41 protein-coding genes (1 of these 41 running past the window's edge) are annotated in these 57,671 nt (G+C 73.5%); 21 read left to right on the forward strand and 20 right to left on the reverse strand.

The features are described 5' to 3' along the window. Nucleotides 1–216 carry the end of an SAM-dependent methyltransferase gene (locus tag ACWD4U_RS21665; protein ID WP_363459276.1) on the forward strand. 546 nt of this gene lie to the left of the window's left edge, so only the last 216 of its 762 coding nucleotides appear in the window; its start codon lies off the left edge, out of view; it ends in the stop codon at nucleotides 214–216. A gap of 36 nt (nucleotides 217–252) precedes the next feature. Further along, nucleotides 253–828, forward strand: coding sequence for a hypothetical protein (locus ACWD4U_RS21670; RefSeq protein WP_363459277.1), 576 nt, complete (start codon nucleotides 253–255; stop codon nucleotides 826–828). Nucleotide 829: 1 nt separating this feature from the next. Here the strand turns inward: ACWD4U_RS21670 and ACWD4U_RS21675 are convergent, their stop codons facing one another. The 4 genes from ACWD4U_RS21675 to ACWD4U_RS21690 all read right to left on the reverse strand — a co-directional run bounded on the left by ACWD4U_RS21675 (nucleotide 830) and on the right by ACWD4U_RS21690 (nucleotide 5,024). After that, a complete protein-coding gene (locus ACWD4U_RS21675) occupies nucleotides 830–2,035 on the reverse strand; it encodes a glycosyltransferase family 4 protein (protein ID WP_363459279.1) in 1,206 nt (401 codons plus the stop codon). After that, nucleotides 2,032–3,228, reverse strand: a complete 1,197-nt coding sequence (locus ACWD4U_RS21680; RefSeq protein ID WP_363459280.1) for an ABC transporter ATP-binding protein — start codon at nucleotides 3,226–3,228, stop codon at nucleotides 2,032–2,034. The genes ACWD4U_RS21675 and ACWD4U_RS21680 overlap by 4 nt, the downstream gene beginning before the upstream one ends. Continuing rightward, complete coding sequence (locus ACWD4U_RS21685; protein ID WP_363459282.1) at nucleotides 3,218–4,114, reverse strand: ABC transporter permease; 897 nt, start codon at nucleotides 4,112–4,114, stop codon at nucleotides 3,218–3,220. Before ACWD4U_RS21685 ends, ACWD4U_RS21680 begins: the two co-directional genes overlap by 11 nt. 163 nt (nucleotides 4,115–4,277) lie before the next feature. Then, nucleotides 4,278–5,024: a thiol:disulfide interchange protein DsbA/DsbL gene (locus ACWD4U_RS21690; RefSeq protein WP_363459283.1), complete on the reverse strand. Its 747-nt coding sequence runs from the start codon at nucleotides 5,022–5,024 to the stop codon at nucleotides 4,278–4,280. 296 nt (nucleotides 5,025–5,320) lie between these two features. Here ACWD4U_RS21690 and ACWD4U_RS21695 point away from each other — a divergent pair, with 296 nt between their 5' ends. After that, entirely contained in the window at nucleotides 5,321–9,364 is a 4,044-nt protein-coding gene (locus ACWD4U_RS21695) for a hypothetical protein (RefSeq protein WP_449787259.1), read from the forward strand. A 59-nt stretch (nucleotides 9,365–9,423) separates the two neighbouring features. Here the strand turns inward: ACWD4U_RS21695 and ACWD4U_RS21700 are convergent, their stop codons facing one another. Beyond that, nucleotides 9,424–10,506, reverse strand: coding sequence for a glycosyltransferase (locus ACWD4U_RS21700; protein ID WP_363459349.1), 1,083 nt, complete (start codon nucleotides 10,504–10,506; stop codon nucleotides 9,424–9,426). Nucleotides 10,507–10,697: 191 nt separating this feature from the next. On the opposite strand from ACWD4U_RS21700, the gene ACWD4U_RS21705 reads away from it, so the two are divergent. The 11 genes from ACWD4U_RS21705 to ACWD4U_RS21755 all read left to right on the forward strand — a co-directional run bounded on the left by ACWD4U_RS21705 (nucleotide 10,698) and on the right by ACWD4U_RS21755 (nucleotide 24,677). Beyond that, the gene (locus ACWD4U_RS21705; protein WP_363459348.1) at nucleotides 10,698–11,831 is read left to right on the forward strand and encodes a glycosyltransferase family 4 protein; all 1,134 of its coding nucleotides are present in this window, start codon (nucleotides 10,698–10,700) and stop codon (nucleotides 11,829–11,831) included. Between the two features lie 327 nt (nucleotides 11,832–12,158). Then, on the forward strand, nucleotides 12,159–13,967 hold the full coding sequence (locus ACWD4U_RS21710) for a nucleotide-binding protein (protein ID WP_363459347.1): 1,809 nt from the start codon (nucleotides 12,159–12,161) through the stop codon (nucleotides 13,965–13,967). Next, the gene (locus tag ACWD4U_RS21715; protein ID WP_363459345.1) at nucleotides 13,964–15,055 is read left to right on the forward strand and encodes a glycosyltransferase; all 1,092 of its coding nucleotides are present in this window, start codon (nucleotides 13,964–13,966) and stop codon (nucleotides 15,053–15,055) included. Before ACWD4U_RS21710 ends, ACWD4U_RS21715 begins: the two co-directional genes overlap by 4 nt. 24 nt (nucleotides 15,056–15,079) lie before the next feature. Then, nucleotides 15,080–16,114 carry a GNAT family N-acetyltransferase gene (locus ACWD4U_RS21720; RefSeq protein WP_363459343.1) on the forward strand — a complete coding sequence of 345 codons (1,035 nt, stop codon included), beginning with the start codon at nucleotides 15,080–15,082 and terminating at the stop codon, nucleotides 16,112–16,114. After that, nucleotides 16,114–17,634, forward strand: a complete 1,521-nt coding sequence (locus tag ACWD4U_RS21725; RefSeq protein WP_363459341.1) for a hypothetical protein — start codon at nucleotides 16,114–16,116, stop codon at nucleotides 17,632–17,634. Before ACWD4U_RS21720 ends, ACWD4U_RS21725 begins: the two co-directional genes overlap by 1 nt. Then, nucleotides 17,631–18,830 (forward strand): DegT/DnrJ/EryC1/StrS family aminotransferase, encoded by a 1,200-nt coding sequence (locus tag ACWD4U_RS21730; protein WP_363459339.1) that lies wholly within the window; start codon nucleotides 17,631–17,633, stop codon nucleotides 18,828–18,830. The genes ACWD4U_RS21725 and ACWD4U_RS21730 overlap by 4 nt, the downstream gene beginning before the upstream one ends. A 97-nt stretch (nucleotides 18,831–18,927) precedes the next feature. Beyond that, nucleotides 18,928–19,371, forward strand: coding sequence for a large conductance mechanosensitive channel protein MscL (gene mscL, locus ACWD4U_RS21735; protein WP_363459337.1), 444 nt, complete (start codon nucleotides 18,928–18,930; stop codon nucleotides 19,369–19,371). A 263-nt stretch (nucleotides 19,372–19,634) separates the two neighbouring features. Next, nucleotides 19,635–20,225, forward strand: coding sequence for a DUF6643 family protein (locus tag ACWD4U_RS21740; RefSeq protein WP_363459336.1), 591 nt, complete (start codon nucleotides 19,635–19,637; stop codon nucleotides 20,223–20,225). A 141-nt stretch (nucleotides 20,226–20,366) separates the two neighbouring features. Continuing rightward, nucleotides 20,367–21,245, forward strand: a complete 879-nt coding sequence (locus ACWD4U_RS21745) for an MOSC domain-containing protein (protein ID WP_449787260.1) — start codon at nucleotides 20,367–20,369, stop codon at nucleotides 21,243–21,245. A gap of 139 nt (nucleotides 21,246–21,384) precedes the next feature. After that, on the forward strand, nucleotides 21,385–23,808 hold the full coding sequence (locus ACWD4U_RS21750) for a right-handed parallel beta-helix repeat-containing protein (protein ID WP_363459333.1): 2,424 nt from the start codon (nucleotides 21,385–21,387) through the stop codon (nucleotides 23,806–23,808). Between the two features lie 38 nt (nucleotides 23,809–23,846). Next, nucleotides 23,847–24,677: a hypothetical protein gene (locus tag ACWD4U_RS21755; protein WP_363459332.1), complete on the forward strand. Its 831-nt coding sequence runs from the start codon at nucleotides 23,847–23,849 to the stop codon at nucleotides 24,675–24,677. 89 nt (nucleotides 24,678–24,766) lie between these two features. Here the strand turns inward: ACWD4U_RS21755 and ACWD4U_RS21760 are convergent, their stop codons facing one another. The 7 genes from ACWD4U_RS21760 to ACWD4U_RS21790 all read right to left on the reverse strand — a co-directional run bounded on the left by ACWD4U_RS21760 (nucleotide 24,767) and on the right by ACWD4U_RS21790 (nucleotide 32,725). Next, nucleotides 24,767–25,870: a PLP-dependent cysteine synthase family protein gene (locus ACWD4U_RS21760; protein WP_363459330.1), complete on the reverse strand. Its 1,104-nt coding sequence runs from the start codon at nucleotides 25,868–25,870 to the stop codon at nucleotides 24,767–24,769. 126 nt (nucleotides 25,871–25,996) lie between these two features. Then, the gene (locus tag ACWD4U_RS21765; protein WP_363459328.1) at nucleotides 25,997–28,561 is read right to left on the reverse strand and encodes an FtsX-like permease family protein; all 2,565 of its coding nucleotides are present in this window, start codon (nucleotides 28,559–28,561) and stop codon (nucleotides 25,997–25,999) included. Next, nucleotides 28,558–29,310 (reverse strand): ABC transporter ATP-binding protein, encoded by a 753-nt coding sequence (locus tag ACWD4U_RS21770; protein ID WP_363459326.1) that lies wholly within the window; start codon nucleotides 29,308–29,310, stop codon nucleotides 28,558–28,560. The genes ACWD4U_RS21765 and ACWD4U_RS21770 overlap by 4 nt, the downstream gene beginning before the upstream one ends. Beyond that, entirely contained in the window at nucleotides 29,307–29,582 is a 276-nt protein-coding gene (locus ACWD4U_RS21775) for an SHOCT domain-containing protein (protein ID WP_363459325.1), read from the reverse strand. The genes ACWD4U_RS21770 and ACWD4U_RS21775 overlap by 4 nt, the downstream gene beginning before the upstream one ends. A 194-nt stretch (nucleotides 29,583–29,776) precedes the next feature. Beyond that, entirely contained in the window at nucleotides 29,777–30,439 is a 663-nt protein-coding gene (locus tag ACWD4U_RS21780; protein ID WP_363459323.1) for a response regulator transcription factor, read from the reverse strand. Next, nucleotides 30,436–31,632, reverse strand: a complete 1,197-nt coding sequence (locus ACWD4U_RS21785; RefSeq protein ID WP_363459321.1) for a sensor histidine kinase — start codon at nucleotides 31,630–31,632, stop codon at nucleotides 30,436–30,438. Before ACWD4U_RS21785 ends, ACWD4U_RS21780 begins: the two co-directional genes overlap by 4 nt. 232 nt (nucleotides 31,633–31,864) lie before the next feature. Next, entirely contained in the window at nucleotides 31,865–32,725 is an 861-nt protein-coding gene (locus tag ACWD4U_RS21790; RefSeq protein WP_363459319.1) for a PhzF family phenazine biosynthesis protein, read from the reverse strand. A gap of 484 nt (nucleotides 32,726–33,209) precedes the next feature. Here ACWD4U_RS21790 and ACWD4U_RS21795 point away from each other — a divergent pair, with 484 nt between their 5' ends. Together ACWD4U_RS21795 and ACWD4U_RS21800 are read left to right on the forward strand one after the other, a co-directional pair. Beyond that, the gene (locus ACWD4U_RS21795) at nucleotides 33,210–35,726 is read left to right on the forward strand and encodes an RICIN domain-containing protein (RefSeq protein ID WP_449787261.1); all 2,517 of its coding nucleotides are present in this window, start codon (nucleotides 33,210–33,212) and stop codon (nucleotides 35,724–35,726) included. Nucleotides 35,727–35,893: 167 nt separating this feature from the next. Continuing rightward, complete coding sequence (locus tag ACWD4U_RS21800) at nucleotides 35,894–36,625, forward strand: polyprenol monophosphomannose synthase (protein ID WP_363459318.1); 732 nt, start codon at nucleotides 35,894–35,896, stop codon at nucleotides 36,623–36,625. A 178-nt stretch (nucleotides 36,626–36,803) separates the two neighbouring features. Here the strand turns inward: ACWD4U_RS21800 and ACWD4U_RS21805 are convergent, their stop codons facing one another. Beyond that, a complete protein-coding gene (locus ACWD4U_RS21805; RefSeq protein ID WP_449787262.1) occupies nucleotides 36,804–37,946 on the reverse strand; it encodes an ROK family protein in 1,143 nt (380 codons plus the stop codon). A gap of 116 nt (nucleotides 37,947–38,062) precedes the next feature. On the opposite strand from ACWD4U_RS21805, the gene ACWD4U_RS21810 reads away from it, so the two are divergent. Next, nucleotides 38,063–39,277 (forward strand): MFS transporter, encoded by a 1,215-nt coding sequence (locus tag ACWD4U_RS21810; protein WP_363459316.1) that lies wholly within the window; start codon nucleotides 38,063–38,065, stop codon nucleotides 39,275–39,277. A gap of 183 nt (nucleotides 39,278–39,460) precedes the next feature. On the opposite strand, the gene ACWD4U_RS21815 is transcribed toward ACWD4U_RS21810, so the two are convergent. Beyond that, nucleotides 39,461–40,381: a hypothetical protein gene (locus ACWD4U_RS21815; RefSeq protein ID WP_363459314.1), complete on the reverse strand. Its 921-nt coding sequence runs from the start codon at nucleotides 40,379–40,381 to the stop codon at nucleotides 39,461–39,463. 296 nt (nucleotides 40,382–40,677) lie between these two features. Between ACWD4U_RS21815 and ACWD4U_RS21820 the strand changes: the two genes are divergently transcribed. Continuing rightward, nucleotides 40,678–41,568 (forward strand): NAD-dependent epimerase/dehydratase family protein, encoded by an 891-nt coding sequence (locus ACWD4U_RS21820; protein ID WP_363459312.1) that lies wholly within the window; start codon nucleotides 40,678–40,680, stop codon nucleotides 41,566–41,568. Nucleotides 41,569–41,582: 14 nt separating this feature from the next. On the opposite strand, the gene ACWD4U_RS21825 is transcribed toward ACWD4U_RS21820, so the two are convergent. The 3 genes from ACWD4U_RS21825 to ACWD4U_RS21835 form a co-directional block, all read right to left on the reverse strand. Next, entirely contained in the window at nucleotides 41,583–42,326 is a 744-nt protein-coding gene (locus tag ACWD4U_RS21825) for an alpha/beta hydrolase (RefSeq protein WP_363459310.1), read from the reverse strand. A 113-nt stretch (nucleotides 42,327–42,439) separates the two neighbouring features. Further along, entirely contained in the window at nucleotides 42,440–43,204 is a 765-nt protein-coding gene (locus ACWD4U_RS21830; protein ID WP_363459309.1) for an acyltransferase, read from the reverse strand. 98 nt (nucleotides 43,205–43,302) lie between these two features. Further along, nucleotides 43,303–44,067, reverse strand: a complete 765-nt coding sequence (locus ACWD4U_RS21835) for an enoyl-CoA hydratase family protein (RefSeq protein WP_363459307.1) — start codon at nucleotides 44,065–44,067, stop codon at nucleotides 43,303–43,305. Nucleotides 44,068–44,402: 335 nt separating this feature from the next. On the opposite strand from ACWD4U_RS21835, the gene ACWD4U_RS21840 reads away from it, so the two are divergent. Beyond that, nucleotides 44,403–45,413: a glycoside hydrolase family 19 protein gene (locus ACWD4U_RS21840; RefSeq protein WP_449787265.1), complete on the forward strand. Its 1,011-nt coding sequence runs from the start codon at nucleotides 44,403–44,405 to the stop codon at nucleotides 45,411–45,413. Between the two features lie 74 nt (nucleotides 45,414–45,487). Here the strand turns inward: ACWD4U_RS21840 and ACWD4U_RS21845 are convergent, their stop codons facing one another. After that, complete coding sequence (locus tag ACWD4U_RS21845; RefSeq protein WP_363459304.1) at nucleotides 45,488–46,738, reverse strand: MFS transporter; 1,251 nt, start codon at nucleotides 46,736–46,738, stop codon at nucleotides 45,488–45,490. A 92-nt stretch (nucleotides 46,739–46,830) separates the two neighbouring features. Between ACWD4U_RS21845 and ACWD4U_RS21850 the strand changes: the two genes are divergently transcribed. Then, nucleotides 46,831–47,817 (forward strand): ArsR/SmtB family transcription factor, encoded by a 987-nt coding sequence (locus ACWD4U_RS21850; RefSeq protein WP_363459302.1) that lies wholly within the window; start codon nucleotides 46,831–46,833, stop codon nucleotides 47,815–47,817. A gap of 122 nt (nucleotides 47,818–47,939) precedes the next feature. After that, the gene (locus ACWD4U_RS21855) at nucleotides 47,940–50,222 is read left to right on the forward strand and encodes a glycosyl hydrolase family 18 protein (RefSeq protein ID WP_449787263.1); all 2,283 of its coding nucleotides are present in this window, start codon (nucleotides 47,940–47,942) and stop codon (nucleotides 50,220–50,222) included. A gap of 64 nt (nucleotides 50,223–50,286) precedes the next feature. On the opposite strand, the gene ACWD4U_RS21860 is transcribed toward ACWD4U_RS21855, so the two are convergent. Further along, nucleotides 50,287–51,279: a hypothetical protein gene (locus ACWD4U_RS21860; RefSeq protein WP_363459299.1), complete on the reverse strand. Its 993-nt coding sequence runs from the start codon at nucleotides 51,277–51,279 to the stop codon at nucleotides 50,287–50,289. A gap of 76 nt (nucleotides 51,280–51,355) precedes the next feature. Continuing rightward, nucleotides 51,356–57,610 (reverse strand): RHS repeat-associated core domain-containing protein, encoded by a 6,255-nt coding sequence (locus ACWD4U_RS21865; protein WP_363459298.1) that lies wholly within the window; start codon nucleotides 57,608–57,610, stop codon nucleotides 51,356–51,358. Nucleotides 57,611–57,671 lie beyond the last annotated feature (61 nt).

Raw genomic sequence — 57,671 nt, forward strand, 5'->3', positions numbered from 1 at the left:
ACCTCGTCCCGCTCCGAGCTGGACGCGTACGAGTGGGCGTGGACGGGTTCGCTCGCCGACTGGGCGCTCGACCGGCCGCCGGGCCCCGAGCGCGAGCAGGCGCTGACCGCCTCCGCGGCGCACCGCGAGGACTGGCTGACGGGTTACCGGAGCGGTTTCGGCTTCGTCACCCTGGCGCTGCGTCGGAGCGACCCGGATGTGGGCGGCGGTCGATAGGGTTCGGGTCAACCGACGTGTCCGGAGGGGGACTTCATGGGGTTCAACGGTTCGCTGATCCTGGCTCGCACCCGTGCGAGCGCGACCGAGCTGCTGGCGGTGCCGGAGTCGGTCGAGATGTGGGTCGGCGACCCGGTGGACTGCCCGGACGGCTGGCGGGTGCTGACCGTGCGCCCGTACGGCGAGGAGCTGGTCGACGATCCGCTGGTGGCCCGGCTGGCCTGGCTGACCGGTGCGCCGGTGCTGGTGGCCCGGGTGTACCGCAGTGACTACGCGGTGGTGCGGGGCTGCGCGCCGGGCGCGGAGGTGTGGTCGCTGGAGCTGAACGTCCGCTTCGTGGTGGAGCAGGCCGTCTGGGAGGCGTTCGGCTGCACCGAGGAGGACGAGGGGATCACGGCCGAGGAGTGGGAGGAGTGCGTCTCCGAGGTCACCGAGCGCTGGGAACGGGAGCGGGCCGAGGCGGCGCAGGCGCTCCGGGGCTGGGCGGACGCGGCCGGGCTGCCGGTGACGGAGGATCAGGCGGCGCGCGCCGTCGAGGCGGAGGAGGTCTACGCCGAGGACGCGGTGTGGGAGATGTTCCAGCGGGTGGGCGTCGCCGTCCCGGCCGAGTAGGTCAGCGGCCGAGCATCCGCAGCACGGCGGGCTTGGTGTACTCGTAGCGGGCCATCTGCTCGTAGTCGAGCAGCCAGGCCCGCCGGCCTGGCGGGGTGATCAGCAGTTCGCGGTAGAGCTCCTCGAAGGCGGTGGAGACCGCCTCCAGGGAGAACCGGCCGACCACCCAGTCGCGGCCCCAACGGCCCAGCTCGGCGCGGCGGTCCGGGTCGTCGGCGAGGGCGCGGATCTGCGCGGCCAGCAGCTTGGCGTCCGGCGGGTGGTCGCCGTGGCCGTACATGCAGCGCGAGGCGTGCGGTTCGACCAGCGGGCCGGGTTCGTGGATCGCGGTGTAGCCGGCCGCGCCGTGCACGACGACCGGCTTGCCGAAGGCGAGGCCGCGCAGCGCGGAGCCGCCCATGCCGAGGACCAGGTCGGCGGCCTGGTAGGCGGGCCGCGGGTCGGCCCGCTGGCCGGTGAACACGATGGCGGGGCGGCCGAGTTCGCCGTTCAGCCGGTCGGCGAGCGCGCGCAGCCGGGGCTCGCTGGCGCCGGTGCCGACCACGGCGAGCACCAGGTTCGGGTCGTCGAGCAGGCGCACCGCGTGCAGGGTGCGCTCCACTCCCGCGTCCTTCTCCAGCCCGTCGACCAGCCGGGTGACGATGCACAGCAGCAACTGCCCGTCCGCGGCGCCGACTTCACGACGGAACTCGGCGCCGTCCACCGAACCCGGGGCGTCCTGGACGGTGTTGACGGGTGGTTCGATCAGCCGCAGGTCGCGGTGGCCGAACGCCCGGCCGTCCGGGAGCAGCGCGCCGAGGCCCAGCACCAGCGGCTGGTGCCGGGGCATGCCGCGGAGCATCCGGATGCCGTAGAAGGTGGTGACGACCGGCATCCGGCCGAGCCGACCTGGCCCGAAGTAGGCGTTTCGGGCGGCGCGCACCTCCCAGGCGTGCACCAGCTGGCTGCCGTGCTCGTCCGCCAGCTCCTCCAGCCGGCGGCGGATCTCGACGTTCGGGGTGGCCGGATCGCCGGCCACCACCAGGTCCAGGTCCTGCTTCGCGGCGAGGTCCACCAGCGGCGCCGGGCCGTCCACCCCCTGCGCGAACAGCACCGGTTGGTGCCCGCGGTCGCGCAGGGTTCTGGCGATGTCGACGGCGTTCAACTGGGCGCCGCCGAGGGCCAGGTTGTTGAGGTGGACCAGGACCCGGACCGAACGCACGCTCATTCCTCCCACTGGTGCGGCACGAACACCGGCGCGGCCAGCACCACCGCGCGCGGCGGGGTGTCCAGCATCGGGCCGAACACGTCGAACTGGCCGGCCGAGTGCCAGCTCATCAGTGTCCCGCCGTCAGTCTTGCCGATGCTGTACACGCCGGTCCACAGCGTGTATCGGCCACGCGGCAGCGGCAGCCGCGGGATCACGCAGGCGACCGTGCGCTCGCCACCGGTCAGCCGCACCTCGTGGCTGATCTGGAAGATCGGGCTGGAGGTGCCCTCGCTGACGCCCAGGTGCAGGGTGGCGTCGCCGCGGTAGTCGCCGCTCAGGGTGAGCTCGACGGTCACCGGCTCGTCGGTGTGCAGGCTCTCCCCGTCGTTCTCGCCGCGCACCTCGTACTTCAGCAGCTCCAGCGGCTCGCCGCTGCGCGCGGACGCCTCCGACTGCTGCTCGATCGAGTCCCGGTACCCGGCGAGGGCGTCGCGGATGCCCGCGTCGACCCGGACGGTGCCCTGCTCCAGCCAGATGCCGCGGCGGCAGATCGACTGCACCGCGGGCAGGTCGTGCGAGACGAAGACGATGGTGGTGCCCTGCTCGGCGACCTCCCGCATCCGGTCCAGGCAGCGCTGCTGGAACACCGCGTCGCCGACCGCCAGCACCTCGTCCACCAGCAGCACGTGCGGCTCCAGGTAGGCCGCGACCGCGAAGCCCAGGCGCATCTGCATGCCGGACGAGTAGAACTTCACCTGCCGGTCGATCGCCCCGCCGAGTCGGGCGAACTCCACGATGTCGTCGAACCGGCCCGCCACCTCACGCCGCTTCAGACCGAGCAGCGCGCCGAACAGGTAGATGTTCTCCCGGCCCGTCAGGTCCGGGTGGATGCCGGCCCGGATCTCGATCAGTGCGCCGATCCGGCCGCGCACGTCGATCACCCCGGCGTACGGGTACATCACCCGGGTCAGCATCTTCAGCAGGGTCGACTTGCCCGAGCCGTTGGAGCCGATCAGGCCGACCGACTCGCCGGGCTCGATGTGCAGGTTGATGTCCCGCAGCGCCCAGCGCCAGTCCTCGCCGCGGTCGCCGCGCAGCCGGCGGGCGGCCTGCTCCACCTTGTCGCGCAGCAGCATCCGCTGCTGGTCGGCGCGGAAGCGCTTCCACACCTGCTCGGTGCGGATGGTGCCCAGGGGGTACTCAGGCGACATCGGCGATCCCCGTTTCGAGCTTCTTGAAGATCAGGTAGCCGCCGGCCAGGAAGACCAGCGAGCTGGCCGCGGCGATCAGGGTCAACTGGGCGTTGGGCGCCTCGCCGAACAGCAGCGCCTTGCGGTAGCCCTCGATCACCGCGCCGAGCGGGTTCAGGCCGACGTAGACCTCCTGCAGCCGCAGCGGGATCTTCGCCAGCGGGTACGCCACCGGGGTCGCGAAGACGCCCATCTGCGTGATGATCGGCAGCAGGTGCCGCACGTCGCGCAGGTACACCACCGCCACCGACAGGATCAGCGCCACCCCGTAGGTGAAGGCGAACTGGATCGCCAGCAGCGGCACCGCCCACAGGAAGGTCGCCGCCGGGGCCGTCCAGAACACCAGGAACATCAGCGCCAGCACCCCGACGCCGATCACCATGTCCACCGTGGCGACCAGCATGGTCGCCAGCGGGAACACCTCGCGCGGGCAGTACACCTTGTTCAGCAGGCTCAGGTTGTTGGCCAGGCTGAGCGCGCCCTGGTTCATCGTGTTGCTGAAGAACTGCCAGACGATCAGGCCGACGTACGCGAACAGCGTGTACGGCGCCGCCCCCGTGTCGATCTTCACCGCGCGGTGGAACACCAGGGTGAAGATCGCGCACAGCGCCAGCGGTGTGAGCACCGCCCAGGCGAAGCCCAGCACCGCCTGCTTGTACCGGGCCCGCAGGTCGCGCTCGGCCAGCGCGCGGACCAACTCCCGGGCCGCCCACAGCTCCTTGGCCACCTGCACCGGCCGCAGCCGGCGTTTGAAGACCAGCTCCGGTGGCGGCCCCGCCGGGAGCGCCCTCACCGGCGGAGCGAGTTCGCCCCGTTCCTCGACGACCTGCGCGCGCTGTCCCCCCACGGACTCCCGCCCTCTCCGGAGGCTGTGGTGTGCCTCTGGTGCCCTGGGCCGGGCTACTGCACACACCGGCCGCTCTCGGCGACCACGATGGCACAGTGTGTGCGAGCCAGGGGCAGGTTCGGTGAAGATTGCACCAGCTCAGGCCGGTACAACTCCCGCGCGGTCAGCCCCGGTTCGCATCGGACACCAACCGGTCGAGGGCGGACGGCATCTGCTCCACCCCGCCCGCCCGGCTCGGCGAGGTCCGCCCCGCGCCGTCCAACAGCACCGTCGGCAGCTCGTTGATCCCCTCGCGCGCGAACTCCCTCGCCGCGCCGTCCACCGCGCCGCCGACCTCCGCGGAGCCGTACGCCGCCCGGAACCGCGCCTCGTCCACGCCGTGCCGCACCGCCCACGCGGCCGCCGCCTGCTCGGTCGTCAGGTCGAGGTGCTGCTCGCGCACCGCGTCGAACACCGACTGCTGCAGCCGGTCCACCTCGCCGAGCCGCTCCAGCGTGTAGAACAGCCGCGCGTGCGCCCGCTGTTCGGCCTCGTCCGGATCGCCCGGCCACACCGCGGGCACCCGTCGCAGCGTCACCTCCCGGCCGTGCTGCGCGGCCCAGCGGGTCAGCGGCTGCTCCAACTGCGCCGAGTGCGGGCAGTCGTACCAGAAGAACTCCACCGCCTCGTGCGTCCGCTCGGCCCGCGGCCCCGGCTGCGCGGGCTCCAACGGCCGGGCCTGCACCGGCGCGTGCTGCTGCGACACCCCCGGCGGCTGCCCGACGCCCGGGTACGAGGGCCGGGCGAGCAGCCGGTTCGCCGGACCGTGCGCGTCGAGCGGCCGGGCGGGCGCCGCCTCGGCGGCCGCCGGCGCGGACAGCAATCCGCCGGCGACGACGAACAGAACCGTGTTCCGGAGCAGCGACTTCACGCTCCGCAGCCTGACATCCCGGACCTGCGCCGATCCAGGCCAGGCGGTCCGCAGCGACGCAATTCGCCGGATCGGAGCAGCGCTTCGATCGCCAAGCGCCCGCACCCGAACAGATTTTACCGAAGTATTACCACGCAACTCGGATCGACATTTCCGACATGGCGTCAGCAACCGCCCAATCCGACCCCGGTGGCGCGGAAATGCCGGTCCGGCGAGTCGTCCGGCCGTGCCACCCTCATCGACGGCCGATGATCACCGGCCGCCGAACCATTCACATCGAAAGACGGGGGGAACCGATGCCAGCCACATCCACGCAGGCCACGACCCGATCCAGACGCATACTCGCCGCCACCCTGGCCACCGCCCTCGGCACCTTCGCGCTCAGCGCCGTCGGCGCGCCCGCGCACGCCGACCCGGCCGCCAAGCCGGCCGCGCCCGCCGCCGCGCCGCTGACCGAGGACAAGGCCGTCGCGAAGGCCCGCAGCACCGGCAAGGCCGTGCCCGTCGACGCGGCGACCACCGCGACCGACACGCTGACCGCCAACCCGGACGGCTCGCTCACCCTCAACCAGAGCCTCGCGCCGGTGCGCCGCTACCAGAACGGCGCGTGGAAGAACCTCGACGCGACGCTGGTCAAGCGCGCGGACGGTGGCGTCGGCCCGGCGCTGTCCTCCACCGACCTGGTGCTCTCCGGCGGCGGCAACGGCCCGCTGGCCACCATGAAGTCGGGCGCCGCCTCCTTCTCGCTCGACCTGCCCAAGGGCCTCGCGGACAAGCTCCCGGCCCCCGTCCTGGACGGCTCCACGGCGACCTACGCCCTCGCGCCCGGCCTGGACCTGAAGGTCACCGCCGACACCCTCGGCGGGTTCTCCGAGGTCTTCGTCGTCAAGGACGCCAAGGCCGCCGCCAACCCGGCGCTGAAGAAGCTCTCCTTCGCCACCAAGGCGAACGGCGTGGACCTGGCCACCGACCAGGCCGGCAACCTCACCGCCAAGGACAAGCACGGCAAGGTCCTGTTCTCGGCGCCCGCGCCCGACCGCGGCGTGTGGGACTCCGCCGCCGACCAGGCCGCGCCGACCGTGACCGAGCCGAAGAGCGGTGCCAAGCTCGACGCCGTCTCCGGCTTCCCGGCCGCCTCCAGCCACGCCGAGCCCGGCGCGCACGCCCACACCGGCAAGCTGACCAGCGAGTACCGCGACGGCGCCGTCACCCTGACGCCGGATCAGGACCTGCTGGGCGGCAAGGACACCGTCTGGCCGCTCTACATCGACCCCAGCTACGCGGGCGGCTCCCTCTACGACTGGACCTACGTCAGCTCCGCGTTCACCGGCACCAGCTACTGGCACACCAGCGACTCCACCGGCCTGCGGGTCGGCTACAACGGCTGGCAGTCCCCGTACTACGTGGGCCGCGCCTTCGCCCGCCTGGGGGTGCCCAGCAGCATCTACGGCGCCCAGGTCAGCTCCTCGACCTTCTACGCCACCGAGACCTGGTCCCCGTCCTGCTCGGCCCGCAACGTCGAGGCCTGGTGGACCGACGGCATCCTCAGCACCACCAACTGGAGCAACCAGCCGTCCTGGCGCTCCCAGCTGGACACCAAGAACGAGGCGCACGGCTACAGCAGCAGCTGCCCCGCCGCGGGTGTCGGGTTCAACGCCACCTCGCTGATGCAGAACGCGGCCAACGGCCACTGGGGTGACGTCACCATCGGCCTGAAGGCCTCGGACGAGGGCGACGCCTACGGCTGGAAGAAGTTCCAGCCGTCCAGCATGAGCATCTCGACCACCTACAACCACACGCCGAACCAGCCGGGCTCGCTGTCCACCTCGCCCAGCACGGCGTGCACCGCGAGCACCCCGACCGTGGTCGGCAACGGCGACGTCGTGCTGAACGCCTCGGTCAGCGACCCCGACGGCGGCGACCTGGGCGTCATCTTCACCCTCGCCAACTCCTACACCTGGAAGGTCGTCGCCTCGACCACGTCGAGCTTCCGGGCGACCTCCGGCACCACCGCCTCGTTCGTCATCCCCCGGTCCACCCTCACCACGGAGGCGAACGGGGCGATCACGAACTTCGCGTGGAACGTGAAGGCCGACGACGGTCAGGTGATCGGTCCCGAGAGCGCGCTCTGCAGGTTCACCTTCGACCCGACGGTGCCGGGCGCCCCGAGCATCAGCCAGCCGTCCGGCAACGAGACCGTCGGCACCGGCGCGAGCTTCACCTTCACCCGCAACCCCGGCGGCACCGCCCCGTCCAGCTACCTGTACCAGCTGAACGGCGGCGCGCCGCTCTCGGTCAACGCCACCAACGGCAACGCGACGGTCTCCGTCAAGCCGACCCGGCGGGTGAACACGCTCAGCGTGACCGCGATCTCGCCCGGCGGGAACGTCGGCGACACCGCCAACCTGGTGATCAACGCCAAGGCTCCGGCCGTGGCCGCGGCCAACGACCTGACCGGCGACGGACGGCCCGACCTCGCCGTGGTCGGCGGACAGGCCAACCTGCCGGCCGGCCTGTGGCTCTCCACCGGGACGACCACCACCACGCTGAACGCGGCCGCCGACAACATCGGTGCGAAGGGCACCGGCGTCAACACCGCCGGCAGCTCCGCCGACTGGACCGGCACCCAGGTGATCACCGGTCACTTCGCCACCGGCGACGGCTTCAACGACTACCTGGCCTACAACCCGGCCACCGGCCGCGCCAGCATCGTCTACGGCAACGGCGACGGCTCGGCGCTGAACCCGGTCTCCGGCTCCCAGGTCAACGTCGACGCCGCGGCCTTCACCGCGAGCGTCGGCGGCGCCAAGGCCGCCCAGGTCGCCAACGCCGGCACCCTGTACGAGACCGCCGCGGGCGCCAACCCGGCCCTGCCCGGCCTGCTGATGGTCTTCAACGGCCAGCTCACCCTCACCGGCGGCACCGGAACCCCCGGCGCCTACGCGGGCGCCGACACCAGCGTCCCGCTGACCACCGCCAGCCCCAACGGCAGCGGCGACTGGACCAGCTGGACCATCACCACCGCGCTGGTGAACAACCTGCCGGCGCTCTACGCCCGCAACACCGCCACCGGTGAGCTCTGGTACTACAGCCCGACCGTCCTCACCAACCTGGCCGCCATCCAGATCCTGGGCACCAGCCCGACGCCCACCGCGCCGGTCCGGGTCGCCGCGAGCGGCTGGACCGCCCTCACCGCCCCCGTGCTGCAGGCCGCGGACATCAACGGCGACGGCACCGCCGACCTGTGGTCCGTCGACGGCAGCGGCAAGGCCGCGCCGAACCTGTTCAACGGCACCACGCTGTCCGGCACCGGCAACCAGGGCCTGTTCACGCCGTCCCACAACTGGCAGCTGAACGACAGCACCAACAACGGCGCGACCGCCACCACGGCGGCGGACAGCACCGGCAACTCCCCGCTGACCGGCCAGTCCGGGGCGACCTGGAGCACCTCCGACATCTTCAACCCGGACGTGCACTTCAACGCCACCGGCAGCGGCGTGATGACCGCCGGCAGCATGATCGACCTGACCCAGAGCTTCACCGTCTCGGTCTGGGCCAAGGCCGGCCCGGGCGGCGGTGTGATGGTGTCCCAGGACGGCAACCAGAACTCCGGGTTCATGGTCTACGCGGAGGCCCCCGGCGGGCAGTGGAAGTTCTGCATGTCGCGGATCGACAACGGCGGCTGGAACTACGACTGCGCCAACGCGGGCGCCGGCGGCGGCATCGTGCAGGCCGGCATCTGGACCCACCTGACCGCCACCTACAACCGGCTCTCCAACGTGATGGCCCTGTACATCAACGGCCTTCCGGTGGGCTCGCTCACCCACGCCCCGGTCGCCGGCTTCAACGGCAGCTTCCGGGTGGGTGACTTCGGCTCCACCAACGGCGGCCACTTCGCCCAGTTCAACGGCGCCATCTCCAACGTCCAGCTCTGGAACGGGACCGCGCTCAGCCCGACCCAGGCGGCCCTGCTCTCCGGCACCCCGGGCTACGTGCTGTTCCCGGCGGACGACACCTCCTACCCCAGCGGCTCCAACTGGAGCGCCGCGCACGGCAACCTGTCCTTCACCGGCGGGCAGCTGAAGATCGTGCAGACCGGCTGGGCCAACGGCAACACCTGGACCGCCGGCGTCACCGGCTACCCGGGCGCCGTCCTCACCCTGCAGCGCGACGGCAACCTGGTGGTCTACCCGAACGCCGCGAAGACCTTCGGCACCGCCCTGTGGTCGAGCAACACCTACAACAACAGCGACGACTGCATGCTGCTGCAACCGGACGGCAACCTCGTCATCTACCGCATCGACGGCGTGCCGATCTGGAGCTCGGGCACGTACAACTGATCAACCGTCAACTAACCGATCCGGCCGCCGCCCTGACAGGGCGGCGGCCGGCCGCGTTCTCACCGCCGGCCCCGGCGGGCGCCGACCGTCCGCAGCAGTGCCTGCCAGCCGTCGGCGACCGTCGCCAAGTCGAAGCGCTCGACGGCGTGCGCCCGCGCCGCGTCCCCGTACACCGCCCGGTCGGCGGCCAGCAGCTTCTGCAGGGCGGCCGTCAGCGCGGCGGCGTCGCCGCGCGGGGCCAGGAAGCCGGTCTCGCCGTCGCGGACCACGTCGGAGACCCATCCGACGTCGGTGGCCACCGCCGGGACGCCCGCCAGGGCGGCCTCGATCAGGACGCCCGGGACGCCCTCCGAGTCGCTGGTCAGCAGCAGCGCGTCCGCCGCGCGGTAGAGCGCCGCCGGGTCCGCGAGCCGTCCCAGGACGTGCACCCGCTCCCCCGCGCCCGCCGCGACGGAGGCCCGCAACGGGCCCTCGCCCGCCAGCGCCAGGTGCACGTCGCCGGTCAGGCCCGCGTGGACGGCAAGCGCGAGATCCGGACGTTTCTCGCCGCTCAACGCCCCGACCCAGGCCACCAGTCGGCCGTCCGCCGGCAGGCCGAGCGCGGCCCGCGCCGCCGCCCGGTCCCGCTCCCCCGCCGCCGGCCGGAACGCGGCGGCGGAGCGGGCGTTCGGCAGCGTGTGCACCCGGCCGGCGGGCAGCCGGAAGCGGTCCCGCAGCACCTCCGCGGCCTGCGGCGAGATCGCCGCCACCGCGGCGGCGCGGTGCAGGAACGCGCCGACCCGCAGGCGGCGCAGCGGCGAGGCCGTCCAGTGCCGGGGGTCGCCGATGTTGACGTAGACGAAGGGGGTGCGGGTGCCGGCCAGGCCGACCGCGCAGGCCTGCAGCGTGGAGGAGCCGTGCGCGACCACCACGTCCGCGCTGCGGGCGGCGGTGCGCAGCGCCCGCAGCGTCGCCGCCGCGTAGCGGGCGGGCCCGAGCACGGTCCCGGTGGCGGAGGCGTCTGCGTCGGGGTGCGGGTGCAGCGCGACCAGCGTCGAGGGCTGGCCGCGGCCGAGGAGTTCGGCGTGCAGGTCGCGGGCGAGGCGCTGGGCGCCGCGGGCGCGGGGGTCGGTGATCACGTGCAGTACCCGTGGCTCGGCCATGGCGCCGACCCTACCGAGCGGCGGAACGCGTGCGCGGGCCAAACGGCGAAACCCCGGGCCTCAACGGGCCGGAGTTCGCCGTGTTCTGACGCCCGGTCGGGTTTCCTCCGCTTTTCGATGGCGCGGCGCGGGCCGGGGCTGGGATGCTGAGCGGCGGTCTCGGGGTGGCCCGGGGCAGGGGGGTGGCTGCGGTGCGTGTGGTGTATGTGATCGACAGCGTGAGCCGGGTGGGCGGCGCCGAGCAGGGGCTGGTGGCGATGGCCCCGTTGCTGGTGCGGTCGGGGGTGCGCCTGGAGGTGGCGTTCCTGAAGGAGTCGCCGGGCGGGTTCCAGCAGGAGCTGCGGGCGGCGGGTGCGGGCGTCCTGCCGGTGCTGCGCGGGTCGCGGGCGGCGCGGGTGGCCGCGCTGCGCGCGGAGTTCCGCCGGCTGCGGCCGGACCTGGTGCACACCACGCTGTACGAGTCGGACGTGCTGGGGCGGACGGCGGCGCTGGCCGCGGGGGTTCCGGTGGTGTCCAGCCTGGTCAACTCGGCGTACGGGCCGGAGCACCTGCACGCGCGGGGCCTGAGCCCGTGGAAGGTGCGCGCGGCGCAGGCGCTCGACGGGGTGACGGCGCAGGGGGTGCGCCGGTTCCACGCGCTGACCGAGCACGTGGCCGAGTCGATGGCGGCGCGGCTGCGGCTGCGGCGGAGCCGGATCGACGTGATCCCGCGCGGCCGCGACCCGGAGCTGCTGGGGTCGGTGACGCCGGAGCGGCGCTCGGCGGTGCGCGGTGCGCTGGGGATCGGGGAGGGCACGCCGGTGGTGCTGGCGGCGGCCCGGCAGCAGTACCAGAAGGGCCTGGACGTGCTCTTGGAGGCGTGGCCGGCGGTGCGCGCCGAGCGGCCGGAGGCGGTGCTGCTGCTGGCGGGCAGCCGGGGGTCGGAGACGGCGCGGCTGGAGGAGTTGGCGGCGTCCGCCGGCGGGGTGCGGTTCCTCGGTCCGCGGGACGACGTGTTCGACCTGATGGCGGCGGCGGACGCGTTCGCGGTGCCCTCGCGCTGGGAGGGGCTGGGCAGCGCGGCGATGGAGGCGATGGGGGTGGGCGTGCCGCTGGTGTGCGCGGACGTCCCGGCGCTGCGGGAGACGGTGGGCTCGGCCGACTACGCGCTGCTGGTGCCGCCGCGGCACCCGGCGGAGCTGGCGGCGGGGGTGCTGCGGGTGCTGGCGGACCCGGCCGAGGCGGCGGTGCGGGCGAAGGCGGCCCGGGCGCGGTTCCTGACCAGGTTCACCCTTCACCAGGTGACGGCGCGGATGGTGGAGTTCTACGAGCGCGCACTGGGCTGACGGCGGGCGGGCGGTTCGCTGACGGACCTTCGGACGGCGATTGATGACCATTCGTCAGGTTGTGTGCGTGCGTCCTGAATACGTCCACCGGATGGTCCCAGTATCGCCAAAGTGCTTGCGCCGCAGGTCCGGGGCCGGAAGCATCGATCCGCGGGGGAGGCTTGACTCGGGGGAGGCGGGCCTGACGTCAGTGCGGTCGGTTTTCGGGGGGTCGACGGTCCGTGCTCCCGGGCCGGGGCCGTACCGGTGCGCGCCGCCTGCCCGGCGGGTGCGGCCCGTTCGTGTGCCCGGCGTTGGCACCGATGACAAGGCGAGGGGAACCAACCGGTGGAACCGGCAAATCTGTTCACCGTTCTGCGGCGGTACTGGCGACTGCTGGCCGGCTGCACGCTCGCCGCGCTGATCGTGGGATTCCTGCTGACCCCGGCCGGCGACGCCGTGGACAACGGCAAGTGGCAGTGCAAGGTGGCGATAACGCCGGTGGCGGGCGCGGCCGACACCGTCCGGGCCGACCAGGTGCTCTCCTACGCGCAGGGCTCCGCGGTGACCACGGCCGCCGCCCAGCAGCTGCACATCACCGACGTGGCCGGCCTGTCGGCCCGCCGGACGGTCACCGCCGCCTCCACCCAGATGCTGCTCTTCACCACCACCGGCCCGACCCAGCAGTCCTGCGCCGAGCTGGCGGCGGCCCTCTCGCAGGCCACCATCACCGGCTACAGCGAGGAGTCGAAGAAGAGCGCCGACGAGTCGATCAAGCGGCTGCGCGCCCAGGCGGACGCCCAGCAGTCCCAGTTGGACGAGCTGCAGAAGACCTTCAGCAAGTCCAACCAGAGTGACCAGGCCAAGCTTCAGCCCCAACTCTCTACCGCCACCGCCTCGTTGACCAAGACCCTGGGCGCCATCGCCGACCTGCAGAACTACAGCCAGACCGACGCCATCCAGCAGTGGGGCTCGATCGACGCCAAGGAGCTCGGCGGCAACCTGCTCACCTCGCCCTCGCGCACCGTGCGGCTCGCCCTCGCCGTGGCGCTCGGCCTGGCGCTCGGCGCGGTCGCCGCCCTGATGCTGAGCCGGATGGACACCCGGCTGCGCACCCGCGACGGCGTCGAGGAGGCGTTCAACCTGCCGGTGATCGGCGAGATCCCGGTGCTGTCGGCCCGGCTGCGCCGGGTCCGCGGGCCGCTGGTGGTGGCCCGGCCGGAGTCGCCCGTCACCGAGGCGTACCGCTCGCTGCGCTCGACGATGCTGCTGACCGGTCCGCAGGCGCTGGCCGCGCAGATCGGCGAGGGCGGCCTGGACCCGGCGGAGCGGCGCGCCCGCCGCGGCACCGAGCCGGCGCCGGTGGTGCTGGTGATGTCCGGGCGCTCCGGCGACGGGCGGACCACCACGGTGGCCAACCTGGCGGCGGCGCTCGCCGAGACGGGCCGTCAGGTGCTGGTGCTGGACTGCGACTTCCGCGAGCCGGAGCTGCGCGGGCACTTCGGGGTCGGCGACGGCCCGGGCATGGCGGAGCTGCTCAGCGGCGAGCAGCTGCCCGACCCGGTGGACCTGATCCGGCGCACCAGCGTGCCCGGGGTGGCGCTGATCACCGGCGGCCACACCACCACCTACCCGGCGGCGCTGGTGCTGCGGGCCGGCGAGGCGCTGCGGCTGGTGCGCCGGCACGCCGACGTGGTGCTGATCGACTCCTCGCCGCTGCTGAACGCCAACGACGCCTACGACCTGGTGCAGCACGCCGACGCGGTGCTGCTGACGGTGATGGCGGGCAACGTGAAGCCGGAGGAGGCGGACCGGGTGTCCGAGCTGCTGGCCCGCACCGGCGTGCCGGTGGCTGGGGTGGCGCTGCTGGGCACCGAGGGCACCGCGGGCCGGCGCAAGCTGCTCGGGCTGCGCGGCCGGGCCGGGAGGGCGGCGCAGTCCCCGGCCGCCCCGGTGCTGCCGCGGCCGGCCGCGGTGGAACCCGCGGAGCCGCCGGCCCGGCACCGTCCGCAGTACGGCGAGCTCGACGAGGGCGAGGAGCACCGCGGCTCGCCGCGCTGGGCCCGCCGCCCGGTGGAGCTCCCGCCGGAGGAGACGGTGGAGACCACCATCCAGCTGCGGACCGTCAACGAGCTGCGGATGGGCGACGAGCGGTGACCGGGCGGACCAGGGTGCTCTGGCTGGCCAAGGGGCTGGGCCGGGGCGGCGCCGAGCAGCTGCTGGTCAACTGCGCGCGCCACGCGGACCGTTCGCGCTTCGACATCGAGGTGGCGTACGTCCTGCCGTACAAGGACGCGCTGGTGCCGGCGCTGGAGCAGGCCGGGGTGGCGGTGCACTGCCTGGGCGACGCGCCGGGCGCGCTGTGGCCGCTGCGGCTGCGCGCGCTGCTGGCCGAGCGGCGTTACGACCTGGTGCACACCCACATGCCGGTGCCGGCGGTGGCGGCCCGGGTGCTGACGGTGGGTCGGCGCTCGCCGCGGCTGGTGCACACCGAGCACAACGTCTGGGAGCGCTACCGGCCGGCCACCCGCTGGGCCAACGCGCTGACCTACCGGCGCAACGCGGCGGTGATCGCGGTGTCGCACGCCGTCGGCGACACCATCGCCCGGCGCCGCCCCGGCGACTGGCTGACCGTGGTGCACCACGGCCCGGACCTCGGCGACGCGCCCTCCGGTCCGGCGGCGCGGCGCGCGGCGCGGGCCGAACTCGGCCTGCCGCCGGACGCGTTGGTGATCGGCACGGTCGGCAACCTGACCGCCAAGAAGGACCAGGCGACGCTGCTGGCCGCCTTCGCGCTGCTGCGCCGCGCGCACCCGGACGCGGTGCTGGTGCTGGTCGGCGCGGGCCCGCTGGAGGCCGAACTCCGCTCCCTGGCGGGCGAGTCGGTGGTCTTCGCGGGCTCCCGGGCGGACGTCCCGGCGCTGCTGCCCGGCTGGGACGTGTTCACCCTGAGCTCCCGCCAGGAGGGCCTGCCGGTGGCGCTGATGGAGGCGATGACCAGCGGCCTGCCCGCGGTGGTCACCCGGGTCGGCGGCATGCCGGAGGTGCTGGACGACGGCGAGCAGGGCCGGCTGGTGCCGGCCGGCGACCCGGCGGCACTGGCCGCCGCGCTGGGCGAGCTGGCCGCCGATCCGGGGCTGCGCGAGCGGATGGGCGCGGCCGCCCGGGAGCGGTCGAAGTCCTTCGACGTGGCCGGGGCGCAGCGTGCCATCGAGCGGGTGTACACCCGGGTGCTGCCGAGCTGAGTCCGGAAGGGACGACGTACCGACGTGGGAAGTGATCTGACGTTCCGTCAGCTCGGTGAGGCGGACGTGCCCGCGGTGCTGGAGCTGCTCACCGCCTCGCTGGCGGGCGGCCCGACCGGGGAGCGCAGTGCCGGGTTCTTCGCCTGGAAGCACCGCCGGAACCCGTTCGGCGAGAGCCCGGGACTGGTGGCCGAGGCGCCGGACGGGCGGCTGGCGGGGGTGCGGCTGTTCCTGCGCTGGCAGTGGCAGGACGGCGCGGGGCGGGTGGTGCGGGCGGTGCGGCCGGTGGACACCGCCACCCATCCGGACTTCCAGGGCCGCGGGATCTTCCGCACCCTCACCCGGCGGCTGCTCGAACAGGTCGACGGCGAGGCCGAGTTGGTCTTCAACACGCCGAACGGCAACAGCCTGCCGGGCTATCTGAAGATGGGCTGGCGGGAGCTCGGCCGGGTGCCGATCGCCCTGCGGGTGGCCCGGCCCGCCGCGTTCGCCCGCGGCGCCCGCGCGGCGCTGGCCCGCCGCCCCGGGCGGGTCGGCCCGCTGCGCTGCGAACTGCCCACCGCCGCCGAGTGGTTCGGCAGGCCGGACGCCCGGCTGCCCGAGCTGCTGGCCGAGCGGGCCCGGGCGGACGCGGCCGATCCGCGGCTGAAGACGGTGCGCACCGCCGAGTACCTCGCCTGGCGGTACGGCGCCGCGCCGGGTCTGGACTACCGGGTGGTGACCGTCGAACGCGGCGGCGAGCTGGTCGGGTTGGCGTTCGGCCGGCCACGGCGGCGCGGGCCGCTGGCGGAGTTCACCCTCGCCGAGCTGATCGTCCGCCCCGGCGACCGGGCCGCGGCGGCCGGGCTGCTGCGCGCCGCCGCGGGCGCCGGCTGCGACCACGCCGCCACCCACCTGGCGCCGGGCACCGAGGCCGCCGACGCGGCGCTGCGGGCGGGTTACCTGACCGCTCCGCGGGCCGGCATGACGCTGGCCGCCCGCACCCCGGGCGGCCCGCTGCCGGAGGGCCGGTCGCTCACCGACTGGCGGTTCGGCCTCGGCGACCTGGAGGTCTTCTGATGCCGTCCCCGCCGGACCTGCTCCGCCGGACGGCCGCACTGCGCGCCGCCCTCCGCCGGAGCAGGCCGACCCTGCTCGCGGGCTCGCTGGTGACCGGCTACGTCACGGTCTTCGTGCTGGCGATGGTGCACACCAGCTACGACACGTGGGGCGCGCTGCTGGTCGCCCCGGCGCTGATGGCGATCGGCACCCCGATCCTCGGCCGGATCGCCGCCAACAACCCCGAACGCGGGGTGTTCAAGCTGCTGTTGCTGGCGATGGCCGCCAAGCTGGCCTGCGCCTTCCCGCGCTACCTGATGGCCTTCGTGCTGTACGGCGGCGCGGCCGACGCCAAGATGTACCACCAGCGCGGCACCGACCTGGCCCGCTACCTGGACACCGCGGACCTGTTCGGCGGGATCCACTACGACCTGGGCATGAAGGTGGCGGGCACCGGCTTCGTCATCATCGTCACCGGCGTGGTGTACGCGGTCACCGGTCCGACCCTGATCGGCGGCTTCCTGGTCTTCTCCTGGCTGGGCTTCTGGGGGCTGGTGTTCTTCTGGCGGGCGCTGCAGATCGCCTTCCCGGAGGCCGACTCGCGGCGCTACGCCAAGCTGGTGTTCTTCCTGCCCTCGCTGCTGTTCTGGCCGTCCAGCATCGGCAAGGACGCCTGGATGATGTTCTGCCTGGGCCTGACCACCTACGGCGTGGCGCGGCTGCTGGACCGCCGGTTCGGCGCGTTCGTCTGCATCGCGCTCGGCTCGCTGGGCACCGCGATGGTCCGCCCGCACGTGACCGTGCTGGCCGGTGCGGGCCTGACCGTCGCGTACGTGCTGCGCAAGCGGCCGCAGCAGGTCAGCGCGCTCGGGCCGCTGCGGGCGATCCTGACGATCGCGGTGCTGGGCCTGGGCGTGATGCTGATGCTGCAGCAGGTCTCCACCTTCTTCGGTACCAACGGCACCGACGGCGACGCGGTCAACCACGTGCTGTCCGAGACCTCCCGGCGCACCTCGCAGGGCTCCTCGGTGATCAACGCGCAGGCCGCGGACGATGTCGCGCCGGCCTTCAGCCTGAACCCCGCCGGACTGCCGGTCGCGGTGATCAGCGTGCTGTTCCGGCCGTTCCCGTTCGAGGCGTCCAACCTGCAGAACCTGATCCAGTCGGTGGAGTGCTTCGCGCTGCTGATCATGTTCATCCGCGGCTGGCCCCAACTGGCCCGGATTCCGAAGCTGTTCGTGCAGCGCTCGTACATCGCCTTCACCGTGGTGTACACCCTGCTGTTCTGCTGGGCGTTCTCCACCATCAACAACATGGGCATCCTGTCCCGCGAGCGGGTGCAGGTGCTGCCGTTGGTGCTGGTGCTACTGGCGGTGCCCAAACCGGCGGTCGCCAAGCGGGTGGTGCGCCGCCGGGCACCGGTGTGGCGGGTGCAGCCCGGGCAGTGGGGGGAACGCGGGCAGCCGGGGCCGCCGCCTGAACTTCCGGTCCGCGTCGGCGGACCGGAGCCGTCCCGAACCCAGGGGGGATCCCACTCATGACCGACCTCGCCCGCCCCGCCGCGCTCGACGGCGCCCCGGCGTTCCCCGAGGGCCTGCCGCTCACCCGCGTCCAGGTCCCGGCCCGCCAGGAGCTGCTCGACCGGCTCGCCGCCGTCCTCGACAGCGGGATGCTCACCAACGGCGCCACGGTCCGTCAACTCGAGGAACGCGCCGCCGAGTTGATGGACGTTCCGCACGTGGTCGCGGTCTCCAACTGCACCGCGGGCCTGATGCTGGTGCTGCAGGCCGCGGGGGTCGACGGCCGCCGCCCGGTGCTGATGCCCGGCTTCACCTTCTCCGCCACCGCGCACGCCGCGCACTGGGCCGGCGGCACCCCGCTGTTCGCCGAGTGCCGGACCGAGGACGTCACCCTCGACCCGGCCGACGCCGAGGCCCGGCTGAAGGCCGCCGACTCCCCCGCCGCGATGATGGCCACCCACGTCTACGGCACCCCCTGCCAGACCGAGGAGCTGCAGCGGATCGCCGACGCCGCCGGCGTCCCGCTGGTCTACGACTCCGCGCACGGCCTCGGCTCCCGCCGCAAGGGCGTGCCGGTCGGCAACTTCGGCCTGGCCGAGGTGTTCTCGATGAGCCCCACCAAGGTCGCGGTGGCCGGCGAGGGCGGCCTGGTCGCCACCCGGGACGCCGCGCTGGCCGCCACCCTGCGCACCGCCCGCGACTACGGCAACCCGGGCGACTACGACACGCTCTTCCCCGGCCTGAACGCCCGGATGAGCGAACTGCACGCGGCCGTCGGCCTCACCTGGCTGGCCGGCCTGCCCGAGCGGGTCGTCCACCGCGGCGCCATGGTCGCCGAGTTCGCCCGCGCCACGGCCGGCCTGCCCGGCCTGCGCCTGGCGCTGCCGGAGGAGGGCGACGTCTCCACCTTCAAGGACCTCACCCTGATCCTGGACGCCGAGGAGTTCGGCCTGACCGCCGATCAGCTCGGCCGTGCCCTCAAGGCCGAGGGCATCGACACCCGCCGCTACTTCTTCCCCCCGGTGCATCGCCAGAAGTCGTACGCCCACCTCGGCCAGGCGGAGGACCTGCCGCGCACCGACCGGCTCGCCGCGTCCGTGCTGACCGTCCCGCTCTGGTCGCACATGGACGCCGCGGCCGTTCGCCGGGTCGCCGACGCGGTGGTGCGTATCCAGCCCTTCGCGGCGGAGCTCCGGGCGGCCGACCGGGCCCGCTGAGGTCGTCTGACCGAAGCTCGCAAGGCGGTTCGGCCGTTACGCGGATCAGGTGAACTCGGTTGGACCACAGGGAGGTTGGAGCGTCAGGATGTCGGCCATGTTCAAGGGATTCCGCAGTTTCCTGCTGCGCGGCAACGTGGTCGACCTGGCGGTCGGCATCGTCATCGGCGCGGCCTTCACGGCCGTCGTCACCGGCTTCGTCACGGCCTTCCTGACCCCGCTGATCGGTGTCGCCTCCGGCGCGGTCGGCGACTTCAGCAAGGAGTCGTTCACCGTCGCCGGGGTCACCTTCCCGTACGGCGCCTTCCTCAACGCCATGATCAGCTTCCTGCTGGTCGCCGCGGTGATCTACTTCGCCGTGGTGGTCCCGGTCGGCCGGCTGCAGAACCGCTTCAACCCGGTCAAGGAGACCCCGGTCGCCAAGGCCGACTGCCCCGACTGCCTCAGCACCGTCCCGGCCGCCGCCACCCGCTGCGCCCACTGCACCAGCGAACTGGCCGGGCGCCCGGGCTTCCCGGCCCAGGCCGCGGCGCTCCGCTGACGCCCGCCGCCGCACCGACCCCGGCCCGGACGGCACCCGCCGTCCGGGCCGGAACGCGTCCGCGACCGGGGTGGCACGTTCCTTAACAAAACCTTGGCGGAGCCTTACCGCTTGCCGATCGCCGGATGGCCGAAAATTCGCCGCCCTTTTGTCCGTTCCCACCGACTTCGCCCGCTTTGAGCCGGCGAAGAGTGTGTAAACAGTTGAACTCCCCGCCCTCTCACTCTCCTCAGCAGGCGCATTGTGGGCTTACGGTATGCCCCATGACCTCGCCCCGCTCCTACGACGGAGTCGGCTACCCCCCTCCGTCCTTCTCCTCCGGCACGCCCATCTACGACAGCCTCGTCGCAGAGCGCGGCATCCCGCAGATCGCGCCGATCAACGTCCCGCCGGCGCTCCCCACCTCCTCCTACTCCTCCTACGGCAGCGGCTACGCCGGCAGCTACGGCACCGGGTTCGACACCCCCGGCTCCCACCTGCCCGCCCTGCCGCCGGCCCGGCTCGCTCTCGGCCCCGGCCCGAGCAGCGCCCCCGCGCCCGCCCAGCACATGCCGGCCCAGCACGGCTACGGCCAGTCCCCGCAGCCCGGCTACGCCGCCGCCCCGCAGCCGTTCGTGCCCGGCCAGCGCCCGGTCGCCCCGGCCTACCCGCAGCCCACGCAGGCGTACCCGGCGAACAACTTCGCCGCCGCCCCGCAGAGCTTCGCGCCGAACTTCAACTCCCAGCAGTTCGGCGCCCAGACGGCCCCGCAGCAGTCCTTCGCCGACCAGTCCTTCGGCGGGAACACGCTGCGCCCCGCCGCCCCCCAGCCGCAGGCCTACCCCCAGTACCGCCAGTACCCCCAGGCCGGCTGAGACCCGACGTCCGTCTGGGCCCACGGAGGGAAGCCCAGCCGGGAGCAAGGTCAGCGCACACGTCCCGAAGGCCGCCCACGGAGCGAAGTCCCGCTCCCCGGGCGGCCTTCCGCGTGTCCGCGCACACCTAGGATGGGCCCCATGGCAAAGGTCGTCTCCCTCCACCTGTACCCGGTCAAGTCGATGTACCGCCTCACCCCGTCCACCGCCGACGTGCACCCCTGGGGCCTGGTCGGCGACCGCCGCTGGATGCTGGTGGACGCCGACGGCCGCGCGATCACCCAGCGCGACGAACCCGGCATCGGCCAGTTCCGTCCCGTCCCCGGCCCGGACGGCGGGCTCACCCTGACCGCCCCCGACGGCGCGGTGCTCACCGTCCCCGCCGCCACGCTCGCCGCGGCCGCCCCGGAGGCCCTGGTCGACGTCTTCGGCACCCGCTTCTCCGCCGCCGAGACGCCGAAGGAGGTCGCCGCGTGGCTGGCCGAGCGCCTGCCCGTCGGCCTCGGCGAGGTGCGCCTGGTCCACCTGGACCGCCCGGAGACCAGCCGGCAGATCGACCCGAGGTACGCCGCCGAGGGCGAGACCGTCTCGATGGCCGACGGCTACCCGCTGCTGCTCGCCACCACCGGCTCGCTCGCCGAACTCAACGCCCGGATCGCCGAGGACCACCCGGACGACCCGGTGAAGGCCGCCGCCCTCCCGATGGAGCGCTTCCGCCCCAACGTGGTGGTCGACGGCACCGCGGCGTGGGCCGAGGACGGCTGGCGCCGGGTGCGGATCGGCGCGCTGGAGTTCCGGGTGGCGAAGCCGTGCGGCCGCTGCCTGGTCACCACCACCGACCAGGAGACCGGCGTGCGCCGCGGCCCGGAGCCGCTGCGCGCGCTCGGCCGCCACCACCGGATCGGCAAGAAGCTGGCCTTCGGTCAGAACCTGGTCCCGGTCCGGCCCGCCGGCGTGACCGGCGAGGTGCTCGGCACCCTCGCCGTCGGCGACGAGCTGGAGATCCTCGAAACCGCCTGAACCCGCACCGGGGCCACCCCCGGAACCACCCCCCGCCTCGGTCGTTGAACCGGGCGACGGTCCACCGCGTCCACCGCGCGCGCTACCGTGGGGTGATCGCGCCGCAGTGTCTCGACGAAGGCAGGGATGACAGATCGTCATGGCTGAGCTCAGGGTCCGGGTCACGCAGGACAGCGCCTCCCGCTGGCGGCGGCGGAGCGGGGAGTACGAGACGCTCCGCGAGGCCCTCGAGGTGGCCGAGCCGGGCGACACCCTGACGCTCCGTCCGGGGACGTTCCGCGAGGCCGTGGTGGTCGACAAGCCGGTGACGGTGACCGCCGCCGACGGCCCGGGCAGCGTGCGGATCACCGCGCCGGAGAGCGCCGTCCGCGGCGGCACCGCGCTGACGGTCACCGCCGCGGCGACCCTGCGCGGCCTGACCGTGGAGGGCTCGGACCGCTCCGCCCCGGCGGTGCTGGTGGCCGGCGCGGAGGGCGCGGTGCTGGCCGACTGCCGGATCGAGACCGTCTCCGCGGTCGGCGTGGAGATCGTCGACGGCGCCCGCGCCCAGCTCACCGGCTGCGTCGTGGAGAACCCGGCGGGCCTGGGCGTCCGGCTGCGCGGGCCGGTCCAGGCGGAGCTGCTGGACTGCGAGGTGGCGGCGGCCGGCCAGAGCGGGGTGGCGGCGCTGGGCGGCGCGAAGCTGCGGCTCGAGCGCACCCGGGTGCACCACGCGGGCGGCGCGGGCGTGCTGCTCGCCGACCCCGGCACGCTGGCCGAGCTGACGGGCTGTGAGGTGTACGAGGTGCGCGGCTCCGGCGTGCAGGCCGAGTCGCAGGCGGTCGGCCGGCTCGCCGACTGCACGGTGCACCGGGTCTCCGGCAACGGCCTGAGCCTGGACACCGGCGCCGAGCTGGAGTTGACCGGCTGCCGGGTGCACGAGGTGCCGGAGAACGCCGCCGACCTGCGCGGCGGGTCCAGGCTGACGCTGCGCCAGGTGACGGTGCAGGGTTTCGGCCGGGGCGCGCTCTCGGTGTGGGACGGCGGCACCAAGGTGCTCGCCGAGGGCTGCCGCTTCCACTCCGCGCAGGGCGACTACCCGGCGCTGTGGGTGAGCGACGGCGCGGCGCTGGAGCTCGTCGACTGCTCGCTGGACGACCTGCCGGACGCGCTCTTCGTCCTCGACCAGGGCTCCTCGGCGAGCGCCCGGGACTGCTCGTTCACCGCGATCCGCTCCTCCGCGGTGTCGGTGAGCGGCGGGGCCAGCGCCGACCTGGCGGGCTGCCGGATCCAGGGCGCGGGCACCGGCCTGTGGTTCCGGGACCACGGCTCGGGCGGCCTGCTGACGAACTGTGAGATCGCCGAGGTGGCGACCGGGGTGATCGTCACCAAGGGCGCCGACCCGGTGCTGCGGGACTGCACGGTGCGTGGCGCGAGCGACGCCGGGGTGTACGTGTCGGCGCAGGGCCGCGGCGAGTTCGAGTCGGTGCGGGTCTCGCAGGGCGGCGGGTTCGGCTTCCACGTGATCGACGGGTGCCGCACCCGGCTGATCCGCTGCCGGGCGGAGCGCAACGCCCGGGCGGGCTTCGAGTTCTCCGAGCCGGGCCCGCTCGCGGAGGGCTGCACCTCGGACGACGTGGCGCCCGCCGCGCCGGTGCCCGCGCCGCGCGGCACCGACCCGGCCGCCGCTCCCCCGCTGGCCTCGCTCGTCCCGGCCGTGCTGACCTCGCACGCCCCGGCCGCGCCGGCCGCCTCGGCGATCGCCCCGATCCCGGACTGCCGCCCCGCCGAGGAGGCGCTGGCCGACCTGGACGCGCTGGTCGGCCTGGCCACGGTGAAGCAGGAGGTGCGCACCCTGATCGACATGATCTCGGTGGGCCGGGCCCGCCAGCGGGCCGGCCTGAAGGCGCCCTCGCCCCGCCGCCACCTGGTCTTCACCGGCTCCCCCGGCACCGGCAAGACGACGGTGGCCCGGCTGTACGGCGAGATCCTCGCCTCGCTCGGGGTGCTGCAGCGCGGCCACCTGGTGGAGGTGGCCCGGCTGGACCTGGTCGGCGAGCACATCGGCTCGACGGCGATCCGGACCGCCGCGGCGTTCGACAAGGCGCGCGGCGGGGTGCTGTTCATCGACGAGGCGTACGCGCTCGCGCCGGAGGACGGCGGCCGGGACTTCGGCCGGGAGGCGATCGACACCCTGGTGAAGCTGATGGAGGACCACCGCGACGAGGTGGTGGTGATCGTGGCGGGCTACACCGCCGAGATGGAGCGCTTCCTCGCCGCCAACCCCGGCCTCTCCTCCCGTTTCTCCCGCACCGTCACCTTCCCCGACTACACCGCCGGGGAGCTGCTGGAGATCGCCCGCGCCCAGGCCGCCGAGCACGAGTACCGCCTCGACGAGGCCACCGAGGCGGCCCTGCAGGCGCACTTCACCACGCTCGACCGGGGCGCCGGCTTCGGCAACGGCCGTACCGCCCGCCAGGTCTTCGAGACGATGGTCGAACGCCACGCCAGCCGGGTCGCCCACCTGTCCGACCCGACCACCGAGGACCTCCAGCTGCTGGTCCCCGCCGACCTGCCGACCTGACGCCGGCCCGCCGCGCGGCCGGTGGGATGATCGCTGCCGTGCAGCCCTGGAACGATCTGACCACCGCCGAACAGACCCTGCTCCGCCGCGCCGTGTACGGGGCGGGCCTGGCCGGCACCGTCCAGCACCACGGCACCGACCTGCGGTGGGCCGGCTCCCCCGACGCGCCCCCGCGCAGCCTCACCCGGGACGAACAGCTCGCCCTGGTCCCGCGGTTGGCCGCGGTCGCCGCCGACCTGGCGGGCCGCGGGCTGCTCACCGTCCACGCCCGGCAGGGCCGCTACGCCGAGCCCGCCGACCCCGCGCTGACCGGCGACGCCCTGCACGCCGCCCTCGCCGAGCCGGACCACTGGCTGTGGGACCCGAAGCGCGCGCACGGGCACGACCTGCGCGCCGCCGAGGCCGCGGACCGGCACTGGCGGGCGGACGTGTACCCGGTCGGGTCCGCCGACGGGCTGCCCGACTGGGACGAGCTCTCCCTCGACCAGCAGCGGGTGCTGGTCTGCGCCGACGAGTCCAGCGGCATGCTCACCGGCCCGTTCGGCATCTGGGAGGACCTGCCGACCGAGCTGACCGGCGCCGACCGCACCGCCTGGGTCGAGCGCCAACTCGCCCCGCTGGTCCCGTTCGTCCGCGACGGCTGGATCGAGGTGCAGCACCACGCCGCGGAGCGCGGCGACGCCTTCACGGTCGTCCCGCTCGACCGCCTGGCGGACGCCTTCGCCGACCCCGCGCTGCGCCACGACGACGGCGACGACTGGGGCGTCGGCCTCACCTGCACCTTCACCTACCGGGGCATAGCCGTCTGGCGCGCCGGCTGGAGCAGCGCCTGGGGCCGCCGCCTGCGCTTCGAGCAGCCGTCCGACTGACGCACGGTCAGCTACGGATCAGCCCGCGTGGCGGACCCGGAAGCGGGCGGGGCCCGCCGGGTCCCGGTCGGCGACCTGGACGCTCCGGGTCACTCCGTCCAGTCGCCGCTCGCCAGGAAGGCGTCCAGTGCGGCGCGGTACGGGGCGGGGTCGATCCGCTCGGCGGCGAGCCAGTCGGCGGAGTAGTACTTGTCGAGGTAGCGGTCGCCGGGGTCGCAGATCAGGGTGACCACGCTGCCGGTACGGCCGTCGGCGCGCATCTCGGCGACGATCCGCAGGGCGCTCCACAGGCCGGTGCCGGTGGAGGCGCCGGCCTTCTTGCCGAGCACGGCCTCGAGCAGGTGGACGGCGGCGACGGAGGCCGCGTCGGGGACCTTCATCATCCGGTCGATCGCGCCGGGGACGAAGCTGGGCTCCATCCGGGGGCGGCCGATGCCCTCGATCCGCGAGCCGGTGGAGCACTGCGCGTCGGGGTCGTGGCGGACCCAGCCGTCGAAGAAACAGGAGTTCTCCGGGTCGGCGACGCAGATCCGGGTGTCGTGCTGCAGGTAGTGGACGTACCGGGCGATGGTGGCGGAGGTGCCGCCGGTGCCGGCGGTGGCGACGATCCAGGCGGGTTCGGGGTGGGGCTCCATCCGCAGCTGGGCGAAGATCGACTCGGCGATGTTGTTGTTGCCGCGCCAGTCGGTGGCCCGCTCGGCGTAGGTGAACTGGTCCATGTAGTGGCCGCCGGTGTCGGCGGCCAGCTTGGCGGCGACCTCGTAGACCTCGCAGGAGTTGTCGACCAGGTGGCAGGTGCCGCCGTGGAACTCGATCAGCTCGATCTTGGCGCGGCTGGTGGTGCGGGCCATCACGGCGATGAACGGGACGCCGATCAGCTGGGCGAAGTACGCCTCGGAGACGGCGGTGGAGCCGCTGGAGGCCTCGATCACCGGCTTGCCGGGGCGGATCCAGCCGTTGCACAGGCCGTACAGGAAGAGCGAGCGGGCCAGGCGGTGCTTGAGGCTGCCGGTGGGGTGGGTGGACTCGTCCTTGAGGTACAGGTCGATGCCCCAGTCGGCGGGCAGCGGGAAGCGCAGCAGGTGGGTGTCGGCCGAGCGGTTGGCATCGGCCTGCACGCGGCGCACCGCGTCCTTCAACCAGGCCCGGTACTCGGCGTCGGAACGGTCCACGTCCAGGATCTGGCCGGTCATCGCGCACACTCCTCGTCACCACGAATCAGGCAACCCAGTGTAACAGTTGATCACGATAAGTGACCGTTACGGAAGCCCCAGCTTCCCCTTATGGGGCGGCCGGGGCTCCCGCGACACCAGGTGCCGTCAGTCCGCGGCCACCGCGCGCAGGATGTCGAGCCGGGCGGCCCGGGCGGCCGGGCGCAGTCCGGCCAGCGCCCCGGCGAGCAGGCCGACCAGCAGGACGACCGCCAGGCGTCCGGCGGGCAGCGCGAAGGAGCCGGTGCCCGCCGAGTCGGCGGCGCGGGTGAGCGCCCAGCCGAGGAAGGCGCCGAGGGCGAGGCCGCCGGTGGTGCCGAACGCGGCGACCAGCACCGACTCCCACCGCACCATGGCCCGCAGCTGCCCGCGGGTCTGGCCGACTGCGCGCAACAGGCCCAGTTCCCTGGTGCGTTCGTGGACGGCGAGGGTGAGGGTGTTGGCGATGCCGAGCAGGGCGATCAGCACGGCGAGCGCGAGCAGGGCGTAGACCACCGAGAGCATCATGTCGACGGCGCCGGCGGAGCTCGCGGCGTACTCGGCGCGGGTCTGCGCCTTCGGGCTGCCGTAGGCGTCGGCGGCCCGCTGCACGGCGGCCTTGCCCTGACTCAGCGTCACCCCGGGCCTGAGGGCGACGGCGACCATGGTGTCGGCGTCCTGCACCCGGTGCGGCTGCCAGGCCTGACGGCTGATCAGGTAGTCCCCGGCGACGCCGCCGCCCTGGTAGAGGGCGCGGACGGTGAAGGCTGCCGGGCCGTCGGTGAAGCGCATCGGGACGGTGCTGCCGAGGCTCCAGCCGCGGGCGGCGGCCTCGGCGCGGGAGACCGCGAGGCCGTCGGCGCCGAGCGCGTCGAGTGAGCCGTCGATCCGGCCGAGGTCGACCACCTGGGCCAGCGCGGCCGGGTCGGCGACGTCCAACTGCCGTCCGTGGCCGTCGACCTGGGCGACGCCCCGGCCGAGGCCGACGGCGGCGCGGACCTCCGGCAGGGCGCTCAGCGCCGGGGCGAGCTTCGGGGAGACGCCGCTGCCGCCGGCCCCGGTGGCGGGGGCGGTGACGGCGAGGTCGCCGGCGAAGGAGCGGGAGACGCTGTCGTCCAGGGTGGCCTTCACGGAGGCGCCGAAGACGGTGAACAGGGTGACCACGGCGACGCCGACCATCAGGGCGGTGGCGGTCGCGGCGGTCCGCTTGGGGTTGCGGGCGGCGTTGCGGCGGGCCAGCGCCCCGGTGACGCCGCGCAGCCGGGGCAGCGGCGCGCCGAGGGTGCGGACGGCGAGGGCGGCGGCGACCGGTCCGAGCACCACCGTCCCGGCGAGCACCGCGAGGGCGCCGCCGACGGTGAGCGTCAGCGAGGGCCCGCGGGTGGCGCCGACCACGGTGGCGGGCAGGCCGCCGAAGACCAGCAGCGCGCCGAGGCCGGCCCGCAGCCAGGCGCCCCGGCCTTCGGCGGCGCCGTCCACCGCGGTCTCGCGCAGGGCGGCGAGCGGGGCGGTGCGGGCGGCGCGCAGCGCGGGGGCGAGCGCGGAGCCGACCGCGACCACGGTGCCGGTCAGCAGCGGGAGCACGATCGTGGCGGTGTGCACGACGGTCCCGCCGGTGGGCAGGGTGAAGCCGATCGCCGCGAACAGCGCCTTGAGTCCGGCGGCGACGCCGAAGCCGCCGAGCAGGCCGAGGCCGGAGGCCAGTGCGCCGAGCGCGAGGGCCTCGCCGAGGGTGGTGCCGAGCACCTGCCCGCGGCTGGCGCCGAGCGCCCGCAGCAGGGCGTTCTCGCGGGTGCGCTGGGCGGTGACGATGGCGAAGGTGTTGTGGATGGTGAAGGTGGCGACCAGCAGCGCGATCCCGGCGAAGACCAGCAGCAGCGTGGTGAACAGGCCGAGGAAGCGGCCGGAGACGTCGGCGGTGGACTGCGCGGTGGCGTCCGCGCCGGTCAGCGCCTCCACGCCGTCGGGCAGCAGCGGCCGTACCCGCTCGACGAGTTGACGCTGACTCAGGGTGTCGGAGCGCAGCCGGACGGTGCTGACCTGGCCGCTGCCCCTGGGCGTCAGGTGGGCCTGGGCGTCGGCGAGGGTGAGCGCGGTGAAGGTGCTCGGGCCCATGCCGTCGGCGTCCGCGCCGAAGGTGGCGATGCCGACCACGGTGACCCGCACCGGGTCGGGGGTGCGCAGCACGGTGGTGGAGCCCAGGTGCAGGCCGCCGGTCCTGGCGGCGCCGCGGTTGACCACCACCTCGCCGGGCGCGGCGGGGGCGCGGCCCTCGGCGAGCCGGTACGGGTTGAGCTGGGAGTCATTGATCCAGTTGCCCGCCAGGGTGGGCGGGCCCTGGCCGCCGATCGGCGTGCCGTCGGCGCCGATCAGTTGGCCCGCGCCCTGCACGGACGGTTCGGCGGCGCTCACCCCGGGCACGGCGCGCAGCTTCGCGGTCAGCGCGTCGTCCAGCGGGGCGCGCACCCCGCCGGGGACGTTCGGCGCGTCCAGCACCTCGGCGCTGCGGACCACCGCACCGGTGCCGGCGTTGGCGTCGGCGAACAGGGTGTCGAAGTTGGCGCGCAGGGTGTCGCCGAGCACCATGGTGCCGGTCAGGAAGGCGACGCCGAGCACGATCGAGGCCACGGTGCCGAGCAGCCGGCGCCGGTGGGCGAGCAGCGAGCGCGCCCCGATCCGTACGCTCGCGTTCACCGGGCGCCCGCCTCGGCGCGCGGGCCGTCGAAGCTCTTCATCCGGTCGAGGACCCGGTCGGCGGTCGGCGCGTCCATGGTGTCGACCAGCCGGCCGTCGGCGAGGAAGACGACGGTGTCGGCGTAGCCGGCGGCCGCCGGGTCGTGCGTGACCATGACCACCGCCTGGCCCATGGTGTCGACGGCGGAGCGCAGCAGGCCGAGCACCTCGCCGCCGCTGCGGGAGTCCAGGTTGCCGGTCGGCTCGTCGGCGAAGACCACCTGCGGCCGTCCGGCCAGCGCCCGCGCCACGGCGACGCGCTGCTGCTGGCCGCCGGAGAGCTGGGACGGCCGGTGGTGCAGCCGGTCGCCGAGGCCGACCACGTCGATCAGCGCGGACAGCCACTCGGGGTCGGGGGCGGCGCCGCCGAGGTCCAGCGGCAGGGTGATGTTCTCCCGCACGGTCAGCGTCGGCACCAGGTTGAACGCCTGGAAGACGAAGCCGATCCGCTCCCGGCGCAGCAGCGTCAACTCCTTGTCGCCGAGCGCGGACAGCTCCGTCCCGCCCAGGTAGGCGTGGCCCGCGCTGAGCGTGTCCAGCCCGGCGGCGCAGTGCATCAGCGTCGACTTGCCGGAGCCGGAGGGCCCCATCACGGCGGTGAACCGCGCGGCGGGGAACTCGACGCTGACCCCGTCCAGGGCGCGCACCCGGGTCTCCCCGCCGCCGTACTCCTTCACCGCGTCCTGCACGCGGGCGGCCGCGACGGTCATCGCTTCACCCCGGGCGCGTCCTGACCCTCCGTCAGCACGGCGCGGCGCTCGCGGTACTCGTCCGCGTCGATCTCCCCCTGCGCGTACCGCCGCCCCAGCACCGCCAGCGGGGCGTGCTCCCCGCCCACCCGGCCGCACCAGCCGCCGCGCCGCCACGCCGCCCGGCGCAGCGCCGTCACCACCAGCACCACCACCAGCAGCCAGAACAACGGGAACACCAGCACCCACGGGCCGGGCCACGACCCGGGCCCATCGGCGAGCAGAGCGGTCATCGGAATCCATCTCCTTCGAGCAGCGGAACCATCTCCACCACCGTCCCGCCGTCCACCCCTCGCCCGCGTCCCCCACCGGGCGACACCACCGCTACTCCCGGCGGACTACCGGGCCTCGTCCTCCCGGCCCGGCGCGACGGACGCCTCGGACCGCTCGCCCCCGCGTGACCCGCCGTCAGGGCGGACGGTCCCGGTCAGCCCAGCCAGCCGGGGCGGACCAGGCCGGACTCGTAGGCGGTGACCACCAGTTGGGCGCGGTCGCGGGCGCCCAGCTTGATCATCGTGCGGCTGACGTGGGTCTTCGCGGTGAGCGGGCTGACCACCAGCCGGCGGGCGATGTCCTCGTTGGACAGGCCGAGGCCGACCAGGGCCAGCACCTCGCGCTCGCGGTCGGTCAGGACGTCCAGCCGGGCGGTGGACGGCTCCTTCGAGCGGGCCGCGAACTCGCCGATCAGCCGCCGGGTGACGCCCGGCGAGAGCAGCGCGTCGCCGGCGGCCGCGACCCGGACGGCGCGCAGCAGGTCGCCCGGCTCGGTGTCCTTCACCAGGAACCCGGCCGCACCGGCCCGCACCGCCTCGAAGACGTACTCGTCCAGCTCGAAGGTGGTCAGCACCACCACCCGGACCTCCGCCAGCGCCGGGTCCGCGCAGATCCGCCGGGTCGCGGCGAGCCCGTCCAGCCGCGGCATCCGGATGTCCATCAGCACCACGTCCGGCCGCAGTTCGGCGGCGAGCGCCACCGCCTGCTCGCCGTCGTCCGCCTCGCCGACCACCGCCAGGTCGGGCTGGGCGTCCAGCAGTGCCCGGAACCCGGCCCGCACCAGCGTCTGGTCGTCCGCCAGCAGCACCCTGATCACGGTTCGGCTCCCTTCGACGCCGCCTGCGGCAGCCAGGCCGCCACCCGGAACCCGCCGTCACCGCGCGGTCCCGCCACCACCCGCCCGCCGAACGCGCCGACCCGCTCGCGCATCCCGACCAGCCCCGTCCCGCTGCCGCCCGCGTCCCCGCCGCCGGGCGGCCCCGGATCCTCCACCCGCACCTCCAGCCCGTCCGGCCGCCACTCCAGCACGACCTCCGCGGTCCGCGCGGTCGAGTGCCGCAGCACGTTGGTCAGCCCCTCCTGGACGATCCGGAACGCCGCCAGGTCCAGCGCCGCGCCCAGCGGACGCGCCGCACCCGCGGTGCGCACCGCCACCGCCAGACCCGCGTCCCGGGCCTGCGCCACCAGCTCGTCCAGGCGGGCCAGGCCCGGCGCGGGCGAGAGCGGCGCCGCCGCGCCCGGCCGGCGCAGCGTCCCCAGCACCTGCCGGACCTCGCCCAGCGCCTCCTTGCTGGTCGCCTTGATCGTGGTCAGCGCCGTCCGCGCCTGCTTCGGCTGCGCGTCCAACAGCTCCAGCGCGACGCCCGCCTGAAGGTGGATCAGGGAGATCGAGTGCGCCAGGATGTCGTGCAGTTCGCGCGCCATCCGCAGCCGCTCCTCGTCGCTGCGCCGGGCCCGGGCCTCCTCCTCGGCCGCCCGCACCGCCGCGATCTGCTCCCGCCGGAACCGGGCCAGCTCGGCCCCGGCGAAGACCAGCAGCAGCCAGGCCGTCACCCCGAGCTCCTGCCAGCCCGCCACGCCGCGGCTCTGCGCCCGCAGCCACGCGTCCGGCACCACGTAGCTGATCAGCAGGTGCACCAGGTAGAAACCGCCCGCACTCAGCCAGGCCGCCCGCCGGTGCCCGTGCTGCACCGCGTGGAAGAACGCCACCACCATGCTCAGGAACACCGGCCCGTACGGGTACCCCGCCCACAGGTAGACCGACGTCACCGCCGCCGTCCCGGCCACCGTCGCCGCCGGGTACCGCGTGCGCAGCACCAGCAGCGCCGGCCCCGCCAGCAGCAGCGCGTACCCCCAGGCGTCCAGCGCGACCCGGCCGCTCTGGTGCTTCGCCGCCGCCGACGTCCCGACCACCTGCGCCACCGCCACCACGACGGCCAACGCCACCGGCCACCCCGCCTTGGCCGACCGCACCCAGAACGGCACCCACGGCCGGCCCACACCACTCATACCGAAAGGCTAGCCACCACCCCCACCACCCCACGTCACCCTCCCGAACCGGGCGCGCCTACTCCCCAGGGAGTACAAAGCCCCGCCAGGGGCCCGGGGAACGGCGGGAGTGTGTGGCGGCGAGGGTGACAGGGCGCTGCGAGGTCTCGGCGCATAGAGGTCTCCGAAGACCCCCAGCCAAGTCGAGACCTCACCGCCACGCACTCCCGCCGCTCCCCGGGCCCCTGAACACCTAGAGAATCGGCACCGCCTGCCCCGTGACCCGCACCCGCACATCGTGCGCGTCGAGGTCGACGGTGAGCAGCCCCGGGCGGCCGAGGTCCTCGCCCTGGTGGAGGGTGAGGCGCGCGGTGGCGAGGTGGCGCAGCTGTCGCAGGTACGCACCGAAGGCCGCCGCCGCGGCCCCGGTCGCGGGGTCCTCGACCACACCCCCGACCGGGAACGGGTCGCGCACGTGGAAGGTGAACTCGTCCTGCTGCCACACCAGTTGAACGGTGGTCAGGTCGAGTCGGCGCATCAGGTCGCCGAGCGCGTCGAAGTCGTAGTCGAGCGCGGCGAGCCGCTGCCGCGTCGCGGCGGCCAGCACCAGGTGGCGGGCGCCGGCGTAGGCGATCCGCGGCGGCAGCGCCGGGTCGAGTTCGTCCACGGCCCACCGCAGCGCGACCAACGCCTCGGCGAGGTCCGCGGCGTCGACCTCCTCGACCGACGGCGGGACGCTGGTGAGGGTGGCGGCGAGGACACCGCCCGGCCCCTCGGTGACCTCGATCGGGACCGGTCCGGCCTTGGTCTCGAAGAGCAGCGAGCCGGGGCCGATCCGCTCGGCGAGGGCGACCGCGGAGGCGATGGTGGCGTGGCCGCAGAACGGGACCTCGGCGAGCGGGCTGAAGTAGCGGACGGTGTAGGCCCGGGGGGTGCCGGGCACGGGCGTGAGGAACGCGGTCTCGGAGTAGCCCAGGGCGGCGGCGAGGGCGAGCTGCGCGGAGTCGTCGAGGCCGCGCGCGTCGAGGACCACGCCGGCCGGGTTGCCGCCGGCCGGGTCGGTGGTGAAGGCGGCGTAGCGGAGGGGTTCGGCGGCTGGTGCGGTGTCGGTCATGCCGTGATCAACGAGCGGCGGTCGGCACTCGATTCCCTTCCGAGGACGGGCGGCACGGTCGACGTTCCCCTCCCTTCCCGAGGACGGGCGGCGCGGTCGGCGTTCCTCCGGCGGCGGTCCGGGCTCGCACCCCGGCCCGCCGTCGGAGGATCGCCGATCGCGGTCCCTGCGACCATCATCCGAGCGCGTTCCCACACAACGCTCGTGGCCAGTCTGCGAGGCCTGACAAGCCGAGGTCAACGGACTGTCGTGCACCGCGCTTGGACTTTCGTGGACGCCTCCTGGAGCCTCAACAGCAGGTCGCGGAGCACCTCTTGACTTCCCGCGACGGCGGCTGCCACGGTGTGGACGGCGCCGCCCCGGCCCGGGTCCGCACACCCGGTGAGCCCCCGCGCCGTGTCCGCCACCCCCACACCGGCGGGCCGCGTCACCCACCCTCGCACCCCCACCGGCGCACCGCCGCGCCACCAGTCAAGGAGATCCCGTGTCAGCTCCTCCTCCCTCCACGCACCGCCGCCGGGGCCTGCGCAGCCTGCGCCGGCCGCTCGTCGCCGCGCTCGCCTCGACCGTGCTGGCCGCCTCGGCCGCCACCCTGACCGCCCCGGCGGCCTCGGCCGCACCGTCCGGTTCGTTCACCGTGACGGTCGGCGCGAAGGGCTCGTACACCCACCCGACCGACACCCCGGCGGTGCCGTACCTGGACAAGGACGGCACCTTCTACTTCCAGCAGTCGGCGGCGCTCTACGGCTCGACCGAGGCCCGCTACTGGGACTTCTTCACCGGCACCGACTTCGACACGGCGTCCCGCTCGGCCGCGATCAGCAACGCGGTGAACCCGGCGAACAGCAGCGACAAGAACAACGACACCACCTGGCGGTGCAACAACTCCCCGACCGGGCTGACCGCGACCGCGGCGACCGGGTCGACCAGCTACTCGCAGAAGAACTTCTGCGACCTGTCCGGGATGTGGGTCGACCCGGACACCGGCGACTGGTACGGACTGGTGCACAACGAGTTCACCCCGCAGCCGTTCGGCGACGGCCTGCACTACGACGCGATCGACTACGCGGTCTCCACCGACCAGGGCCGGACCTGGACCATCAAGGACCACGTGATCACCTCGCCGTTCAGCACCACCCGCGGCGACACCACGGCCTTCCCGAACCAGACGTACTACTACGGCGACGGTGACCAGCGCCTGCTGGTGGACACCGCCTCCGGGTACTTCTACGTCTTCTACGGCTCCCGCGTGGTCGACAAGTCCGGCGGCTGGAAGGCGTTCTACGAGCACGTGGCGCGCGCCCCGATCTCCGGCAAGATGGCGCCCTCCAGCTGGCAGAAGTGGTACGACGGCGCCTGGAGCGAGCCCGGCGCGGGCGGCCGCGAGTCCAACATGGTGCCGGTCGACTCCACCAACACCACCGGGTACACCCCGGTGTCCGGCGAGTACAAGCCGTCCACGGCGGGCACCGCCGCGCAGCAGATCGCGGCCGGGCAGATGGCGCCGACCTCGCCGCTGTTCGTCATGGACGTCACCTACGACGCCTACCTGGGCCTGTACATCGGCGAGCCGCAGGCGGTCGACCAGAGCGGCAACGCGCCGCAGCAGTACTACGCGACCGACGACCTGGCCAGCCAGAAGTGGTACCTGATCGGCGACACCGGCAGCTACCACACGGCGTCCTGGTACCGCTGGTTCCTGGACGGCGCGAACCGCACCTCCAACCAGATCGTCGGCAAGTCCTTCCGCAGCTACTGCGCGTTCGGCTGCTCGGGCGGCGCGTCCGGCGAGTACCTGAACGTGACGCTGGACTCCACCGCGCCGGCCGCCGCGCCGGTCGACGTGACCAAGTCGTACCGGATCGCGAACGGCGCCGGCCGGGTGCTGGCGCAGGCCTCGGGCGGCTCGGCGGCCACCTCGGCCGCGTCGCCGACCGGCAGTGCGCTGGAGTCGTGGAACTTCGCGGCCAACGGCGACGGCTCGTACAAGATCGCCAACGCCTCGACCGGCCAGCTGCTCGGGGTGGACTCCTCGGCGGTCGCGGGCCGGGCGTGGGGCGCCAAGCCGGTCGTCACCGCGCAGGGCACCGGCGGTCCGACGGTGGGTCAGCAGTGGTTCGTGATCGCCGGGAAGACCACGGCGGGCGCGGCGACCGGCTCGTTCAAGCTGGTCAACCGGTACTCGGGCCTGGTGCTGGGCCTGTCCGCGGACTCCGCGCGGCTCGCCGAGACCACCCCGGTGCGGGACTGGACCAACTCCACCGGCAACGCGGTGGGCGGTGCCCGCACGGGCGCCGAGCAGGCGCTGACGCTGACCGCGACCGGCTCCGCGCCGGAGACCGTGGCGGTGGCCAACCCGGGCGCGCAGTCCACCAAGGTGAACACCGCGGTCTCGCTGCAGCTCTCCGCGACCGACTCCGCGAACAAGGCGCTGACCTGGTCGGCGACCGGCCTGCCCGCCGGACTGTCGATCAGCTCCGCGGGCCTGGTCACCGGCACCCCGACCACCGCCGGCAGCTCCACCGTCACCGTCACCGCGAGCTCCGGCACCGCGTCCGGCTCGACGAGCTTCACCTGGTCGGTCAACCCCGCGCTGGCGGGCAGCCACACCCTGACCATCTCCGGGAAGGCGCTGGACGACCCCAACCACTCCACCACCCAGGGCACCCAGCTGGTCACCTGGACCGCCAACGGCGGCGCCAACCAGAGCTGGACGCTGACCGCGCAGGCCGACGGCTCCTACCAGATCAGCAACAACGAGTCGACGCTCTGCATGGACGTCGACGGCGGCTCGACCACCGCCGGCGCGAAGATCATCCAGTGGGCCTGCACCGGCGGCACCAACCAGCACTGGACGGTCACCGCGGCCTCCGGCGGCGGCTACAAGGTCGCCTCGGTGAAGAGCGGACTGCTGCTGACCACCGCCTCCACCTCGGACGGCGCCCTGGTCACCCAGCAGGCCGACACCGGCTCCGCGCTGCAGCGCTGGACCATCGGCTGACGCCCTGATCCCGACCACCGGCCCGGGAACGGCGCACCCCGCCGTTCCCGGGCTCCCGGCCGTCTCGGGCCCCCCGACCGTTCGGGCACCCACGCCCGGCGAACGTGTGCCCGGAGATCGGCGCTAGACTGCCGCGTCCGGTCAGACACACCCGCAAGGAAAAGATCATGGTTGAGGCTCCCCCCAAGGTCGTTGTGGTCGTCCCCACGTACAACGAGCGGGAGAACCTGCCCATCCTCGTCGGCCTGCTGAACGAACTCGCCATGCCGAACCTGCACGTGCTGGTGGTCGACGACAACTCCCCGGACGGCACCGGCGAGCTCGCCGACAAGCTGGCCGCGGACGCCCCCGGCACCCTCTCGGTGCTGCACCGGACCGAGAAGGACGGCCTCGGCCGGGCCTACATCGCGGGCATGACCCGGGCGCTGGAGGACGGCGCGGACATCGTCGTGCAGATGGACGCCGACCTGTCCCACCCGTACACCGCGATCCCCGTGATGGTGGAGAAGCTCGCCACCTCGGACGCCTCGGTGGTGCTCGGCTCCCGCTACGTGCCCGGCGGCTCCACCGCCTCCGAGTGGCCGTGGCACCGCAAGGCACTCTCCGCCTGGGCCAACTTCTACGTCAACACCATCCTGAGCCTGGGTGTGAAGGACGCCACCGCCGGCTTCAAGGCCTGGGAGGCGCCGGCCCTGCGCTCGGTCGACCTGCCCTCGGTGCGCAGCAACGGCTACTCGTTCCAGGTCGAGATGAACTACCGCGTGGTGAAGCAGGGCCTGCGGATCGCCGAGGTCCCGATCCGCTTCGAGGAGCGCGTCGAAGGCGCCTCCAAGATGAGCCTGGGCGTCCAGCTGGAGTCCGCCCTCGCCCCCTGGAAGCTCCGCTTCGGCAAGAGCTGAGCACTCGTCAGGGGCGCCCCGCCAGACGCGACCCGCAGGGGCGCGGGGAACTGCGCGAAGCGACAGGCACCCCACCGCAAGACCGGCCCACGGAGTTCAGTCCTCTCCGTGGGCCGGTCTTGCTGTGCGCGCCAGGTTGCTCACGCAGTTCCCCGCGCCCCTGTCTACACCTCCGTGGTCACCCCCCGCGGACGGCTTGCGGGTCCTCCAGGTAGGGCTCCCAGGCGAGTTCGCCCGCGCCGACCAGCCCGGTGTGCGTCACCTGCGCGGGGACGATCGGCACCCGCCCGCTGCGGCCCCACAGGCAGCGGTCGGCGACCACCGCGGCGAGCCGGTCGGGGGCGGCGGCCAGCAGGTCGAGGTGCAGGCCGCTGAGCACGATCCGGTCCGGGTTGAGGATGTTGACCAGCCCGGCCAGCCCGAGGCCGAGGCGGTCCACCAGGTGGTCGACCGCGTCCCGGGCGCTCGGGTCGTCGGCCAGCTCGCGGGCCTGCGCGAGCAGCGGGCGGGCCGGGTCCGGCAGCCGCTTCGCGGCGGCGAACAGCGCGTCGGTGTCGGTCTCGGAGTTGAGGCACCCGCGGTTGCCGCAGGGACAGGGACGGCCGAGCGGGTCGACGGTGAGGTGGCCCACCTCCAGGGCGAGGCCGGCGCTGCCGGTGTGCAGCCGCCCGTCGATCACCAGCGCGCCGCCGACGCCGCGGTGCCCGGAGGTGACCAGCAGCAGGTGGCGGGCGCCGCGGCCGGCGCCGTGCCGGTGTTCGGCGAGGGCGGCCAGGTTGGCGTCGTTGGCGACGGCGGTGGGCAGTGCGGCCCTGGCCCGCGGGCCGAGGTCGACGCGGGCGACCTGCTCGGCGAAGAGCGCAGCGACCGGGGTGCCGCCGGGCCAGCCGAAGTGCAGCGCGGCCAGCGCCGTGCCGTCCGGCTCCGTGACGGGGTTGGGCAGGGCCAGCGCGAAGGCCAGCACCCGGCGCCGGGAGGCCCGGGCGAGGGCGGCGCCGGCCTCGGCGACCGCGCCGAGCAGCCGGGCGGGCGAGGTGTCGGCGGGCAGCGGCAGGTGCCGGGGGTCGACCAGTTCGCCGCCGAGGCCGACCGCGGCGACCGAGATCCCGTCGGAGTGCAGTTGCGCGGCGAGCACGACCGGCCCGTTCTCGGCGACCGCGAGGCGGTGCGAGGGGCGGCCGCGGCCGCCGCCGGCCGGGCGGGAGTCGACGCTGATCAGCCCGAGCGCCTCGAGTTCGCCGGTGACCGCCCCGGCGGTGGCCCGGGTGACTTCCAGTGCGCCGGTCAGCGCGGAGCGGGTCGGCGCCTGGCCGGTGTGCACCAGGCGCAGCGCGGGTCCGAGCAGGGTGCGCCCGCGGTCGGGCGCGGCCCGCCGGGGGGAACTCGGACTCGTGAACGGACTTGAAGGAGAGTGCGGCACTCCCCTATTCTGACTTTGTGCCGCTACTGAACAAAACAGAAGCCCGCCCTGCCCCCACGACCTCTCCGTCCGGCCGCAGCTCCTCCTGGTCGGCGGCACGCACCGCCCTCACCGCCTTCTTCGCGGTCGACGGCTTCCTCTTCGCCGCCTGGGTGGTCCGCATCCCGGACGTCCGCGCCCAGGTGGCCGCCTCGCACAGCGCCCTCGGCCTGGCCCTGCTGTGCATCTCGGCCGGCGCGGTCGCCACCATGGCGCTGGTCGGCCGGGCCTGCCTGCGCTTCGGCTCCCGGCAGGTCACCGTCGCCTCGCTGGCCGTGCTCAGCCTGGCCGTCGCCCTGCCCGCGCACACCCACTCGGTGCTCGCCCTGGGCGCCGTCCTGCTGCTGTTCGGCGCGGGCTACGGCGCGGCCAACGTCGCGATGAACAGCGCCGCGGTCGACCTGGTCGCCGAACTCCGACGCCCCGTCATGCCCAGCTTCCACGCCGGCTACAGCCTCGGCGGACTGCTCGGCGCCGCGATCGGCGGCCTGCTCGCCGGCCACCTCACCGCCGCCTGGTCGCTCGCCGCCGCGGGCCTGCTCGGCCTCGCCGTCACCGCACTGGCGGGCACCGTCCTGCTGCGCGCCCCGGCCGCCGCGCCGCGCGCCGCCCGCGGGCCCGCCACCTCCGCCGTCCGGCCCGGCCGGCACGCCCGTCTGCTGGTCCTGCTGCTCGGCCTGACCGCGCTGTGCACCGCCTACGGCGAGGGCGCCCTCGCCGACTGGGCCACCCTGCACCTCACCGACGACGTGCACGCGAGCGCCGCGCTCGCCGCCGCCGGGTACGCGGCCTTCGCCTTCGCGATGACCGCCGGACGGCTCACCGGCACCTGGCTGTCGGTCCGCCTCGGTCAGACCCGGGTGATGCTCACCGGCGGCCTCACCGCCTGCGCCGGCATGGCCCTCGCCGCCCTCGCCCCGTCGGTCCCGTTCGCGCTCGCCGGTTTCGTCCTGGTCGGCCTCGGCCTCGCCAACGTCTTCCCGCTGGCCATCGCCCAGGCGGGTGCCACCGCGGGCCCGCAGGGGGTCGCCACCGCCTCCACCCTCGGCTACGCGGGCATGCTGATCGGCCCCCCGGTCATCGGCTTCCTCGCCGACGCGACCTCGCTCCCCACCGCCCTCCTCACCGTCGCCGCCACCTCCGCCCTGGCCGGCCTCCTCGCCCTCACCGTCCAGCGCCACCGCGACAGCTGACGCGCTCTCACCTGTTCACCCGGGCACCGGCAGCCGCTGCTTCCTGCCGCCGCCCGCCCACCGCCTCGCTGCATCGCTCCCCGACTCCGGAGCCCCGCGCAGCGGATCTCCTGCAGCGCAGCCCGGAGCGGGCGAGGGGCGCGAGGGCCGGGCCGGCGCCTCGCGCCCCTCGGGCTCAGGGCGTCAGCCGTGGGTGACGCACTTGTTGGCGCTGTTGGACCACAGCCCCTGGAGGTCGAAGGTCCCGGTGGAGAGGGTGACGTAGGCGTCGAGCTGGACGCAGGCGTCGCCGATCTCGCCGCCGCCGCCGTTCCAGCCGATGGAGGGCCAGAAGTCGGTGACGGTCTCGGCGTACTCGTGGGTCTCGGTGGACTCGATGCCGGAGAGCATCCGGCCGTCGGTGAAGGTGGTGCAGGCGCCCGCGCCGCTGTCGGGAATGTAGGGGAGGTTGGTGTAGGCGAGGGTGCCGTACGCGGAGCTGGTCTTGTCGTGCCAGGCGCAGAAGCCGGTGTTGGGGAAGCCGTCCGGGTGGGTGCCGGTCGGGGAGACCACCACGTACTGGGCGTTGAGGTTGGGGGTCTGGGTGGTGTTGCCGAAGTGGGCGGCGGCCTTGCCGGCTTCGGCGCCGATCTGGCCGGCGGTGGCGGTGCCCGGTGCGGCGGCGGCGTTGTCGAACCAGACGCCGGCCAGCGGGGTGCTCGCCGGGTGGTTGACGTGGATGCCGCTGGTGCCGCAGGTGGTGGTGCCCTTGGCGACGCCCTCGCAGTACTGGTTGAGGATGGTGCCCCAGGTGTCCTGGCTGCCGTAGAGGCCCTTGAACATGTTCTGCATGTCGGCGGCGACACCGGCCGGGTCGGAGGACCACTGAGAGCCCCAGAAGACCAGGTAGACCTTCGGGTCGGGCGAGACCACGCCCTGGCTGGCGCTGGAGCCGACCTTGAGGGTGTTGGTCGACCGGGCGTTGGGCTTCGATTGCGCGTCGGCGTGCAGCGGCTTGAGGCCGTGGTGGGCCGGGGCCGGAGCGGCGTCGGCCTGGGCGCCGACGGTGAGGGACAACGCCGCGACGGTGGCGGCGGCCAGCGCGGCGAGGGGGCGGATACGCACGGATGTCCTCCCGGACGAGAGTGAGGGTGTGGGGGCCGAACTGTGCGTGGCGAAGCGCGAGTCACCCAATCAGCCGGGGCGGGAGGCGTCCAGAGGGATGGCCGCGATCGGGTGCAGATTTTGCTGTGCCTATGCCAAGGAGGCGGAAATTCAGCCGCCTTGACGGTGTGTCAGGACAGATTCTGCGGCATCGACGGGCAGCCCGGCCGACCCGGACCGACCGACCTCCCGGCCACGGGCCTCCTCCGGCCCCTGCGAGAATGAGCCCGTCGCCCAGCCGTCCGGAGGTTCCTCCCATGCGCGTACTCGTCACCGGCGCGTCCGGCTTCGTAGGCGGAGCCGTCGTCCGCTGCCTGGCCGCCGCCGGCCACGAGGTGTGGAGCCTCGGCCGGCGCCCCGACGCCGCGTCAGCCCTCCCCGTGCAGCGCGCCTTCCGGGGCGACGTCCGCGACGAGGACGCCTGGCGCCCCGCCCTGGCCGGCGTCGACGCCGTCTGCCACCTCGCCGCCCTCACCCGCGGCCGCGAGTCGCTGAACACCCCCGAAGCCCACGAGTCCGTCAACGTCGGCGGCGTCCGCGCCCTGCTGGCGGCCGTACCCGCCGACCGCCCGCCGCGGATCGTCCTCGCCTCCACCGCCGCGGTCTACGGCGCACCCGAGCGCCAGCCCATCGACGAGCGCACCCCGCCCGCCCCGGGCAACCCGTACGGCGCCTCCAAGCTCGCCGCCGAACGCCTCCTGACGGCCCGTCCGGACACCGACGCCGTCATCCTCCGCTGCTTCAACGCGGCCGGCACCGGCGACACCGACGAGACCCGGATCATCCCCCGGGCCCTCGCGGTCGCCGCCGGCCGCCACCCCCACCTGGAGCTGAACGGCGACGGCAGCGTGGTCCGCGACTTCGTCCACGTCGAGGACATGGCCGACGCCTACCTGCTGGCCCTCACCGCCCCACCGGGCCACCACGTCTTCAACGTCGGCGCCACCCCGGCCTCGATGTCCGAGATCATCACCGCCGTCGAACGCCTGACCGGCCGTCGGATCCCCCTCCACCACCGCCCCGCCCAACCCGAGGCCCCCCGCCTGGTCGCCGACACCACCCTCCTACGCACCACCCTCGCCTGGCACCCCCACCGCTCCACCCTCGACCGCATGATCACCGACGCCCTGCACTCGACCGCCGACTGACCCGGCTGACCGGATCAGCCCTGCCCCGAGCCGGCGTCGCCGAGCACCCCCGCGGCGCGGGCCAGGACCGTGGCGGTGAGGGCACCGGCGTGGAGGGCGTGGGCGGCGGTGGAGGGGAGGCAGCGGGCGCGTTCGGGGACGTACTCGGTCATCACGACGCCCGCGTGGTCGGTGGCGACCTCGTCGTAGGAGACCGGATGGCCCAGGGCCTGGAGAGCCGTGCGCAGCTCGCGCGAGCGCGCGGCGTCCACCACGGTGTCGGCGCTGCCGTGCACCAGGCGGACCGGTACGGGGACGGCGCCCGTGCGGAGGTCGTCGAGCGGGGCGGTGCCGGTGGCGGGCGCCGGGGAGTCGTAGGCTCCGGCGATGCCCACCACCGCGCTCGGCCGCCAGCCGTCGATGCCGTCGGGGTGGGTGCCGACGCCGACCGCGGCCTTGCCGCCGAGCGACCAGCCGGCCAGCACGATCCGCCCGCCGTCGCCGCCGAGGTCCGCCGCCCGCCGCCGGGCGAAGTCGACCGACTCGCGCAGCTGCGCGCGCCCGCCGTCGGCGGCGTCGGGCCGCCAGTCCGGCACCAGCACCACCAGGCCGAACGCGGCGGCCGCCCGGGCGACCGGCGCGAGGACGTCCCGCTCGTCGGGCCCGCGGCCGTGCCAGAGCAGCACCACGGGCAGCAACTCGGCGGCACCCACCGGACGGTGGACGTCCATCAGCTGCCCGCTCGCCCCGTACCCCAGCCCCGCAACGACCTCGACCATCACCACACACTCCCCCCACACACGAACCAGAACACACCGAACCCGAACGCACCGAACCCGAACCCGAACGCACCGAACCGGAACAGACGAACCGTCAGGAGACGGTCACGCGGTCACTCCTCGCCCCGCCGCTCACCCGGCAGCCGCAGGTCCCAGCCGACCAGGGCGCGCAGCTGTTCGGCGGTGACGCCGTCGGGCACGGGGCGGGGGGCCTCGTGGCGGATGGGGGGCTGCCAGCCCTGTTCCGGGTCCCAGCTGCGGACCTGGCGGGCGGGGGCGCCGGCCACCACGGCGTAGTCGGGGACCTCGCCGGCGACCACGGCGTTGGCGGCGACCACGACGTTGCGGCCGATCCGGGCGCCGGGGAGGATCACCGCGCCGGTGCCGATCCAGGAGCCGGAGCCGATCGACACCGGCTCGTTGCGCGGCCACTGCTTGCCGATCGGCAGCTCGGTGTCGCGGTACTCGTGCGCCTGGTCGGTGATGTAGACGTCGGGCCCGGTCCACACGTCGTCGCCGAGCACGATCTGCTGGTGGCCGACGATGTGGCTGCCCCGGCCGATCACGCAGCCGCCGCCGATCCGGACGATCGGGTCCGGGCCGAGGTCGAGCCCGGGGAGGAAGCCGGCCGAGATGGTGACCCGCTCGCCGATGATCGAGAACGGGCCGATGGTGATCCACCGTTCGTTGAACACGGTGCCGAGCGGGAACGCCAGCTTGGTGCCGTCCCCCAACGCGCCGAACCGGTACGGCCCCGGGTTGCGGTTGCTGACCGACCCGGCGTCCTGCACCCACCGCCAGCCCCGGTGCACCACCCGCCCCGCCATCCGGCGGGACCTCCCCCGGACGGACTCCACCAGCCCACGGACCATCGACATGCCGCCACCGTATCGGCCCGCCCGACCCGAAATCCGGCAACGGGATCAACCTCACACCCGCCGGTAACTTCCGGGTCGGCGGCCGGACCTGCGGCGGCTCAGCGCACCCAGCGGGCCGGGCGCTTCTCCAAGAAGGCCCGCATGCCCTCCTGGGCCTCCTCGGAGGAGAACAGCCGGGCGGACTGGGCGACCAGTTCCTCGGCGTGGCGCTCGAAGGACTCGCGGACCGCGGCGTTGGCGAGCCGCTTGGACTCGGCGAGGCCCTGCGGCGAGCAGAGGCGGACGGCGTCCAGCAGCGTCTTGAGGACGGCCGACGGGTCGTCGGCGGCCTCGGTGACCAGGCCGATCCGGGCGGCCTCGGCGGCGTCGAAGGTCTCGCCGGTGAGGTAGTAGCGGGCGGCGGCGCGCGGGTCGAGCTTGGGGCGCAGCGGCAGCGAGATGACGGCGGGGGCGAGGCCGAGGCGGGCCTCGGTGAAGGCGAAGGTGGACTGCGGGCCGGCCACCGCGAGGTCGCAGGCGCCGACCAGGCCGAGGCCGCCGGCCCGGACGTGGCCGTCGATCAGGGCGATGACGGGCTTGGGGCAGTCGACCAGGGCGCGCTGCAGGTCGACCAGGCCGCGCGGGCCGACGGTGGGGTCGGCGCCGGTGGCCTCGGAGAGGTCGGCGCCGGCGCAGAAGACCCGGCCGGTGTGGCCGAGGACGACGGCCCGGACCTCGGGGTCGGCGGCGGCGTCGGCGAGGCCCTGGGTGAGTTCGGCCATCAGCCGGGTGGAGAGGGCGTTGCGGTTGTGCGGGGAGTCGAGCTCCAGGGTGGCGACGGAGTCGGCGGTGGTGCGACGGACGAAGGGTACTTCGCGGGTCATCGGGTGTGGCCTGCTTTCCGGCTGAGGGTGGGTCGGACGGCTCGGCAGCACGATTCCACGCGCACCCCCGTACTGACCAGTACTCCAGGACCGGCGTCACTCCGTACACACCCTCAACTTCCTTAAGGTCTAGACCTATTGACAGTTAAGCGTCAACTCGCTTGAGTGCTGGACACACCGCTCGTTTCCCCCACATGGAGTGGCCGATGTCCTTCCCCCGTAGTTCCACCCACCGCGCGGGCGCCCACCGCGCCCGGGCCGGGTTCTCCCGGCTCCGCCTGCTCAGCCTGCTGGTCGGCGTCGTCACGGCGCTCGGCTTCGCGGTGCTGGTGCCGATGTCCTCCACCGCGGCCGCCGCCTGCGTCGCGCCGTACTCCTCGAGCCAGGTCTACACCGGCGGCATGTCCGCCTCGTACGGCGGCCACAACTGGGGCGCCAAGTGGTGGACCCAGGGCGAGACCCCGAGCACCGGCGGCTCGGGCGTCTGGGCCGACCAGGGCGCCTGCGGCGGCGGTGGCGGCGGCACCACGACCCCGCCCACCGGCTGCAGCTACCCGAACTGGGTAGCCGGCCAGCAGTACGCGACCGGCGCGATCGTGAAGTACAGCAACGGGCTGTACTACATCGCCACCCACGACAACCCGGGCTACGACCCGACGATCTCCACCTGGTTCTGGAGCCCGTACACCTGCAGCGGCGGCGGCACGACGACCACCGCCAACCCGGGTGGATTCGTGGTCACCGAGGCCCAGTTCAACCAGATGTTCCCGAGCCGGAACTCCTTCTACACCTACGCGGGCCTGACCGCCGCGCTCAGCGCCTACCCGGCGTTCGCGAACACCGGCTCGGACACCGTGAAGAAGCAGGAGGCGGCGGCCTTCCTGGCCAACGTCAGCCACGAGACCGGCGGGCTGGTCTACATCGTCGAGCAGAACACCGCCAACTACCCGCACTACTGCGACACCTCGCAGTCGTACGGCTGCCCGGCCGGCCAGTCCGCGTACTACGGCCGTGGCCCGATCCAGCTCAGCTGGAACTTCAACTACAAGGCGGCGGGCGACGCGCTCGGCATCGACCTGCTGAACAACCCCAACCTGGTGCAGACCGACGCGGCCGTGGCCTGGAAGACCGGCATCTGGTACTGGATGACCCAGAACGGCCCCGGCACGATGACCCCGCACAACGCGATGGTCAACGGCGCGGGCTTCGGCGAGACCATCCGCTCCATCAACGGCTCGATCGAGTGCAACGGCGGCAACCCCGCCCAGGTGCAGAGCCGGGTCAACGCCTACACCAACTTCACCTCGATCCTCGGCGTCCCGACCGGCTCCAACCTGAGCTGCTGACGGCCTGACGCAACGGCACCGCACGACCGCGGCGCGGGTGACCCACCGTCACCCGCGCCGCGGCGCGCCCGGGTTCAGCGCCGCACCAGCGCCGTCATCCCCCAGCCCGCAGCGGCGAACACGGCGGCCAGCAGCGCCCAGCCGGGCAGGCCGTGCGCGATCACCCCCGAGGTGATCAGCACCGGGCCGAGCATCAGCGCCCCGGACATCCCGGTGTTGAACACACCCTGGTAGGCGCCGTGCGCGTCCTCCCGGGCCAGGTCGTAGCTGAGCGCCCAGGCGCCCGCCTGGCTGTACACCTCGCCGAGCGCCTGCAGGCCGACGCCCCCGGCGACCACCAGCGCCGCCGCCCAGCCGGGGAGGCCCGCGGCCAGGGCCAGCACCAGGCAGGCGGCGGCGACCAGCAGGGCGCCGCGCCGGAAGACCCGGGCCGCGGCGGCCGACTCTTCGGTGCCGCGGGTGGCGCGGACCTGGAGCACGATCACCAGCGCGGTGTTGACCAGCAGTGCCCCGGCGACCATCCAGCGCGGCGCGTCGGTCTCCCGCACCACCCACAGCGGCACCCCGACCTCGATCATCACGAACTGCAGGGTGATCACCGCGTTCAGCCCGGTCAGCGCGAGGAACCGCCGGTCGCGCAGCGCCGGGTTGGGCCCGCTCGCCGCCTGCGCGGCCTGCGCGGCGGTGCGCGGTGCGACCGGGACCAGCAGCAGGTACAGCACCGCGATCACCGCGTAGGTGGCCGCGTCGGCGAGCAGCGCCGCCAGGTACGCGCCCCGGGTGTCGGCCTGCAGCACCAGCGCGGCCAGCACGGTGCCCACCGAGATGCCGACGTTGGTGACCGACCGCAGGTAGGCCCGGCCGGCCACCCGCCCGTCGACGGGCAGCACCTCGGCGAAGAGCGCGCCGCGCACCGCCGCGCCGCCCCGGTCGGCGACCGCGAGCAGGCAGGCCAGCACCGCGAACGCGGCCAGCCGGTGCACCAGCACGTACCCGGCCGCGCACACCGCCTGGACGAGCAGCAGCGCGATCAGCACCGGCTTGGGCCCGAACCGGTCCGAGGCCCGTCCCGCCGGGACGCTCGCCGCCACCCCGCACGCGCCCGCCACCGTCAGCACCACGCCGACCTCGGCGACTCCGAAGCCCAGCACCCGGGTGAAGAACAGCACCCCGAGCGTCATCGACAGGCCGTTGCCCGCCGTGTTGATCAGGGTGATGACGGACAGTCGGCGCAGCACCGGGTCGGCGGGCAGCAGCCGGGCGAGCCGGTTCGGGGCAGGGGGCGGTGGCGCGGCCGGGTCGGCCGCGAGTGCGGTGGCGGTCATGCCCCGATCAGATCGTCTGCCGACCGTCCGTGGTATTGATTTAGCCCCGGCCTGAATCCTCGGGCCGGTCGAACGCGAACGGGGGGCCCGCGGTGGCACTGCGCTTCCGGCTCGGCCTGGCGGACCTGGCCGCGGCCTACTTCGCCTGCTCGCCGCTGCAGGAGGCGGTGCTGTCGCTGCGGATGTGGACCCACCCCGGGCACTACCCGCACGGGCCGGCCTTCGAGGCGATGCGCCCGGCCTTCGAGGCGCTGCCCGCCGCGCCGCTGCTGCGCGCCCTGGTGGCGGGCAACAAGTACGTGCCGGACTTCCTGACACCCCGCCCACACGTGCCGTTCCCCGACTTCCGGGCCGAGCTCGACCTCGTCCGCGCCTTCGAACCCGCCTTGCTGGCAGGCGAGTTGGAACGCACCTACCTGCCGCACGACCGGGTGCTGCCGAAACTGCTGGCCGAGCGGCTCGACCACCCCGAGGCGCTGATCGCGGAGATCGCCGACGCCCTGGAGCAGTACTGGACCCGGGTGCTGGAGCCCGACTGGTGGCCGCGGGCCCGCTCGGTGCTGCGCGCGGACATCGTGCACCGCTCCCGGGTGCTCGCCGAACGCGGCGCGGCGGGGCTGCTCGCCGACCTCGACCACCGCCTGCACTGGGCGGACGGGGTGCTGACCATCGATCACGACTGGTTCGACGACCACCTCGACGTCGTGGTCGACCGCCGCGGCCTGGCGTTCGTGCCGACCTGCTTCGCCCGCGGCGCGATCACCGCGATCGGCCCCGACCGGACGCCGTCGATCACCTACCCGGCCCGCGGCCAGCGCACCATCGCGGCCGCCGCCGAGCCGCCGCCCACCCCGCGCGCCCTGGAGCAGCTCCTCGGCGCCCCCAAGGCCCGGCTGCTGATGCTGCTCCACGAGCCCACCGCCACCACCGAGTTGGCCCGCCGGCTCGGCGTCACCCCCGGCGCCGTCAGCCAGCACCTCGCCGTGCTGCACGCCACCCGCCTGGTCAGCCGGGCCCGCCACGGCCGCCTGGTGCTGTACGCCCGCAGCCCGCTCGCCGACCGGCTCCTCGGCCCCTGACCGTCCGTCAGTCCCACTCAGGTATAGACCTGTTGACGAGTTGGTCCAGTCCACCTACCCTGCCAGTGGCTGGCTCCCCGGCACCCCTGTACGGAATCCCCCACACCACACAGGGAGTACCGATGCACGTCCGGTTCAGGCACCGTTTCAGGGCCCGCGTCATGGCCCTGCTCGCAACGCTGGCACTGCCGCTCGCCCTGCTCACCGCCACGCCGGCGCACGCCGCCGACAAGCTCACCGCGTCCTTCACCAGCGCCGACAACGGCTCCTGGTGGAAGGGCACGTACATCGTGAAGAACGCGGGCGCCACCGCCGTCACCGGCTGGACCCTGGAGTTCGACCTGCCGCCCGGCGTCACCATCAGCGGCAGCTACAACGGCCAGACGACCGTCACCGGCTCGCACGTGTCGGCGACCAACGCGTACTACAACGCCACGGTGCAGCCGAACTCCACCACCGAGCCGTACAGCTTCTGGTTCATCGGCAACGGCCCGATCGCCGCGCCGACCAACTGCCGCGTCAACGGCGACAAGTGCGACGGCACCGCGGACGTCCCGCCGGGCGCCCCGGGCGCCCCGCAACTGGTCTCCGCCACCGCCCACAGCCTGGCGCTGAGCTGGACCGCCGCGGCGAAGGGCGACTTCCCCGTCGCGTCCTACGACGTGGTGAGCGGCTCCACCGTGCTCGGCACGGCCACCGGCACCTCCACCACGCTGACCGGCCTCACCCCGGCCACCGCGTACAGCCTCACCGTGCGCGCCAAGGACACCCGCGGCAACACCGGCCCGGTCAGCGGCGCGCTGAGCGCCTCCACCGTCGACCCGGCGAGCGACACCGTCCCGCCGACCGCGCCCGGCAACCTGCGCTCCACCGCGGTCACCAGCACCAGCGTCGCGCTGGCCTGGAACGCCGCCACCGACAACAAGGGCGTCGCCGCCTACGACGTCTACCAGGGGGCCACCCTGGTGCAGACCGTCACCACCACCGCGGCCACCGTCGTCCAGCTCTCCCCGGCCACCGCGTACACCTTCACCGTCAAGGCCCGCGACGCCGCCGACAACGCCTCCCCCGCCTCCACCGCACTGACCGTCACCACCGGCGACCTGGCCGGGCCCGGGAAGTACACCCGGGTCGGCTACTTCACCCAGTGGGGCATCTACGGCCGCCAGTTCTTCGCCAAGAACCTCGACACCTCGGGCAGCGCCGCCAAGCTCGACGTCGTCAACTACGCCTTCGAGAACATCGACCCGGTCAACCTGACCTGCCTGGCCGGCGTCACCAAGGGCACCACCGCCAACCCGCAGGACCCCGACCAGGGCACCGGCGCGGGCGACGCGGACGCCGACTACTCCCGCCCGTTCAGCGCCGCGCAGTCCGTGGACGGCGTCGCCGACGACGGCTGGGCCCCGCTGCGCGGCAACCTCAACCAGCTGAAGAAGCTCAAGGCCAAGTACCCGAACCTCAAGGTCGTGGTCTCACTGGGCGGTTGGACCTACTCCAAGTACTTCTCGGACGCCGCCGCCACCGACGCCTCCCGCAAGAAGCTGGTCTCCTCCTGCATCGACATCTGGATCAAGGGCAACCTGCCCGCCTACAACGGCGCGGGCGGCCCCGGCACCGCGGCCGGCATCTTCGACGGCATCGACATCGACTGGGAGTGGCCCGGCTCCCCCGACGGCCACGCCGGCAACCACTACTCCGCGAACGACAAGGCCAACCTGACCCTGCTGCTGGCCGAGTTCCGCCGCCAGCTCGACGCCCTCGGCGGCTCGCACAAGCTGCTCACCGCCTTCACCCCCGCCGACCCGGTCAAGGTGGGCCAGGGCTGGGACCTCGCGCAGATCTTCAACTCCCTCGACATCGCCAACGTCCAGGGCTACGACTTCCACGGCGCCGGCAGCGACAACTCCTGGGAGCCCAACCGGACCGGCCACCAGGCCAACCTGTACGCCGACCCGGCCGACCCGTACAGCTTCCACTTCTCGATCGACAGCGCCGTCAACACGTACCTCGCCGCCGGCGTCAACCCGCGCAAGCTGACCATCGGCTTCCCGTTCTACGGGCGCGGCTGGCAGACCGTCACCGACGGCGGCGTGCACGGCGCCTGGCAGGCCGCGGGCGGCGCGGCGCCCGGCCAGTTCGCCGAGGAGGCCGGCACCCGCGGCTACAACAACCTGATCACCAGCGTCCCGAACCTGACGGTCTACCACGACCCGGTCTCGGTCTCCACCTACGCCTACACCGGCAGCGGTGGCCAGTGGTGGACCTTCGACGACACCTGGTCGATCGGCCAGAAGACCGCCTACCTCAAGTCCAAGAACCTGCTCGGCGCGATGATCTGGGAGATGTCCGGCGACACCCCGTCCGGCACCCTGATCACCGCCCTGGACAGCGGCCTGAAGTAACCCCCCCGTCAGGGGCGCGGGGACCCCCCGAATCCCAACCCCCGCGCCCCACCCAGGGTGCTGCTCAGCGCGGCGTGCCGCTCGCGCCGTCGTACCGCCGCAGCCCGCGCTCCTCCGCCGTGAACAGCAGGACGCGCTCTCCCGACTCCACCGCACACACCGCGAGGCAGGCGTCGTCGTCCGGCTCGCCGACCGGCTCCCCCAGCGGCTCACCGGTCGCCCCGTCGTAGCGGTACAACCGGTCCGAGGCGACCGCCAACGCGGCCTGCTCGCCCACCTGGTAGGCGCACAGTCCCAGGGTGTTGCCGAGCTGGACCATCGGCCGGCCGAGCTGAGTCCCGCTCTCCGGGTCCCAGATCCGGACCGAGTGGTCACCGGACCCGGTCGCCAGCACGGTCCGGCCCTGCGCCTGGTAGGCGACGAGGTGCTGGATCTCCGCGCGGTGCGCCCGAACCGGTTCGCCCACCGGGTTCCCGGTCGCCGGGTTCCAGCGACGCAGCACGCCTTCGGCGTCCCCGCAGGCCAACCGGAGGGTGCCGTCCGCCGCGGTGTACACCGCCAGGGACCACACCTGGGCCTTCCCGGTCCCGCGCAGCTTGGCCCCGGTCTGCTCCCCCGTCGCCGGGTCGAGCTGCTGGACGAGGCCGTCGCTCCACCCCGCCAGCAGGGCCCGCCGGCCGTCGGCTCCCCGGAAGGAGGCGACGGCGGTCATACGGGGCGGCCTGCCCCACAGCGTCCGCCGCTCGCCCCACGTGGCGGGGTGGACCTCCTCCCCCGTCCGCAGGTCGTACTGCGTCACCGTGCCCCGCAGCCCGCGGAACAGATCGAGCGTCACCAGGACGGCCGCGTCGACGTGGGAGCGGCGGAGCCCGCCGCTTCCCTCACCGGTCCCGAACTCCCGCAGCACCGTGCCGTCCACGGCGTTGTACACCGCGACGTCCCGGCCCGGCGCCGGGCTCGACCGCACGACCACCGGCCGGCCGTCGAGCTCGGCGCCGAGCAACTGGATCCCCGAGACGGTCAACTGACCGTCCCACTCCGCAAAAGGGGCCGCCATCCGCACGTTCTGCCAACCTCACTGTCTAGGACGTTGAGACCGGCACCGTGCGTGGGGCGGCCCCTGAACTGCGACGCTACCAGCCGAACCAACCGGCAACGGTCTTGCCCACGTTCTGGCCGACGCCGGAGCCGATGATGCCGCCGACGATGGCACCGACCACCGGAGCCGCCGGCGCCAGCGGGCCGAGCAACGGGGCCACCGCCGTGCCCATCTGGGCACCCGCGATCGCACCGCCGATCCCGCCCACGAAGCCGCCCGCATCCTTCGCGGCCGTCTTCGCCTTCTGGCCCTCCGGTGCCGTCGCCACGTCGTAGACGTCATAGGCGATGGCCGCACCGGTCGCGGCCCGGCCGCCCCACTTCAGGACCGGCCCGACGTACGGCTTCGCCAGCTCGACCCGCTCCCAGAACGTCGTCTCCCGGTCCGTGAAGCGCGGCCAGACGGGCTTGCCGTCCTCCCCGGGGAAGACCTTCACACCCGCCGGGTACTGGGGCGGCCGGCTGGCCGACTGGCAGTTGCCGCAGAGCGGCTTCTCGACCATGTAACGCATCTCGGTGCTGCCGTCCTGCATGGTGACCTCACGCGTCATGAGCACCTTGTCCTCGGGCGTCAGCTTGTCCTCCTTGACCCACGAGACGGCCTTGGTGAACCTGGACTCCGGGTCACTCTGTTCGAGGCCCAGCTTGTTGCAGGCGTTGACCTCCGCACAGTTGCCGTCACCGCGTTGTGCCGCGGAGACCTTGCCGGTGTTCATGTTGTACGACCCGGTGATGGTCTGCTTCTTGCCGAAGTCCTTCGTCGACATCGCCAGCGCGTTGCGGGCTTCGACCGCCTCGGCCAGCAGCGCCTCCTCGTAGGCGTACTCGAGCAGCCAGCGGATCATCCCCCACACGCCGAGTCCGCCGAGCGTCCCGGACGCCGTGCTCCCCGCCTCGATGTCGTCGGTCCGCAGGCCGCTCGGATCGCTGTGGGTGACGGGGTTGCTGCTCGCGTAGGTGTAGCCGCCGAGCTGTTGGGCGTCGCTGGCCTCGAAGACCGGGTCGACGCTGATGAACCGTCCGGTGAGCGGGTCGTACTGCCGCACGCCGAGGGTGGTGAGCCCGGTGGTGCCGTTGGTCGGCGCGTTGAGGAAGCCGCGGTTGTCGAACCAGGAGACCGAGGCCCCGCGCTGCCCGCCGTACGGGGTGAACTGACGCCACGTCGGCGTCTGCGCAGTGCTGTCCAGGCTCAGACCGGACGTCCCGTGCGGGTCGGCGATCTCGAACCGGTAGTTGGTGCCGAACCCGGAGCGCACCGCGGTTCCGCCGCCCGGCAGGGTGGTGTAGCGGGTGCCGGTGACCGCGCCGCCGGACAAGGTCAGCTGCTGACCCGGCAGGTAGAGGACGGTCGAGCTCGGGTCCTTCTGCATCAGCACCTGGCCGTCAGGGCTGTACACGTAGGTGGTGTCGCCCGTCGTGCCGTGGACGGTGTTCAGGCGTCCGGCGTCGTCCCAGCTCAGCGTCTGCGCCCCGTTGCCGGGGGTGGTCCGCTGGGTGGTGTTGCCCGACGTGTCGTAGCCGAAGGTGGAGCCGTTGCTGCTGGAGGTCAGGGTGTGCGCCTGACCCTTGCCGTTGCCGTTGTAGGTGTAGGTGGTGGCGACATCCGCGCCGCCGGTGGTGGAGTGCTCGGTCTGGCCGATGCGGTTGCCCAGCGCGTCGAACTGCCAGTCGGTCCAGTACGCACCGCCGCCTATCGCGTCGCCCACCTGCGAGTGGTTGAGCGCGGTCGGCGCCAGGGCGCAGGAGTCGGTGGCCGTCCACGCCTGGGTCAGCCGGTCCAGCTGGTCGTAGCTGAAGCACTGCGTCTCGGTCGTGGCGCCCAGCCGGGTCGACGTCTGACGGACCGTGTTCCCCGCCAGGTCGTAGTCGTAGTGCTGCTTGTCGACGTCGCTCGGCGTCCCCGTGTTGGAGCGGGAGGTGAGCTGGTCGGTCAGCTGACCGGTGTGCGGGTCGAAGGTGTTGGTGATGTACGCCAGGTTCGAGCCCGTGCCCAGCGTCGACTGCTCGATGCGGCCGAAGGCGTCGTAGCTGGTGCCCTGCGTGTAGCCGGTGGTGCCGGAGGTGGCGCCGTTGGGCAGGTCGAACGCGGTGGCGTACGTCCGGGTGACGGTCTCCAGCGGAAGACCGCCGCCGGCCGGGGACTGGTCGGTGTAGGGCAGCCCCTTGATCGTCGTGTAGACGTGCTTGAAGGTGTAGCTCTTCGCCAGCAGGCCCTCGGTGGACGGGATGGTGATCGTCTCGCCCGTCGACTTGCCCATCGTGGTGAAGCCGGACGCCTGCGTGGTGTACGCCTGGCCCTTGTCGTAGGAGGTGGCCGTCGTCGGCTGACCGATGGCGTTGGTGACGCCCGCGACGTTGTTGTCGTTGTCGTACACCCACGCGGCGAGCTGGTTCGCCGAGCTCTTGGTGGCGTAGGTGGCAGCGAAGGTCCCGGTCTTGCGGTTGAGCGCGTCGTAGGTGGTGCTGACGCTCTTTCCGCGCGAGTCCGTGGTCTGCACCAGGTTGCCCACGCCGTCGTACAGCATGCTGCTGCCGCCCGCGTCGGGGTCGGTCTTCGCCGTGGCCTGGCCGAGCAGGTTGTTGGTGGTGGTCCACACCGAGCCGTTGGCGGTGACGGTGCTCTGCTTGCCGTGCCCGTCGAAGCCGTAGGTGATCGCCTGACTGGTGCCGCCACTTACGCTGTAAGTGCCGGTGAAGGTGTCCGCCGGCGCCGTGACGGTCGGACGGACGCTGTAGTCGTCCAGCTCGACCGTGCGGCCCAGCGGGTCCTTGACGGTGGTCTTCACCGTGCCGCCGCTCGGCGGGATGACGATGGTGCGGTCACCCGCGAAGACGGTGGTGGTGACCTCCTTCGGCTGCGCGTACTGGTACGAGGTGTCGACGATCGTGCGGCCCATGCCGTCGTAGGTCGGCACGCTCTGGTTAGGGATCGTCGAGTCCTGCGGCACCGAGGCGACCGACAGGGACGGCGAGTTGTTCGGGTCCCAGTACGCGTTGTTCTTCTTCCGGACCCAGCCGCGCGAGTCGTAGAACGACTCCGTGATCAGGCGTCCCCCCTTCGGCGTCGGCGCCTGCGTCTGCCGCACCCGGCCCAGCGAGTCGTTGATGCTGTACGAGGTCACGTAGCCGAGCGAGTCGTTCAGCGTCTGCGTCGTCGTGCCCGACACACCGGTCTGCGAGACCGTGTAGGTGTACAGCAAGTTGGCCGGGTCGCTCGTCACCCGGTTGTTCTGCCACACCGAGGTGAGCCGGCCCAGCGCGTCGTAACGGGTCGTCGCCACCACACCGTTGAGGTCCGTCGCGGTCAGGGTGAGCCCCCGGGCGGGTGTCCGCGTGCTGGACGCGGTCTGGCCCTTGGCGTTGGTCTCCGACTCCGCCGTGGTCAGGCCGACCGCGTTGACGGTGTAGCCGTTGGTGGAGAAGTTGCCGTTGCCGTTGTAGGTGACCAGCGGACGTCCGTAACCGTCGTACGTCGCACGCTTGATGGTCTGCCAGGCGAAGGCACCGCCGGAGTAGTCGGAGGCCTTGCGCTCCATCGTGATGTTGCCGACCGTGGGCGCGTTCGCCTGCGGGAAGGCCGTCGAGTAGGTCGCGTCGTCGTAGAAGGTCTGCGACGCCGAGACCACCTGCGCCGGACGGTTCACCGAGGACGGCGCACCAAGCGTGTTGTACGAACCCGGCACCGAAGGCTTGGCGCCCTGGGTGAACCCGGAGCACGCGACCGAGTCGGTCTCCTGGGAGGCCGCCAGGCCGACCAGGTTGAGCGCGGTGTTCGCCGGGGCGTACGTGTTCGTGGTGCAGGTGTCGTAGGCGGGGTCGACCGGCACGGTGTGCGTGTACGTCGCCGTCATCGCACCGAAGTTCACGTCGCCTGCGACCGCGTTGTAGGCGTTGTCGGACTCGGTGTACCGCCAGGTGGTGGAGCCGCTGGACGTGACGGCCTGCCGGGTGAAGGTCTCCGCCGGCTTCACGGCGTTCGCGGTGAGGTCCGGCAGCCCGCTCCGCGTGCGGGTCGCCGTTGCGGGCGAGACCCAGTACGAGGTGACGGTCGAGTTGACGGCCGCGCCGCCGTCGCCGTTGTACGCGGTCGTCTCCAGCTCGCGCCCGGCCAGTTGCCGGGCGTCGGTGTGCACGCCGCCCTGCGAGTCGGTGACGCTGACGCTGCGATTGCTGCTGGACGTGAGGTAGTCCCCGTCCATGCCGCGGTAGTAGTCGGTGACGGACTTGGTCTTGCGGTCGTTGGCGCCGTCACCGGTCCGGGTGATGACCGTGCCGTAGCCACGGAACTGGCCCCAGCTGCGGTACTTGGCCCGGACGACCTCGTTGTCGTCGTAGTGCCACGCGGCGCCGCCCGTGTACTCGTACGTGGTGGCCTTCTGCAGGGCGCCGCCGGTGGCGTCGGCCTCCAGCACCTGGGTGACCGCGTACTTCTGGAACCAGTCCGTGATCGGCGCGACATAGAACTTCGGCGTCCAGCTGACGGGGTAGCAGGAGTTGGTGTTCGCCGAGGCGTTGGCCGAGGCGACATACGACGCGGTGCACGGGTTGGGCAGGCCGTAGGTGATGCCGGTGACCGCGCCCATCTCGGTGGTGATCGAGGTCAGCCGGTAACGGAACATGCCCGGGTAGTTAGACGTGTCGACGCGGTTCTGCATCGTCGTGCCGCCGAACTTCACCGCGGGCAGGGTCAGGCTGCCGGAGCCGCCGGCCGAGGTGTCGTTGCCCGTGTGGGTGACGGAGGCCAGCCAGAGGGTCGGTGACGTGCCGTCACCGGTCGGGGGCTCGGTCTGCGCGAGGTCGTAGGTGTCGACCGGCTTGTACTGCGAACTCGCCGTGTCCCACTGCTGGGTGACGATCTGCTTCAACCGCACGGTCGAGAACATCGACGGCGACTTCGGCGAGCAGGTCGCACCCTGGTTGCAGATCAGGTCGAACGGCACGTCCGGATACTGGGTACCCGCGTTGGCGGCCGAGATCGGGTCGCAGGTGGTGGAGACGCAGCGCGAGCCGGTGACGAAGGACACCTGGTCGGGGACGGTGCCGTAGGCGCCGCCGTCCAGGAAGCCGTAGTCGATCCGGGCGAGGTACGAGTCGCGCACGTACTTCGTGTTCGACGCGCCGTTGTTCTGCCCGTAGTAGTTGGTGTCCTGGGTGTAGTAGTACGCCATCGCGGCGCCCCGGACGTCCTTCACGTAGTCCAGGTGCCACTTGTACGCCATCGTGCACACCGACGCGTCGAAGCCCGAGGCGTTGTAGCACGGGTCACCGGAGTGCGAGGAGTACACCGGCATCGAGTCGACCGAGTTGGTGACCGCCTTGCCCGACGACCACCCCGGCAACTGGTTGCGCCCGAAGTAGAAGACGGTGCCGGAACGGTCCGTGACCGTCCAGTAATCCGTGTTGTAGGTGCCCGTCCCGTTGTTGGACCCGGTGACGTGCGCGACCTTGGAGCCATCGTCGCTGCCCGGGGTGAACGTGCCCTTCGACGCGTCCCACACCAGGGACGTCGAGGAGCCGTTCAGCGACAGCGTCAGGACCTGACCCGCATAGCACTGGTCGCTGGTGGACTTCGGCGACGCCGAGCCCTCCGGGTTCTCCGAACACGGGGTGAAGGTCTGCTGGATGAACGAGTCCGGCGTCGACCAGCCGTCACCGACCCACGAGGCCTGCGCCTGCGTGCTCGCGGTCTTCCCGTCCACCACCGCCGAGTCGTAGGCGAGACTGACCTTGGGGACCAGCGGGCTCGACGCTCCGGGCGTGGTGACCGGGTAGGAGTACGTGAACGAGCCGGCCGAACTGCCGCCGGTCCACGAGCCGCTCGGGCTCAGGGTACTCGCCGCGTACGAACCCGCCGAGTCGTCACCTCCGGTCGAAGCCGAGGCCGCCAGCACCATCGGCGCGGACATGGCCGAAGCCTGCACCGCCGAAGTCGTGCTGCCGGTCCACACCGCCGGAACGACCTCCGACGCGGTCTCCGACGCGCTCGCCTTCACCGCGCCGGAAGTCCCAGCGCCGAGGTCGACCTCCGCCGACACCGACTTCCCCGCCGCGTCACGATCCGTCTTCAGCGGCGTCCGCACCTGACACGCCGCCACCTCCGGCGTGGTCAGCGCACACGCCGGCAGCGACACCAGCTGAAGCCGCGACGCGTAGTTGCCGCCCAGCGCCTCCGCGAACGCGGAGTAGTCGACGCCGACCCGCACCTTCCCGTGCGCGTCACCGCCGTCCACCGTGAACACCACGCCGGACACGCCGAGTTGAGCACTCTTCGCCTGGTCCAGGACCTTCACGTCCACACCCGGCGCAGCAGCGGAGGAATCCGCCTTCACAAACACCGGCGTCCCAGCGGCC

The organism is Kitasatospora sp. NPDC002522, from assembly GCF_053595195.1.

Bases quoted from the DNA above. Each gene is read 5' to 3' on its own strand.
- ACWD4U_RS21670 (WP_363459277.1), top strand. From the start codon at position 253: ATGGGGTTCAACGGTTCGCTGATCCTGGCTCGCACCCGTGCGAGCGCG.
- ACWD4U_RS21675 (WP_363459279.1), bottom strand. From the start codon at position 2,035: ATGAGCGTGCGTTCGGTCCGGGTCCTGGTCCACCTCAACAACCTGGCC.
- ACWD4U_RS21680 (WP_363459280.1), bottom strand. From the start codon at position 3,228: ATGTCGCCTGAGTACCCCCTGGGCACCATCCGCACCGAGCAGGTGTGG.
- ACWD4U_RS21695 (WP_449787259.1), top strand. From the start codon at position 5,321: ATGCCAGCCACATCCACGCAGGCCACGACCCGATCCAGACGCATACTC.
- ACWD4U_RS21700 (WP_363459349.1), bottom strand. From the start codon at position 10,506: ATGGCCGAGCCACGGGTACTGCACGTGATCACCGACCCCCGCGCCCGC.
- ACWD4U_RS21725 (WP_363459341.1), top strand. From the start codon at position 16,114: ATGCCGTCCCCGCCGGACCTGCTCCGCCGGACGGCCGCACTGCGCGCC.
- ACWD4U_RS21730 (WP_363459339.1), top strand. From the start codon at position 17,631: ATGACCGACCTCGCCCGCCCCGCCGCGCTCGACGGCGCCCCGGCGTTC.
- mscL (WP_363459337.1), top strand. From the start codon at position 18,928: ATGTTCAAGGGATTCCGCAGTTTCCTGCTGCGCGGCAACGTGGTCGAC.
- ACWD4U_RS21740 (WP_363459336.1), top strand. From the start codon at position 19,635: ATGACCTCGCCCCGCTCCTACGACGGAGTCGGCTACCCCCCTCCGTCC.
- ACWD4U_RS21745 (WP_449787260.1), top strand. From the start codon at position 20,367: ATGGCAAAGGTCGTCTCCCTCCACCTGTACCCGGTCAAGTCGATGTAC.
- ACWD4U_RS21750 (WP_363459333.1), top strand. From the start codon at position 21,385: ATGGCTGAGCTCAGGGTCCGGGTCACGCAGGACAGCGCCTCCCGCTGG.
- ACWD4U_RS21760 (WP_363459330.1), bottom strand. From the start codon at position 25,870: ATGACCGGCCAGATCCTGGACGTGGACCGTTCCGACGCCGAGTACCGG.
- ACWD4U_RS21770 (WP_363459326.1), bottom strand. From the start codon at position 29,310: ATGACCGTCGCGGCCGCCCGCGTGCAGGACGCGGTGAAGGAGTACGGC.
- ACWD4U_RS21775 (WP_363459325.1), bottom strand. From the start codon at position 29,582: ATGACCGCTCTGCTCGCCGATGGGCCCGGGTCGTGGCCCGGCCCGTGG.
- ACWD4U_RS21785 (WP_363459321.1), bottom strand. From the start codon at position 31,632: ATGAGTGGTGTGGGCCGGCCGTGGGTGCCGTTCTGGGTGCGGTCGGCC.
- ACWD4U_RS21790 (WP_363459319.1), bottom strand. From the start codon at position 32,725: ATGACCGACACCGCACCAGCCGCCGAACCCCTCCGCTACGCCGCCTTC.
- ACWD4U_RS21800 (WP_363459318.1), top strand. From the start codon at position 35,894: ATGGTTGAGGCTCCCCCCAAGGTCGTTGTGGTCGTCCCCACGTACAAC.
- ACWD4U_RS21820 (WP_363459312.1), top strand. From the start codon at position 40,678: ATGCGCGTACTCGTCACCGGCGCGTCCGGCTTCGTAGGCGGAGCCGTC.
- ACWD4U_RS21825 (WP_363459310.1), bottom strand. From the start codon at position 42,326: ATGGTCGAGGTCGTTGCGGGGCTGGGGTACGGGGCGAGCGGGCAGCTG.
- ACWD4U_RS21830 (WP_363459309.1), bottom strand. From the start codon at position 43,204: ATGTCGATGGTCCGTGGGCTGGTGGAGTCCGTCCGGGGGAGGTCCCGC.
- ACWD4U_RS21835 (WP_363459307.1), bottom strand. From the start codon at position 44,067: ATGACCCGCGAAGTACCCTTCGTCCGTCGCACCACCGCCGACTCCGTC.
- ACWD4U_RS21840 (WP_449787265.1), top strand. From the start codon at position 44,403: ATGTCCTCCACCGCGGCCGCCGCCTGCGTCGCGCCGTACTCCTCGAGC.
- ACWD4U_RS21845 (WP_363459304.1), bottom strand. From the start codon at position 46,738: ATGACCGCCACCGCACTCGCGGCCGACCCGGCCGCGCCACCGCCCCCT.
- ACWD4U_RS21855 (WP_449787263.1), top strand. From the start codon at position 47,940: ATGCACGTCCGGTTCAGGCACCGTTTCAGGGCCCGCGTCATGGCCCTG.
- ACWD4U_RS21860 (WP_363459299.1), bottom strand. From the start codon at position 51,279: ATGGCGGCCCCTTTTGCGGAGTGGGACGGTCAGTTGACCGTCTCGGGG.